Origin of the sequence: Paracoccus sp. MA (assembly GCF_020990385.1) — a bacterium.
Lineage (GTDB): Bacteria > Pseudomonadota > Alphaproteobacteria > Rhodobacterales > Rhodobacteraceae > Paracoccus.
This window is the reverse complement of the sequence record NZ_CP087598.1, coordinates 1177719-1232855: the sequence shown is the minus strand read 5'-3', so window position 1 is coordinate 1232855 and position 55137 is coordinate 1177719. Positions and strand designations below refer to the sequence as shown.

The following is a 55137-nucleotide window of genomic DNA, read 5'->3' as shown; positions in this document are numbered from 1 at the left end:
GGCGTGATCCCGGTTCCGGCCACTACGAGGGTCTGGCTGGCGGCCGGGGTGACGGACATGCGCAAGGGCTTTGCAGCGGCTCTGTTGCACAAATCCCGTCAGGGATTCAGATCGTGAATCCAGGGTGGTAGCTGTGATGTATGAGCAGACCCACACCGCCAACCTACAGGACCAGAAACTGGCCAGCCTACAATGAAGCGCTCAAGCGCCGGGGCTCGCTGACGATCTGGTTCGACCCCGAGATGAGCTGGGATGCCGTGCCGACGGGGAGGCGTGGCCGCCAGCAGACCTACAGCGATACTGCCATTCAGAGCTGCCTGACGATGAAGGTGCTATTCGGCATGGCGCTCCGGCAGACGACCGGGTTCGTCGAGAGCCTGCTGCGTCTGGTTGGCCTCGACGGGACGGTGCCTGACTTCAGCACACTGTCCCGCCGCCAGAAGACCTTGGCTGTGAACATCCCGTATCGCGGCTCCAAAGGGCCGCTGCACCTGCTGATCGACAGCACAGGAATCAAGGTCGAGGGCGAAGGCGAGTGGCACGCTCGCAAGCATGGTGGCCCCAAACGGCGGGTCTGGCGCAAGATCCACCTTGGGATCGACGAGGAAACGCTAGAGATCCGGGCTGTCGAGATCACCGGGAGCAACGTCGGCGATGCGCCGATCCTACCTGACCTTCTCGACCAGATCCCGGAGGACCAGGAAATCGGTAGCGTCACGGCAGATGGCGCCTACGACACGCGCAAGTGCCACGATGCGATTGCAGATCGCGGAGCCCATGCCGTCATCCCACCGCGCAGGAACGCGAAGACCTGGAAGACCATCACCGCTGGAGCCGTCGCGCGCAACGAGGCCCTCCGGGCGTCCAGGTATCTCGGCCGCACCCTGTGGCGACGATGGAGTGGATACCACCGCCGGAGCCGCATCGAGACGAAGATGCATTGTGTCAAACTGCTGGGCCAGCGGCTCATGGCAAGGGACTTCGACCGTCAGGTCGCCGAGTTCCAGATCCGCATCGCCGTCCTGAACGGCTACACCGCGCTCGGCATCCCGGTCACGGAAGCTGTAGGATAAGTCTGTCCGGGGAGGGGGTAACCGCGCCCATCACCTGAGTTATGCAACAGAGCCGATGAAGACGGCAATCCTTCCGTGGTGCAGCAGAACGGCGTCCTCATTCAGATGAGCAACGGTGATATGTTCTTTCGCCCATCGGCGAGCACCGTGAACGATTGGGACAGCATCACGCGATTCTCAAAGGTCGAGGTCTTGTCGGCCACGCCGATCGACAACACCGTAGCCACCATCGGCTTCAACGCCGACATATTTGAAACGGACATCGTCTGTTTCGGTCGCGGCACCTTGATCGAATGCGCCGATGGCTCGCGGCCGATCGAAAGTCTCAAGGTGGGAGATCTGGTTCAGACGCTGGATAACGGCCATCAGCCCCTCCGCTGGATCGGGTCGGTGAAACTCGGCGCCTCGGCGCTGAAGGCGACGCCGAAGCTGTTGCCCATCCGCATCAAGGCCGGTGCCTTGGGGACGGAAACCCCGTCCTCGGACCTTCTGGTGTCGCCCCAGCACCGGGTTCTTGTCCGGTCGAAAGTGGCCCTGAAGATGTTCGGTGCCACCGAGGTGCTGGTCGCGGCCAAGCAGCTTTTGCAGATCGAGGGCGTCGATGTCGCCGAGGACCTGCACGAGGTCGAATATTTCCATCTGCTTTTCGACCGGCACGAGGTGGTGACATCGAACGGCGCGCCGACCGAATCGCTCTATACCGGGGCGCAGGCGCTTCAGTCGGTGGGCCAGGCGGCGCGGGAGGAGATCTTCACCCTGTTCCCCGAGCTTCGCGAAAAGGAGTTCGTGCCGCAGCCCGCACGACCGTTGCCTTCGGGCCGCAAGGCCCGGAAGCTGACGGTCCGTCACATCGAGCACCATCGCCCGCTGGCCTGCTGATCGGCGCGCAGAGCTGCCGCGGGGCCACGGAGAAATCCGTGGCCCTTTGCTGTCCCGCAGCAGGGCGCTGCAGATCGCTCGATTCAATTGCCGATGCTAACCAAGACGGCAGGTTGCCGCATGGCAAGCTCTCGGCAATATGCCCATCGTGGTCAGACGGCGGTGTGGTTAACCCCTCTGATCGGGCGGGCCCTCGGGTCCGCCCGTTGCAGTTTCAGCGCCCGGCGCGCTTGATTGCCGCTCCGATCTGTCGGCCGCCCTTGCCAAGGGTTTTCTTGACTTCCGGATTGTCTCTTGGAAGCCGCTCTCACATCGCTTTCTTACTTGTTCCGCCAGTCCCTCGGCGCCACGGACAGCCGCGCCGCCCGTTCCAGAACCTTGCCGGCAGTTCGGCCGAAGCCATGGGCCGCACCCTTTACCGTTGACCGCCTCCGGTCCTTGCATCGCAAGGCGGGCGCTATGGCAGGCAATGGCAGTGCCGGCCAAGCCCGCAGCGGTCCGGCCTATCCCATGTTGCGGGTCATCACCGGACCGGCCCCGGCACCCGGCCGCAGGAACAGCAGGGCGCCGTCCGTTGCGCTGCCCCTGGCGGGTTCGAAATGCCGCTCCCATTCGCTGCCCGGATCGTCGAGGGCCAGGACCGCGCCGCGCCGGGCCACCTCTTCCAGGAAGCGCCGCCCCGCGCCGCGGTCCAGGACCTGCCGCACCGCCGGATGGCGCAGCGCGGCGGCAAGGCGCCGGTTGCAGCGCGGCATGCCGTCGGCCAGATGGGTGTCGTGGCGCAGGTCCAGCAGGGCGATGCGCCACAGCAGCGGCAGCAGCGCGACGTCCAGGTTGGCCAGCGGCGGGTTCGGGTCGCCGTCCGGCAGCGCATGTTCGATCCGCGCCAGCCGGTTGCGCAGGTCATGCACCGCAATGTCCAGATCGCGCAGGTTCCGCGCCGCGATCACCGCCGCAAGGGCGCCTTGCGCGCGCAAGGCACCGCCCATGATCTCGCGGTGGCTGGCGCGCAGCTCGGGATTGGCGGGATGCAGGCGCCGGTCGGGATGAAGATCCTCGATCAGCTCGATCATGGCGAGCCCGTCCTCGATCGCCATCACCACGCCGTTCGCCTGCTCGACCACCAGCCGAGCCCGCGCTCCGACGAGCCAGTTGATCCTTTGCCCCCGCAGGACCAGCGCCAGCGCCGCACGTTGCGCGACCGGGCAGCCCTCGGGACCGATGATCCTGAAACCGGGACATTTCTGCCGCATCGGGAAATCCTCCGAATAGCTCAAGGCCACGGTAGCATGGCCGGCCTAAAAACACGACAAGATAAGACGTGTTTTTTCGGCGGCGGACAGAGAAAATCCTTCTCCCGCACCCGGTCGTGCCGAGCGGGCCCGGTCAGGGGGGCGGCGGCGCGGATATCGCAGCCGGATGGCAACGGGAAATGCCTGACAGATGGGTGATTGCGGTGGTACCGCCTCCCCGGCTCGAACGGGGGACCTCTAGATCCACAATCTAGCGCTCTAACCAACTGAGCTAAGGCGGCACAGGCGGGTATCTAGCCCCAGCCCGCCGCCTGCGCAAGCCCGTCTTGCCGGTTTTTCGCATGCGGGTTAAGGAAAATCCCCAGATCCAAGGGCCAGGCGCCAGGAGAGTCCCATGAGCATCAACAGCCAAAGCGATATCGCCGCCAATCTGCAGATCGGTCCCACCGACCGCGGCATGGTCAGGATATATGTCGAGGGCGAGAATATCGACCTGCCGCTGGATTTCGACCCCGAGGAAGCCGAGGAAATCGCCGAGGAACTGCTGGCCGCTGCCGAGGCCGCCCGCAGCATCGGCGGACCCGCCAAGCCGGGCAAGGGCGTCAGGAAGCCGCGCCGCTGATCCCCATCGGATCGGTCAGCGCCAGAAGCCGCGCCGTCGAGACCCGGGCGATGTCGCGCAGAAGCCGCGCGCGCCTTGCGCCGGCCAGCCGCGATTCGGGGCCCATGCGGATCAGCTCGGCCCCCCAGGGATCGGCGCGGATCAGGCCCGAGCCCTCGGGCAGCAGATCCTCGGGGAAATCGGCGTCCACCGCCCAGAAGAAGCGGTCGCAGAACTCCAGATAGCCCTGCCATTTGCGGTCCGAGACGAAATCGGCCCGGCAGCTCTTGCATTCGACCACCCAGATCTCGCCCCGGGGCGAGACGGAGATCACATCGACCCGCAACCCGCCCGCCGGCACGAATTCCGGCAGCGCCGCATGGCCAAGCCCGGTGAGCAGCCGCGCCACGCCGCGCGCCAACCGCTGGCCCGGCAGGGCGGGCAGCAGATCGTCGGGCAGGTCGGGGGGCAGATCGGCGACACGCTTCATGTCCCGAACATGAACGAAACGGAAACATCTTGCAAGCCCATCCCGCCCTTGCGGCAGGCGGGCCGCCGCCCTATCTAGGGGGCTGGCGGGTTTCTGCTCTTCTCGTGCGCGGCCATTTTTCTCACTGGCCTATAACTTCACCGAGGGGGCTGGCTCTGTCGGGGCCCTGGTCCCGTTATCCGGTTCCCACCTGGACATCCAGGCTTTCGGGGAAACCTGCGCCGCCACGGTCGCTGCGGTTCCCGCCGCCTTCTTTCCCCCGCCTGATCCCCTGCCCGTGAGGAAGCGCACCCTTCCCCGCACCGTGCCCGCTGCTGCCGGCGACAAAAAAGGGCGGCCCGAAGGCCGCCCGTGAGAGAGAGGAGGGTTGGCTTCCGGATCAGAAGCCGTAGACCAGCGACACGCCCAGCGTGTTGTCGGTGCGGATCGCGCGATCCGAGACATATTCGGTCTTGTAGGACACGCGGGTCGCGAAGGCTTCGGACATCTTGAAGTTCAGGCCCAGTTCGTTGGTGGCCGTGTCGTTGCTGTCCGAGGTCAGGTAGTCCGTATCGTTGGTGATGAAGAAATTGTCGTTGATACGGTGGTAGAACCGCGAGGACAGCAGGTAGCCGGTCTCGGTGTTCGTGTCGTATTCATAGGTGCCGGTAAGCGGGTCGGTCGGATCCACCGACAGGACGTCCACAGCCTTGGTGTAGCGCACGCCGATGGCGGCCTGCACGCGCCAGGCGGTGGTGTCGTTGTTGATGATGCGATAACCCGGACCGACGCCGAAATAGGCGTCCCGCTTCAGCCGGCCGTCCAGATCGCTGAAGTCCTGATCGGTGGCCAGGCTGACCGGATCGTTGGCCAGCGCATCGGTCGCCAGGCGGCCGAGGGCGAAGGCATAGAAGCGGTCGTTGAAGCTGTACATGCCTTCATAGATGACATAGGTCTTCTCGGTATCCGTGTCGCCGGCGTTGTTCTCGCCGTATTCAAGCAGGATACCCACCGACTGCGAGAACGGGCCCTGGTTGTGCGACAGGCGGCCGGCCAGGCTGAAGTCCTGGTTTTCACTGTTGCCGGTGCGGCCGACATAGCTCAGCGCCACCGAACCGTAGAGGCCGTCCCGACGCTCGGGATTGCCGAAGCGATAGGCGTCCGACGAGCGGTCGAAATCGTCACGGACCGCCTCTTCGACGTCCCTCATCTGTTCATTGACATCCGAAATGCCGGTCGCGTTGGCGCCCGTGGCGATCTCCGGCTGCGCGAAAGCGGGGGCCGAGAAGGCGGCGGCAAGCGCCGTGGCACCGGCGAGGTAAGCAAGCGTCTTCATCTTGGTCAGTCCTTTTCCGAACCGTTTCGTGTCCGTGGCGCCGGCTTTCCCGAAGCCACGAGCATCTCTGCTGGGTCAGAGGTAGAACCCCGCCGCAGGACGATAAAGAGCCCCGCAAAAGAGGGGCCGGACTCTCAAAAACGTGAAGTTTCTTCGGAACCGGCGGCTCGGCGGAAAATGGACCACGGCAAAAAGTGATGGAACCATCTCTCCTTCAGGTTGCGTGAAAATTTCTCCTGCCCGGTCATTTGGTAATAGGACACCACAAGGCTCACGAAAAATGACGGGCGCGAAACACAAGGATGACGAAAACCGCCTGCCTGAAAAAAGGGCAGTTCTGAAGCGCCTCCGGCAAGGTAAAATTGTTGCGAAAGACCCACAGTGGCGCGGCAAAAATGCGCGCGGTGCCGGACCGTCAGCGCCGGGGCGCCGCGACCGGGGCCAAGGCGGGCGCCCGCGGGCGGCGAATCTTCTGCCTCAGCCCCCCGCGCGGGCCGTCCCGGCGCGCCATCAGCATGACGCGGATGCCGAACTGCACGCCGGAAAACAGGATGGTGTGGAAGAAGACCAGCATCAGCACCGCGATCCAGCCGCCGCGCGTCGCGGTCACCAGATGCCGCAGCGTGGCCACGTCCAGCGCCAGCAGCAGCGCGGTGAAGACCAGCGCCAGCGCGAGGCCGACGGCGATGCTGACCAGATAGAGCCGGACCAGTTGCGGCATGTCCTTCCCCGGGCTGCGGACGAGTCCCCGCATTCTAGCGCGAATGCCCCGGCTGCCGAAGGGAAAACGCCGGCCGCGTCAGAATGCCCCGCCCCCCGCGCGCGGCGCTTCAGAAAGCCTCGGGCCGGGCCTCGCGGGCCATGTGGTCCAGCACGGCATTGACGAATTTCGACTCGCGCCCTTCGGCGAAGAAGGACTGGGCCAGGCGGACATATTCGGTGATCACCACCTTGGGCGGGGTCCCGGGCGTCACCAGCTCGGCCCCGGCGGCGCGGAAGACCGAGCGCAGCACCGGGTCGATGCGGTTGATCGGCCATTTCGCCACCAGCGCCCGGTCGGTCATCTGGTCGATGCGCGACTGCCAGGTGACGGCATCGTCGACGATTCGGGTGAACAGCGCCTGATCCGCCTCGGCCGAGACCATGTCCTCGTCCTCGTCCTCGCGGCCGATGCGCCAGTTCAGGAATTCGCGCTGCACCCGGTCGGCGGAGAGGCCGGCAGCCTCCATCTGGAACAGCGCCTGCACCGCGTAAAGCCGCGCGGCGGCGGCGCGGGCCTGCCGTGCCTGCCGGTCGCCCTCGCGGCGCGTCTTGTCGCCCGCCCCGCTCATGCGCTGCCCGGCCCGTCGATTTCGCCGGCCAGCTTGATCACGTCGCGCGGAGGCGCGGCATCGCCGCGCGGCGACTGCGCCGCCCAGCCCCGCTTGAGCGCGATGAGGTGCAGCGCCGCAGCCGCCGCGCCGCCGCCCTTGTTCTGGCCCAGCGGATCGGCGCGGACCTCGGCCTGCTCGACGTTCTCGACCGTCAGGATGCCGTTGCCGATGCAATGTCCCTGCAGGCCCAGCAGCGTCAGCCCGCGCGAGCTGTCGTTGCAGACCGTGTCGTAATGCGTCGTCTCGCCCCGGATCACGCAACCCAGCGCCACATAGCCGTCATAGAGATTGCGGCCGGCGGCCAGGGCGATGGCGCTGGGGATTTCCAGCGCGCCGGGCACCTCGACCAGATCGACCGCGGCGCCGGCGGCTTCCGCCACGGCGCGCGCGCCGGCGATCAGCCCGTCGGCGATCTGGCGGTAATAGGGCGCCACCACGATCAGCAGGCGCGCGCCGCCCTCGATCCGGGGCAGCGGCAATTGGTAATGTTCGATGCTGGCGGCCATGGGGTCACTCTTTGGGAATCGAACGGGTGGAATGGATCGAAAGCCCGTAGGCGTCAAGCCCGACCACCTTGACCGGCGCCGAATTGGTCAGCAGCACCAGTTCCGACAGACCCAGCGCCGAAAGGATCTGCGCCCCCAGCCCGTATTGCCGCAGCACATGCGACGAGACCTCGCCCTGGCGCGGCAGGCGCGGTTCGAGGTCGCGGAACAGCACCACCACGCCCCGGCCCTCTTCGGCGATGATGCGCATGGCCGCGTCCAGGGTGCCGGCATTCTCGCGCCCGATGCCCAGCACGTCGTGCAGCGGATCCAGCACGTGCATGCGCACCGTCACCGGGCCGGGCGCGGTCAGGTCGCCCTTGGTCAGCACGATATGCTCGGCGCCCGTGGTCTCGTCGGCGAAGATGCGCATCATCCAGTCGCCGCCATGCAGGGAATGCACCGCGCGCTGGCCGCGTTCGGCGATCAGGTTGTCATGGCGGCGGCGATAGGCGATCAGGTCGCTGATGGTGCCGATCTTCAGGCCATGCTTCTGCGCGAAGGCGATCAGGTCCGGCAGCCGGGCCATGGTGCCGTCCTCGTTCATGATCTCGCAGATCACCCCCGAGGGGTTCAGCCCCGCCAGCCGCGCCACGTCCACCGCCGCCTCGGTATGGCCGGCGCGGACCAGCACGCCGCCGTCGCGGGCGCGCAGCGGAAAGACATGGCCCGGCGTCGCGATATCGGCCGGCCCCTTGGTCGGGTCGATGGCCACCGCCACGGTATGGGCGCGGTCATGGGCCGAGATGCCGGTGGTCACGCCCTCGCGCGCCTCGATCGACATGGTGAAGGCGGTCTCGTGCCGGCTGGAGTTCTTGGGACTCATCAGTTGCAGCCCCAGCGCGTCGATGCGCGCCGCCGGCATGGCCAGGCAGATCAGGCCGCGGCCATGCGTGGCCATGAAGTTGATCGCATCGGGCGTGGCCATCTGCGCGGGGATGACCAGGTCGCCCTCGTTCTCGCGGTCCTCGTGATCGACCAGGATGAACATGCGGCCGTTGCGGGCCTCGTTGATGATCTCCTCGATGGGAGAGATCGCGTCGGACCAGTCGCGCTCGACCGGTCCCGGCTTTTCATATTGCATCCGCCGCTCCTGCAAAGAACCTCTGGCCGGTGACGAAACCCGCCAGACCGCCCGCCGTCATCATTTCCCGCTCATGGTCGGTCTCGCCGATCATCAGCACCGCGTCGCCGGGCAGGCCCTGCGCCCGCAGCCAGCTTTTCATCCTGTCCCGGACCGCCGACCAGCTGTCGCCGAAGGGCGGCAGGTGCCCGGCCGAGACCGCCCCGATCTGCACCGCGAGCGCATCCGGCGCAAGCCCCGGCGCGCAGCCCAGATGCGGCGCGGCCGCGCTTTGCGCGATGCGCCGGCGCTCGGCGGCGCCGACCGGCTGGCCGTCGCGGAACACCCCCAGCGCGTTCGTCGAATAAAGAAAGGCGACCAGGTCCCGCCCGGTCGCCGCCCGCACCCCGGCATAGGTCTTGTAGTCCAGCCCCAGCTGCCTGGCCCGGCGCACCTGCATCCGCACCACCTCGACCGGCAGCCGGGCACCCAGCAGCTCGCGACGCGCCACCGCCCAGGCATGGGCGCGAAAGCCGCGCCCCGGTGCGGGGTCGAGGCCGGGGCCGCGATTATGGCCGATGCCCGCCATCAGCCCGCCTCGGCCAGCCGCGCGACATAGCGCGCCAGCGTGTCGATCTCCAGGTTCACCTCGTCGCCGACCCGCACCTCGCCCCAGGTGGTCGCCGCCTGGGTGTGCGGGATGACGTTCACGCCGAAGCGGCTGCCCGCGACCTCGTTCACCGTCAGCGAGGTGCCGTTCAGCGCCACCGAGCCCTTGGGCGCGATGAAGCGCGCCAGCGCCTCGGGCGCGCGGAAGGTGATGCGGGTGCTGTCGCCCTCGTCGCGCATCTCCTCGATCACCGCCACGCCGTCGACATGGCCCGAGACGATATGACCGCCCAGCTCGTCGCCGACGCGCAGCGCGCGCTCAAGGTTCAGCCGCCGGCCCGGCGCCCAGCCGTTCGCGCCGATATTGGTCTTCGAGATGGTCTCGGCCGAGATATCCACGTCGAACCAGTCGGCGCCCTTCTCGACCACGGTCAGGCAGATGCCGTCGCAGGCGATCGAGGCGCCCAGGTCCACCCCCGCCATCTCGTAATGGCACGAGATCCGCGCCCGCATGTCGCCGCGCATCTCGACGCGGGAAACCTCGCCGATATCGGTGATGATGCCGGTAAACATGGACGCCCCCTTCCTTCGTGCTGCCCGAGAACTAGAGCCTTGGGGCGCGATCTTCAAGCAAAGCCGCAACAGGTGTTAACGCCGGTTAAGCGAGAATCGGGAAAGGCCGTGACAGAGGCGGGTTTTTGGTGCAATCAGAGGAGGCATGACCCCGGTGGCCGGGCCCCGCCTGTAGCGAAAAGCCCAATTCCTGCATGAACCAGATTCCAGGGCTCCGATGCCGAATGCCATGACGACAGGATCACGCCAGCTGCGTGCCACCCCGCCGAAACCCGCGCCGCAGGCCGCCAGACCGCCCGCGCCCGCCGGCCGGCCGCTTGCCGCCGTGGCCGCGACGGCGGCCCTGCCGGCCGAGAAAAGGGTGTTCCTGATGCTGCAGGGCCCGCACGGCCCGTTCTTCGACCGGGTCGGGCGGCTGCTGCGCGACACCGGGGCGCAGGTCTGGCGGGTGGGATTCAACGCCGGGGACGAATTCTTCTGGTCCGACAAGGCGCGTTTCATCCGCCATGCCGGCGGGCCCGCCGACTGGCCGGCGCATCTGGACCGCATCATCGCCGAGAAGGGCGTGACCGACATCGTGCTTTACGGCGACGTGCGCCCCGTCCATGCCGCGGCGCGCGAGGCGGCGCAGCGCCACGACCTGGTGCTGCATGTCTTCGAAGAGGGCTATCTGCGCCCGTTCTGGATCACCTATGAGCGCGGCGGCTCGAACGGCCATTCGGCGCTGATGCGCATCCCCCTGCGCGAGATGCGCAACGCGCTGCGCAACCGCGTCGGCGAGATGAATCGCCCGCCGGCACGCTGGGGCGACATGCGCCAGCACAAGTTCTATGGCGCGCTCTACCACTTCATGGTGCTGGTGGCGAACCGGCGCTATCCGGGCTATCGCACCCATCGCCAGATCGGCGTGTTCCAGGAATTCCGGCTGAACCTGCGCCGCTTCCTGCTGACGCCCTTCGACGCGCTGGCGCGGATGCGCGAGGCCGGCGCGGTGCGCCGCGGCGGCTTTCCCTATGTGCTGGTGCTGATGCAGCTGGAACACGATTCGAACTTCGTCGCCCATTCGCCCTATTCCCGCATGGCCGAGTTCACCGACGAGGTGCTGACCGAATTCGCCCGCTCGGCGCCCTGCCACCATCGCATCGTCTTCAAGGCCCACCCGCTCGAGGACGGGCGCGGCGGGATCCGCCAGGCCATCCTGGAAAAGGCCCGGGCGCTGGGGATCGAACAGCGGGTGCATTTCGTGCGCGGCGGCAAGCTGGCGCGGCTGATGAACCAGGCGCGCGCGGCGGTGACGGTGAACTCGACCGCCGCCCAGCAGGCGCTGTGGCGCGGCCTGCCGGTCAAGGCCATGGGCAGCGCGGTCTTCGACAAGCCGGGTCTGGTCTCGGACCAGAGCCTGGCGGAATTCCTGCACGATCCGCGCCCGCCGCATGCGCTGGCCTATCGGCGCTATCGCGACTTCCTGCTGGAAAGCAGCCAGGTGCCGGGCGGTTTCTACGCCTCGCATTCGCGCGCGCATGCGCTGCGGATCGTCGTGGACATGATGCTGGCGCCCGAGGACCCCTATCAGGCGCTTTTCGCCGGACGCGGCAAATATCGGCAACAGATGGGCACGCGAGACGATTGAGCGGGGCAAAAATATGGAAAACCCGGAGACGCTGCGGTAACGTGCCGGAAAAATACGACCTGCGATCCGGGAATCGCGCGAGAGGACAGGAGTAACAGTTTGACGCACGTTAGTTTTTCGCCCCTTGGCACCGGTGCGGCGCCTTTTCGCGCGCGCTCGCTCGCCGCACGCCTGACCCAGGCGGCGCTTGTCGGGGCGATGCTTCTGGTCTCGGCCTGCGGCCTGCCGCGTTCCGGTCCCACCAAGAACGAGATCATGTCGGGCGCGGTGGAAAAGGGCGGCAGTTCGCATATCGTCCATGTCGACGACCGGGTGAACCGGGCGGCGAATTACACGCCCGCCTACGGTTTCTCGGCCGATTTCCGCTCGGCCTCCGCCGTGGGCGCCGACGAAATCCGTCCCGGCGACGTGCTGGGCCTGTCGATCTGGGAAAACGTCGATGACGGGCTGCTGGCTTCGATGGGCTCCAGCTCGACCCAGCTCACCCAGCTGCAGGTGGACAGCCAGGGCTATATCTTCGTGCCCTATGCCGGCCGGGTTCTGGCGGCGGGCAACAGCCCCGAGGAGCTGCGCCGCATCATCACCCAGAAGCTGGAAACCCAGACCCCCGACCCGCAGGTCATGGTCACCCGCGTCGCGGGCGACGGCGCGACCGTCTCGGTCATGGGCAAGGTGACCGCCCAGGGGGTCTATCCGATCGAACGCCCGACCCGCACGCTTTCGGCCATGCTGTCCAAGGCCGGCGGCGTCTCGATCGAGCCCGAGATCGCCGTGGTGACCGTCAAGCGCGGCAATGCCAGCGGCAAGGTCTGGCTGCGCGACCTCTACTCCAACGCGCGCAACGACATCGCGCTGCGCCCCGGCGACGTCATCCTGGTCGAGGAGGACGAGCGCAGCTTTACCGCGCTTGGCGCGCTTGGGGGCCAGACCAAGGTGCCACTGGGCAACGAGCAGATCAACGCCATCGAGGCGGTGGCGATGGTCGGCGGCCTCAGCACCTCGCTGGCCGATCCGAAGGGCGTCTTCGTGCTGCGCGACGAGCCGCAGGGCGTGGCGCGCGCCGTGCTGGGCCGCAACGACGTCCACGGCACCCAGCGCGTCGCCTATGTGCTGGACCTGACCAAGCCCGACGGCATGTTCCTGGCGCGCGATTTCGTCATCCGCGACGGCGATACCGTCTATGTGACCGAGGCGCCCTTCGTGCAGTGGCGCAAGACGCTGCAGTCGATCCTGGGCACCGCCGCCGAGGTCGGTACCGCCAACAGCGCCTTCGAGTAAGCACATGCTGCCGAAGGACAGGGCCGCCGGGGATTCCCGGCGGCTTTTCATATGCAATGCCGGGTTCCTGACCCGCCCGCGCCTGCGCCGCATCCTGCAACTGGCCGGCTGGTCGCCGCGCATCGGCCTGCCGGGTCGCGACGATCATGTCGGCATCTGGGGCGACAGCTCGACCGCCTGGCGCGGCAAGGCGCTTGCCGCCCGGCGCGGCGCGCGGCTTGTGCGGGTCGAGGACGCCTTCCTGCGCTCGGTCCTGCCGGGGCGGGCGCGCGGGCCGGTGGCGCGGCGCGGCCCCATCGGCCTGCTGATCGACCCGGTCGGGCTGCATTTCGACCCCGAGGCGCCCTCGCTGATCGAAAGCCTGGTGCATGCGCCGCAAAGCCGGGCGCATCTGGACGCCGCCCGGCAGGGTATCGCCCGGCTGATCGCCGCGGATCTGTCGAAATACAATGCCCATCTGCCGGGGTTGGAACCGCCCGCCCCCGGCTATGTGCTGGTCATCGACCAGACCCGGGGCGACGCCTCGCTGCTGGGCGCCACCCGGGCCGACTTCCTGGACATGCTGGCCGCGGCCCGCGACGAGAATCCCGGCCTGCCGCTGGTGATCCGCAGCCACCCCGAGACGGCGCGTGGCCTGCGTCCGGGCCATTTCACCGCAGAGGACCTGCGCCCGGGCGAGCTCTTCTGCGACAGCGCCCTCTCGCCCTGGGCGCTGCTCGCGGGTGCGGCGCGGGTCTATGCGCTGTCCTCGCAGCTGGGCTACGAGGCGATGCTGGCCGGGCACCGGCCCCGCGTCTTCGGGCGGCCCTTCTATGCCGGCTGGGGGCTCAGCGACGACCAGCATCCCATGCCCCGCCGCCGCCCGGCCAGCATCGAACAGCTCTTCGCGGCCAGCCACCTGCTGGCGCCGGTCTGGTATGATCCCTGCCGCGACCGGCTCACCGATTTCGAGGGCGCGCTGCGCCAGATCGAGGCCGAGGCCCGCGCCTGGTGCCAGGACCATGCCGGGCACCTGGCCTATGGCATCCGGCTGTGGAAACGCCCGTTCATGGCGCGGTTCTTCGGCAGCGGCCGGGGCCTGCGCTTCACCGCGAAACCCGGGCCCAAGGTGACCCTGGCCTGGGCCGGCCGCGCGGAGGAGACCCCCGGCGCGCTGCGGGTCGAGGACGGCTTCCTGCGCTCGCGCGGGCTCGGCGCCGCGCTGGTGCCGCCGCTGTCGCTGGTCGCCGACGACCTGGGGATCTATTACGACCCCGGCCGCGAAAGCCGCTTCGAGCGGCTGATGACCGGGCCCCTGCCCCCCGGCGGGCGTGATCGGGCGCTGCATCTGGCCCGCCGGCTGGTCGAATCCGGCATCACCAAATACAACCTTGGCGGCCGGATGCCCGAGCTGCCGGCAGGGCATCGCATCCTGGTGCCGGGCCAGGTCGAGGACGACGCCTCGATCCGCCTCGGCGCCGGCGAAGTGCGCACCAACCTGGCCCTGCTGCAGCGCGTCCGGGTCGAGAACCCGGATGCGGTGCTGATCTACAAGCCGCATCCCGATGTCGAGGCCGGCCTGCGCCCCGGCCTGATCCCCGAGGCCGAGATGCGCCGGCTGGCAGATGTCGTGGCCCGCAACGCTGCCGCCGATGCGCTGATGGGCCAGGTCGACGAGGTCTGGACCATGACCTCGACCCTGGGGTTCGAGGCGCTGCTGCGCGGCTTGCCCGTAACCACGCTGGGCGCGCCCTTCTATGCCGGCTGGGGGCTGACCCGCGACCTGGGTCCGATTCCGGCGCGGCGGCAGGTGCGGGCCGATCTGGCGGTGCTGATCCATTGCGCCCTGATCGCCTATCCGCGCTATTTCGACCCGGTCAGCGGCCTGCCCTGCCCGCCCGAGATCGCCGTGGAACGGCTGGGCGATCCCGGCTTGGCCGCGGGCGGCCCGGGGCTGCGCTGGCTGGCCAAGGCACAGGGCGCGCTCAGCAGCTACGCCTGGCTCTGGCGGCGCTAGACCACGCCCTGGCAGGCTGCTGAAAAAGTCGTGCGACAGGGACAACGCGGGCGAGGAACCGGGAAATCCGCCTTAAATCGGTCAAAAACGCCTCATTTTTCAGGCCGATCTTCGCTGGATCTAGAACGATTTCCGCCGCGCCGCCCTCTTAAAATCCTTTTTCAGCAGCCTGCTCGTGATCAACCGTCCCCCGCTTCATCGCGCAGCCAGCGATGCATGAGGTCGGGGCCGATCCGCCGCGTCTCGACCAGCCGAAAGCGCGGCGCCTCGGCCAGATGCGCCAGTTCCAGCGCGCCGATCCCGGCCCGGCCGTCGCCGCCGAGCACGATGCCGGCGCTGTAGCCGATCAGCTGATCGACCATGCCCGCCCGCAAGAGGCTTGCCGCCAGCACCCCGCCCCCTTCGCACAGCACCCGGGTCAACCCGCGCGCGCCAAGGTCGGCCATGAAGCTCTCGGGGTCGCCCGCGACCTGCCACAGCGGGCCATGCTCCGGCCCCTCGGCGGGCAGATCGGGCAAGCCACGCGCCGAGACCACGATGCGCACCGGCTGCCGCACCGGGCCGAAGCCGCGCACGTTCAGCCCCGGCCGGTCGGCGCGCGCAGTCTCGCCGCCGACCATCACCGCGTCATGGCCAAGGCGCAGCGCATGGACGTGGCGGCGGGCCTGCGCCCCGGTGATCCACTGGCTTTCACCCGAGGCGGTGGCGATGCGGCCGTCGAAGCTGGCCGCCAGCTTCAGCGTCAGCATCGGCCGGCCGCGCTGCACGCGGCTCAGGAAGCCGCGCTGCACCTCGCGCGCCACGGCCTCGCAGACACCCTCGGCCACCTCGATCCCGGCGGCGCGCAGGATGGCATGGCCGCGACCGGCCACGCGCGGGTCGGGATCGGTCAGGGCGGTGACGACGCGGGCGACCCCCGAACCCACCAGCGCCTCGGCGCAGGGCGGGGTCTTGCCGTGATGGGCACAGGGCTCCAGCGTGACATAGGCGGTGGCGCCGCGCGCCGCCGCGCCCGCCTGGGCCAGCGCCATCGCCTCGGCATGGGGCCTTCCGCCCGGCTGGGTCCAGCCGCGCCCGACCACCGCGCCGCCGCGGACCAGCACGCAGCCCACCGCCGGATTGGGCCAGACATTGCCAAGGCCGCGCCGCGCCAGCGCCAGCGCGTGGCGCATGTGGCGCCGGTCGCTCACTCCTCGACCGCGTGGGGGCGCAGCTCCGAGACGAACTTGTCGAAATCGTCCGCCGCCTGGAAATTCTTGTAGACGCTGGCGAAACGCACATAGGCCACGGTGTCGATCCGGGCCAGCGTCTCCATCACGATCTCGCCGATGACCTTCGAGGGGATGTCGGTGTCGCCCATGCTTTCCAGCCGGCGCACGATGCCCGAGATCATCTGGTCGATGCGCTCGGGCTCGATCGGGCGCTTCTGCATGGCGATGCGGATCGAACGCTCCAGCTTGGTGCGGTCGAAATCCTCGCGCCGGCCGCTGGACTTGACCACGACCAGATCGCGCAGCTGCACCCGCTCATAGGTGGTGAAGCGGCCGCCGCAGGCCGGGCAGAAGCGGCGGCGGCGAATGGCCACGTTATCCTCGGCCGGACGCGAATCCTTGACCTGCGTATCGACATTTCCACAGAAAGGACAGCGCATCCCTTGTTCCCCCAAAGTCCCGGACCCCCGCCAGTATAGGCAAGCCCAAATCGCTTGGGTAGTCCGATGATGCGGCCACAAGATCGGCGATCCCCGGCGCGGCCCGGGCTGACGCTGCGGCAACCGGCGGCGGGCCCCGGATCGGGCAAAAAATCCGGCCGGGGCGTCTCGACAGGGTATCGGCCGCGTGCAACATTCCCCTGCATATCGGCCGCCAGGAGAAGGCCGATCAACGCGGAGGAACCCATGAAAGAATCCAACCAGCTTGGCCGGCGTGCCTTCCTGACCCGCGCCACGGTCGGCGGCGCCACGGCGGTCGCCGGGGCCGCTCTGGCCGCGCCCGCCATCGCGCAGGAAATGCCGGAGGTGAAATGGCGCCTGACCTCGGCCTTCCCGAAATCGCTGGACACCATCTATGGCGGCGCCGAGGTGCTGTCGAAATACCTGTCCGAGGCCACCGGCGGCAAGTTCCAGATCCAGGTCTTTGCGGGCGGCGAGATCGTCCCCGGCCTGCAGGCCCAGGACGCCGTCACCGACGGCACGGTCGAGGCCTGCCACACGGTCGGCTATTACAGCTGGGGCAAGGACCCGACCTTCGCGCTGGGTTCGGCGGTGCCCTTCGCGCTGTCGGCGCGGGCCATGAACGCCTGGCAATACCATGGCGGCGGCATCGACCTTTATAACGAGTTCCTCGCCAACCATAACATCTTCGGCCTGCCGGGCGGCAATACCGGGGTGCAGATGGGCGGCTGGTTCCGCAAGGAAATCAACGCGGTGTCCGACCTGCGGGGCCTCAAGATCCGGGTCGGCGGCTTTGCCGGCCGGGTGCTGGAACGGCTGGGCGCCGTGCCGCAGCAGATCGCGGGCGGCGACATCTATCCGGCGCTGGAAAAGGGCACCATCGACGCCTCGGAATGGGTCGGGCCCTATGACGACCTGAAACTGGGCTTCTTCAAGGTCGCGCCCTATTACTACTATCCCGGCTGGTGGGAAGGCGGCCCGACGGTGCATTTCTTCTTCGCCAAGGAGAAATACGAATCGCTGCCCGAGAACTACAAGTCGCTGCTGCACACCGCCTGCCAGGCGGTCGATGCCGACATGCTGCAGAAATACGACCACCTGAACCCGATCGCCCTGAAGGAGCTGGTGGCCTCGGGCGCCCAGCTGCGTCCGTTCAGCGCCGAGATCCTGGATGCCTGCTACAAGGCCGCGAACGAGGTCTATGCCGAGCTGGAAGCCTCGAACGAACCCTTCAAGAAGATCTGGGAGTCGATCAAGGTGGCGCGGGGCGACTGGTATCTCTATAACCAGACTTCCGAATATACCTATGACACCTTCATGATGATCCAGCAGCGCAACGGCACGCTCTGAGCCGAACCGCTGCCGGAACGACCGGGGCCGCCGCGAGAAGATCGCGGCGGCCCTTTCCATTGTGCGCAGGCCAAATTGCGCGCAGGCCAAGGAAAAGGCGGCCCTGGGGCCGCCCTTCCCGTCAGTCGTTCGCCGGCTGCTGCGGCGCGGTCAGGCCCGGCGGCGGGCCCGACAGGCCGCCCAGCCCGCCATCGGGAGCGGCGGGCGCGGCGGGCGCCGGGGCCGGCGCTCCGTCCTGCGGCTCGGCCGGGGGCGCGGGGGCGCCGAAATCCGGCGGACCGTCCAGCCCGCCCGGGGCCGGAATACCGCCGGGTTCCGCGGTCCCGGGTTCCGCGGTTCCAGGGGTCGCAGTTCCGGGCGCGGCCGGCTGGCCGAAGGGATCGCCCAGCCCGCCAAGGCCGCCCAAGCCCCCCAGCCCGCCGCCCGAGGGGATCTCGAAGCGGACATTCGAGGTATCGATGGGCGCGCCCTTGTAATGCATGACCAGCCCCGGGAAGGCCATGACGATGCCCACCATCACCAGCTGGATGCAGACATAGGGCACCGCGCCCCAATAGATCTGCCCGGTGGTCACCGGCTGCATCATCTGGCCGGTGACCTTGTCGCGATAGGGCGATTTCGGCGCCACCGAGCGCAGGAAGAACAGCGAGAAGCCGAAGGGCGGGTGCATGAAGCTGGTCTGCATGTTCACGCCCAAGAGCACGCCGAACCAGATCAGGTCGATGCCCATCGCCTGCGCCGCCGGGGCCAGCAGCGGCACGATGATGAAGGCCAGTTCGAAGAAGTCGAGGAAGAAGGCCAGCAGGAAGACCAGGACCGAGACCGCGATCAGGAAGCCGTATTCTCCGCCGGGCAGCGAGGTCAGCAGGTGTTCGACCCAGATATGCCCGTTCACCCCGTAGAAGGTCAGCGAGAACACCCGCGCCCCGATCAGGATGAACATCACGAAGGCCGACAGCCGCGTGGTCGCCAGCAGCGCCTGGCGGATCACATCATAGCTGAGCCGGTTCTTGACCCCTGCCAGCAGCAGCGCGCCGACCGCGCCCATGGCCCCGCCCTCGGTCGGCGTGGCGATGCCCAGGAAGATCGTGCCCAGCACCAGGAAGATCAGCGCCAGCGGCGGGATGAGCACGATGATGACCTGCTGCGCCAGCCGCGACATCAGGTTGATCTTCAGCGCCCGGTCCAGCAGCGCCAGCACATAGATCACGATCACCGCCAGCGCCGGCGCCAGGATGTCGGCATCCCGCCCATGCGTCGGATAGAGCCAGCGGAAGGCCAGCCAGGCCCCGCCCACCGTCAGGGCCAGCGCGATCAGCAGCGATGTCACGCCCGAGCCCAGCGTCCGCGCCTCTTTCGGCAGGGCCGGCAGGCTGTTCGGCCGGATGATCGACATCACGAAGATATAGAGCATGTAGATGCCGGTCAGCACCAGGCCGGGGATCAGCGCGCCCTTGTACATGTCGCCCACCGAGCGGCCGAGCTGGTCGGCCAGCACGATCAGCACCAGCGAGGGCGGGATGATCTGCGCCAGCGTCCCCGAGGCGGCGATGGTGCCCGAGGCGATGCGCCGGTCATAGCCGTAGCGCAGCATGATCGGCAGCGAGATCAGCCCCATGGCGATGACCGAGGCCGCGACCACGCCGGTCGTCGCCGCCAAGAGCGCGCCGACGATGATCACCGCATAGGCCAACCCGCCGCGGATCGGGCCGAAAAGCTGGCCGATGGTGTCCAGCAGGTCCTCGGCCATGCCGGATTTCTCCAGCACGATGCCCATGAAGGTGAAGAAGGGAATGGCCAGCAATGTCTCGTTCGACATCACCCCCCATAACCGTTCCGGCATGGCATTCAGCAAGGGCCAGCTGAGGTTGATGTTGCCGCCCGACAGCGGCGCAAGCTCGACGCCGATGACGAAGAACAACAGCCCGTTCGCGGCCAGCGCGAAGGCGACCGGATAGCCGAAGAGCAGGAAGATCACCAGCGAGGCGAACATGATCGGCGCCATGTTCTGCGCGATGAAGACCATCATTTGCGGGACTCCCCGTCCTGCCGGTCTTCCTCCAGCGCAGCCTTCATCTCGCGGGCCATGGTCTCGCTTTCCAGCGCCGCGGCCTCATGCGCCGAGACGAAGGGGTTCGGATCCTCGATGATGCCGCGCATGACGGCGATCTTCTTGATGATCTCGGAAATACCCTGGAAGAACAGCATGACGAAGCCGGCCAGCAGCAGCATCTTGGCCGGCCACAGCACCAGCCCGCCGGCATTGGTCGAGACCTCGCCCCGGTAATAGGAGCGCATCGCCCAGGAGTAGAGATACCAGATCATCAGCGTGACGAAGGGCATCAGGAAGAAGACATGCCCGATCAGGTCGATCCAGTGCTGGCGGCGCCGGCTCCAGAGGCCAAAGATGATGTCGATGCGAATATGCTCGTTTTCCTTGAGCGTATAGGCGGCGGCCCCGAGGAAGGCGGCGCCGAAGAGATACCATTGCAGTTCCAGCCAGGCGTTGGACGAGGTGTTCAGCACCTTGCGGATGACCGCGTTCCCGGCGCTGACCAGAACGGCGACGAGGATCAGCCAGCTCACGCTTCGGCCGATGACCGAATTGACGCGGTCGATGCCGCGAGAAAGCCCCAGCAGGGCGCCCATGTGAAAACCTCCCTCAATGTTCTTGTGGCCCGCGAGCAGGGGTTTCCCCCTTGATGTAGCCGCTTCGTATGAATGAACCCCTAAAGGCGGTCAAGAAAAAGCAAAGCGACGTAACGGCGCTTAGGCCAGCGCGGTCAGGGCGACCAGCCCCGCGACCTCGCCCGCCTGCTGCATGGCGCCCAGAACGTCGCCGGTCTGCCCGCCGAGCCCGCGCATCGCCCGCCGCGCCAGCCAGAGCTGCGCCGCCGCCATGGCCGCCGCCGGCAGAAGCCAGGCCGCCGGCGGATGCGGCAGGCACAGCGCCGGCGGCAGCAAGGCCGCGGCGCCCAACGCCAGCGCCGCTGCGACGGCGCCGCGCCCCGGCCGGCCCGCGGCATGGCCCAGCCCGTCGCGCCGCGCCGGCGGCATCAGCCCCAGCCCCGCCGCCATGCCGGCACGCGAGGCCGCCGCCATCCCGGCCAGGGCCGCCGCGGCCAGCCACGGGTCGCCGAACAGCGCCGCAACCGCCGCCACGCGCAGCCCGATGGTCACGATCAGGGCCAGGACGCCATAGCTGCCGATGCGGGAATCGCGCATGATCTCCAGCCGCCGCTCGGGCGTGGCGCCGCCGCTGCCATCCGCGAAATCGGCCAGCCCGTCTTCGTGCAGCCCGCCGGTGACAAGGATCATGGCGCCCACCGTCAGCAGCGCCGCGACCGGTGCCGGCAACCCGGCAAAGGCGGCCAGCGCCAGAACGGCGGCGCCGATCAGCCCGACGGCCAGCCCCGCCAGCGGAAAGGCCCAGGCCGCCCGCGCCAGGGCGGGCGGCGTCGCGGGCAACAGTCGCCCCGCAGGCAGCCGGGTCAGCCAGACCAGCGCCAGCGCCGCCTCGGCCGGAAGCCTAGCCAATCCCGGCCTCGGCAAAGGTGGCCATGCCGTTATGGCATTCCAGCGCGGCGCGCAGGATCATCAGCGCCACCGCCGCGCCCGAGCCCTCGCCCAGGCGCATGTCCAGCGTCACCACCGGCTTCTTCTGCATCACCGCGATCAGGCGGCGATGGCCCGGCTCGGCGCTTTCATGGCCGATCAGGCAATGGTCCAGCGCGTTGCGGTCGTTGACCAGCAGCACGCCCGCCGCCGCCGAGCAGATGAACCCGTCCAGGATCACCGGGATCCCCAGCTCGCGCGCCCGGATCACCGCGCCGCAGATCGCCGCCTGCTCGCGCCCGCCATAAGAGCCCAGGATCGAGGCCGCCGTCGCAGCGCCCTTGTGGCGCTTGAGCCCGGCCGCGACGGCGCGCAGCTTGTTGGCCATGACCGCGTCGTCGGCGCCGGTGCCGGGCCCGACCCAGTCCTCGGCCGTGCCGCCGAAGGTCGCCGCCGCCAGCGCCGCCGCGACGGTGGAATTGCCGATCCCCATCTCGCCCAGCAGGATCACGTCCGCCTCGGGGTCCACGGCGTTCTTGCCGGTCTGGATGGCGGCGACCAGCTCGTCGACCTCCATCGCCATGCCTTCGGTGAAATCCCCGGTCGGCCGGTCCAGGTCCAGCGCGATGACCTGCAGCTCGGCCCCGGCCAGCCGGCAAAGCTGGTTGATCGCCGCGCCGCCCTTGCGGAAATTCTCGACCATCTGGGCGGTGACTTCGGCCGGGAAGGCGTTCACGCCCTGCCGGGTGATGCCGTGATTGCCGGCAAAGACCAGCGCCTGCGCGCGCTCGATCGCCGGCCGCTCGCGGCCCTGCCAGCCGGCCATGAACACCGCCAGCTCTTCGAGCCGGCCCAGCGAGCCGGGGGGCTTGGTCAGCTGGTCCTGGCGGTCGCGGGCGGCGGCGGCGGCGGTCTCGTCGAACTCTTTCACGATGTCCCTCTTTGCGGTTTGAGGCGTAGCGGCAGGCCGCTGACGGCCATCCAGACCTCGTCCGCGACCCCGGCCACCGCCTGGTTCATCCAGCCATGCTCGTCCCGGAAGCGGCGGGCAAGCGCATTCTCGGGCACGATGCCCAGACCCAGCTCGTTCGTCACCAGCACCACGGGGCTTTGCTGCGCGCCCAGCACCGCGCAAAGCCGGCGCACCTGCGGGTCGGGCCGATCCTCGTCGGCCATCAGGTTCGACAGCCACAGCGTCAGGCAATCGACCAGCCGCACCCCCTGCCCGTCCGTGCGCGCCAGCGCGCTGGCCAGATCGCGCGGCTCCTCGACCGTCTGCCAGCCGGTGCCGCGCCGGTCGCGGTGCCGGCCGATACGCTGCGTCATTTCGTCGTCCCGGGCTTCGGCCGTGGCGATGTAGATCCGCGCGCCCGGGTGACGGGCGGCGATGGATTCGGCCAGCGCGGACTTGCCCGAACGGGCGCCGCCGGTGACCATGGTGATGCGCGGATCGCTGCTCATGTCCGTGTTGTTTCACATGGGCGGGCCCTGCGAAAGCCGGAAATCTCTCTTGCTGTCTTACAGGTTTTGGGCTCAATTTCGGTCATCCGCGCGGCATGGACAGCAAGAACCGCGCTATGAACAACAGAGAGGTGCCCCATGATCCGACTGTTCCTGACGACCGCTCTGGTTGCAGGCATGGCCCTGCCTGCGCTGGCCGTGAAGCCCGCCGAGGGCGAGAAGCTGGCCGAGAACCAGTCCTATACCTTCTGGCTGCTGGATGCGATCAAGACCGCCGACCCGCAGAAGAACACCGATGTCGAGGGCTCGGACATCATCCGCCAGCTCTTCGAGGGCCTGCTGAACGAGGACGAGAAGGGCGCGCCGGTTCCCGGCGTCGCGACCGGCTTCGACCTGTCCGAGGACAAGCTGACCTATACCTTCCACCTGCGCCCCGCGGCGAAATGGTCGAATGGCGATCCGGTCACCGCGCATGATTTTGTCTATAGCTGGCGGCGGCTGGCCGATCCGGCCACCGCCAGCGAATATGCCTGGTTCATGGAGCTGATGAACGTCGAGAACGCCACGGCGGTGGTCAAGGGCGAGAAGACGCCCGAGGAGCTGGGCGTCAAGGCCGTGGACGACCACACGCTGGAGGTCAGGCTGACCACCCCCACGCCCTATTTCCCGAAAATGGTCACGCATGGCTCGACCTTCCCGGTCCACCAGAAGGTGGTCGAGGCCGAGGGCGACAGCTGGACCCAGCCCGGCAAGCTGGTCGGCAACGGCGCCTATGTGCTGAAAAGCCACGACCTGGGCGTGCAGATCAGCATGGAGAAGAACCCGGAATACTGGGACGCGGACAATGTGATCATGGAGCGGATCAAGGGCCTGACGGTGAACGACAACAACGTCGCGCTGACCCGCTATCAGGCGGGCGAGCTCGACCGCGTGCAGATCCCGGCCGGGCAATATCCGCGGCTCAAGGAGCAATTCCCCGACCAGGCGGTCTCGATTCCCTATTCCTGCACCTATGCCTATCTTCTGAACGTCAGCGAGAAAGGCCCCGAGGCGCTGAAGGACGTGCGGGTGCGCAAGGCGCTCAGCTATGCCATGCAGCGCGACGTGGTGGTGAACCAGATCCTGCAGGGCGGCCAGAAGCCGGCCTATAACTGGACGCATTGGGCCATCGAGGGCTTCCAGATGCCCGAGATCGACTATGCCGGCTGGTCCCAGGCCGAGCGGCTGGAAAAGGCCAAGGCGCTGCTGGCCGAGGCCGGCTACGGTTCCGACAAGCCGCTGAAGCTGACCCTGCAATACAATACCGACGAGAACCACAAGAAGATCGCCGTCGCCGCGCAGCAGTTCTACAAGCAGATCGGCGTCGAGCTGACGCTGAACAACGTGGAATGGAAGGTGCATACCGACCGCATGCAATCGCAGGATTTCGAGATGGCCCGCTATGCCTGGTGCGCCGACTATAACGAGGCCTCGACCTTCCTCGACTATTTCCGCAGCACGGGCATGAACTACGGCAAGTATTCCAACCCGGAATTCGACAGGCTGATGGACCAGTCCAAGACCTCGGAAGACCCGAACGAGCAATATACCGCGGCCGAGAAGATCCTGGCCGAGGACATGCCGCTGGTCCCGGTCTATCAATATTCCAAGGTCGACATGATCCGCGACGACATCAAGGGCCTGCCGACCGAGAACGTGATGAACGACTGGTATGCCAAGGACATCTACCGCATCCAGAAATGACCCCCGGGGGTGGCCGCGCGGCCGCCCCTGAACACGTCCGGCACCTGTCATCGGGAACCTGCGCATGTTCGGCTTCATCCTGCGGCGGCTCGCGGTCGCCATTCCGACGCTGCTTCTGCTGATCGTCGTCTCGTTCCTCTTGATGCATGCCGCGCCCGGCGGGCCCTTCACGCAGGAACGCGCCCTGCCGCCGCAGGTGCTGGCCAACCTGAACGCGAAATACGGGCTGGACGAGCCGCTCTGGCGGCAGATCGCGGGCTATGTCTGGGGGATCGTGGCGCATTTCGACTTCGGTCCCAGCTTCGTCTATCCCGACCGTTCTGTGAACCAGATCATCGCCGCCGGCTTTCCGGTGACGCTGACCTATGGCGGCATCGCCTTTGTCGTGGCGGTGGCGGTCGGCGTGGCCCTGGGCGTCGCGGCGGCGATCCGGCAGAACAGCTGGATGGACTACCTGGCCGTCGGCATCTCGATCGGCGCGCAGGTGCTGCCGAACTTCGTCATGGCGCCGCTGCTGGTGCTGGTCTTCACGCTGTGGCTCGGCTGGCTGCCGGGCGGCGGCTGGGGCGGGCCGATCTACTGGATCATGCCGGTCGTGGCGCTCTCCACCAGCTTCATGGCCTCGATCGCGCGCATCACGCGGTCCTCGATGCTTGAGGTGCTGGGCTCGAACCATATCCGCACCGCCCGCGCCAAGGGGCTGCCCGAACGCGCGGTGATCCTGCGCCATGCCTTGAAGCCCGCCATGCTGCCGGTCATCAGCTACCTTGGCCCCGCCTTCGTCACCATGATCACCGGATCGGTGGTGATCGACATGTATTTCTCGACCGGCGGCATCGGCCGCAGCTTCGTCGATTCGGCGCTGAACCGCGATTATGCGGTGATGATGGGGATCACCATCCTGGTCGGCGCGCTGACCATCCTTTTCAGCCTCGTGGTCGATGTGCTCTACGCCTGGATCGACCCGAAGATCCGGTATTGAGCCATGATCGACAGCCGTCAGATGCAATCGCTGGCCGCGCGGCTTGCCGAACCCGAGGTCAGGGGCCGCAGCCCCTGGGCCGACGCCCGCCGCCGCTTTCGCCGCAACAAGGCCGCCATGGTCAGCCTGGCCGTGCTGGTCCTGGTCGGGCTGTTCGCGCTGCTGGGCAACCAGCTGGCCGCCTGGTCGAACGAGGAGATGGACTTCTCGATCATGGGCCAGGCCGCGCAGCTCGGCGCGCCCAGCTGGTCGAACGGGCATTATTTCGGCACCGACGACCTGGGCCGCGACCTGTTCTCGCGCACCGTGCAGGGCACGCAGGTCAGCCTGATGGTCGGGCTGATCGGCGCCGGCATCGCGGTCGTCGTCGGCACGCTTTACGGCGCGACGGCAGGCTATGTCGGCGGGCGCACCGATGCGGTGATGATGCGCGCGGTCGATGTGCTGATGTCGATCCCCTACATGTTCGTGCTGATCCTGCTGCTGGTGGTCTTCGGCCGCTCGATGTCCATGCTGTTCCTGGGCATCGGCCTGATTTCCTGGCTGGACATGTCGCGCATCGTGCGCGGCCAGACCCTGAGCCTGAAGAACCGCGAATTCATCGAGGCCGCCCGCGCCACCGGCGTCCCGGCATGGCGGATCATCCTGCGCCATATCGTGCCGAACCTGATGGGCGTGGTCGCGGTCTATGCGACGCTGCTGGTGCCGCTGATGATCCTGTCGGAAAGCTTCATCAGCTTCCTGGGCCTTGGCGTGCAGGAGCCGCTGACCTCCTGGGGGGCACTGATCTCCGAAGGGGCGGGGACGATGAACTACGGCACGCTCTGGCAGCTGGCCTTTCCGCTGTTCTTCTTCTGCATCACGCTGTTCGCCTTCTTCTTCGTCGGCGACGGCTTGCGCGATGCGCTGGACCCGAAGGATCGCTGACATGGCGCTGCTGGAAATCCGCGACCTGACCGTGCGCTTCGCCACCACCGACGGCGAGGTCTCGGCCGTGAACGGAATCGACCTGGACGTGGAACGCGGCCAGACGCTGGGCATCGTCGGCGAATCGGGCTCGGGCAAGTCGCAACTGGCGTTCTCGATCATGGGCCTGCTGGCGCGGAACGGCCGCGCCTCAGGCTCGGTCCGCTTCGACGGCACCGAGATCCTGAACGCCCCGCCCAAGGTCCTGAACCGCATCCGCGCCCGCCGCATCGCCATGGTGTTCCAGGACCCGATGACCAGCCTGAATCCCTATATGCGCGTCTCGGACCAGATGGCCGAGGTGCTGATGCTGCACAAGGGCCTAGGCAGGCGCGAGGCGGTGGCCGAGGCGGCGCGGATGCTCGACGCGGTGAAGATCCCCGACGCGCGCGGCCGCATCCGGCTGTATCCGCATGAGTTTTCCGGCGGCATGCGGCAGCGGGTGATGATCGCCATGGCGCTGCTCTGCCGTCCGGACCTGCTGATCGCCGACGAGCCGACCACGGCGCTGGACGTGACCGTGCAGGCGCAGATCATGGAACTGCTGGCCGATCTGCGCCGCGAATTCGGCATGGCGATGATCCTGATCACCCATGATCTCGGCGTGGTCGCCGGCGCCTGCGAGCGGGTGATGGTCATGTATGGCGGCAGGGTGATGGAGCGCGCGCCGGTCGGGCCGATCTTCGCCGACCCCGCGCATCCTTATACCCAGGGCCTGCTGGCGGCGATCCCGCGCGTGGACCAGAAGGGCGAGCGGCTGACCGCCATTCCCGGCAGCCCGCCCAACATGACCAACCCGCCGCCCGGCTGCCCCTTCGCGCCGCGCTGCGCCTATGCCATGCCGGTCTGCGAGACCATGCCGCCGCTCGACCCCTTCGCGCCGGGGCGCGAGCGGGCCTGCCATGCCGGCCTTGCCGCGGTGCGCGCCGGCCATGCCCCGCAGCCCGACCTGCCCGAGCCCGCCGCCGCCGATCTGGACGAGGCGCCGGCCGGGATGCTTCAGGAGGCCAAGCCATGACCGCCAAGCCGCTGATCGAGGCGCGCGACCTGCGCGTCACCTTCCAGCTTCCCGCGCAAGGCGCCCTGCCCTGGGCCAGGCCGCGCCTGCTGCATGCCGTCGGCGGGGTGGATTTCACCCTGATGCCGGGAGAGACGCTGGGCATCGTCGGCGAATCCGGCTCGGGCAAATCGACCTTGGCGCGGGCGCTGACCGGCTTGGTCCCGGCGACCGGCCGGGCGATCTGGCAGGACGGCACCGACCTGATCGGCCTTTCGGCGCGAGGGATGCTGAAATACCGCAGCCAGATCCAGATGGTGTTCCAGGACCCGCTGGCCAGCCTGAACCCGCGCATGACCGTCGGCCAGATCATCGCCGAGCCGCTGACTACCCATCACAAGCGCCTGGGCCGCGACGAGGTCAAGCGCCGCGTCAAGGACATGATGGACCGCGTCGGCCTGCTTCCGAACCAGATCAACCGCTATCCGCACGAATTCAGCGGCGGCCAGTGCCAGCGCATCGGCATCGCCCGCGCCCTGATCGTGCAGCCGAAGCTGGTGATCTGCGACGAGCCGGTCTCGGCGCTGGACGTGTCGATCCAGGCCCAGGTCATCAACCTGCTGGACGAGTTGCAGCGTGATCTGGGCCTGGCGCTGATCTTCATCGCGCATGACCTCTCGGTGGTGAAGCATATCAGCGACCGGGTGCTGGTGATGTATCTGGGCCGGGTGATGGAGCTGGCCGGGTCGCAGGCGCTCTATGCCGATCCGCAGCATCCCTATACCCAGGCGCTGCTTTCGGCCGTGCCGATCCCCGACCCGCAGTTGGAACGCGACAAGCGGATGATCCCGCTGCGGGGCGAGCTGCCCTCGCCGATGAACCCGCCCTCGGGCTGCGTGTTCCGCACCCGCTGCCCGCGCGCGCAGGCCCTCTGCGCCGCCGAGCGGCCGGCGCTTCTGGGCGACGGCCACCTGACCGCCTGCCATTTCCCCGGCGCGCTGCGTCCCGAGGAACTGGCGGCGAGCGCCTGACCCATGCCGTCAAAGACCGGTTGCCGGCCGGGTCGGGACCGGCGCAGCATGGCGCCATGAAGATGGACCCGATTCGCGAAACCACCGACGAGGCCCGCGCTCTGGCCCGGCAATTGCTGGAGGGCGCGCGCCATGCCAGCCTCGGCACGCTCGACCCCAAGACGGGCGTGCCGCTGGTCACCCGCATCGCCTTGCAGACCGATGCGGACGGCACGCCGCTGGCCCTGCTGTCGGGACTGGCGGCGCATACCCGCGCGCTGGCGGCCGACCCGCGGGCCGGGCTGCTGATCGCGGCCGAAGCGGCCAAGGGCGACGCCATGACCCATGCGCGCCTGTCGGTCCTCGGCCGGGCCGTCCCCGCCGACCCGGACCAGGACCGCCGCGCCCGCTGGCTGGCGAAGGATCCCAAGGCCAAGGTCTATCTCGACCTGCCGGACTTCCGCTTCTGGCGCATTGAGCCGCTTTCGGGCCTGCTCAATGCCGGTTTCGGGCAGGCGTTCAGGCTCCGGCCGCCGGACATGCTGAAACCCCCGGCAGAGTGATCCGCCGGGAGCCTTGGGAGAAATCCTGAAAGGACCGCCTTAGTCCGGGTTGTCCATCCGCGCCCGGATGCTGACCGCCCCCCGCGCCGCCGCGTTCCAGTTCAGCGCGATCTGGCGCTGGTTCGCCGCCAGTTGCGTCTGCACCCAGGGCATCTCGCTGATCCGGGCGTTGGCGGCATTGGTGATGGCGCTGGTCGCGACCACGGATTCGACATTGCGCACCCAGCCGTTGAAGGGCAGCGCCTTGTCCACGGTGATCAGCCAGCGATTCGAGGCCGTGGCCTGGCTGTGGGTGATGTCCACCGGGTTGGCGACATAGGTGTTCACGCCGTTGAACATGTTGCCTTGGAACTGGATGTTGCGCATCCGCTGATAGTTCAGGTCGGCAAAGGTGGTGTCCACCCGGTCGATGCGGGTGATCTTGTTGAACAGCGACTTGAACACATTGCCCATCACCGCCAGGCCGTGGATGAAATGACCGGTGCCGTAGGGCTTGACCACCAGCCAGTTGAAGCCCAGCGTCGTGTTCGAGGCGAGGAAGGTGTTCCCGGTGATGGTCAGCCCGCCGAAGGAATATTCCTCGCCCTCGAAATTCGGGCGGGGGTCGTGCTCGTTCGTCCACTCGATCGAGCAATTGTCGATGTAATTGCCGGTCACCGTGGTCTGCACATTGGTCTGGGTCAGGATCAGCCCGCCGAAGCGCACGCCGTTCTGGGCGTTGTCGCCCTGGAACCAGTGATTGCCCTCGATCATGTGGCCGCCGCCGTTCATCACCGCAAAATGCGCGAAGCGGATGAAGCGGCTGTGGCGGATCTTGGTGTCGTTGTTGTTGACGTTCAGCGCGACGGTGGTGCGGTTCTGCGCCAGGTCGCCCATCTCGTTGGACAGGAACTCGCAGCGATCGACCAGCATCCCCTGGCAGGCCGAGCCGATCGAGGTGATGCCGCGATCCCTGGGCCGGGTGAAATAGCAGTCGCGGAAACAGTTCATGTTGCCGGTCTTGGCAAGCATGACGCCGCTGGCATTGCCCTCCAGCAGGAACTCGATATCGTCGAAATTGAAGCGGCTGAGCTGCTCCATGTCCGAGAAATCAATGGTATAGCGATAGCGCGTGAAGGTATAGCTGCGCGTGCCCTGCCCGCCGTAAAGCGGCTGCGACAGCGTCAGCGTGCCGGCCGCCACATTCCGGGCCATGACATAGACCTCGCGCCCGACGCCGTTGCCGCTGACGCGCGAGCCGACCTCGATATTGGCGATATTGCCGACCGCGGAAAGCGTCAGCGACTGGCCGGGATTGTAGGTCGCGACCGAGCTCACCACCCGGCTGTCCCAGGCCGGGCCGGGCACGATGCTGATCTGGCCATTGGCGATGACCCGGCGGTTGGCAAAGCTGGTCATGCCCGGGGCCGAGCCGGGAATGGTGATCGGCTCGACCAGATGCACGTTGCGGCCGCACAGGTCCAGCATGGAATGGTCGGTAAAGCCCAGAAGCGCCTGCAGCGCGCGTTTCATCCCCTCGGTCTCATCGCCGAAGGCTGCGGCATAGGTCGGGTAGTCGAAGCTGCGCGTCAGCGCCAGCCGCGCCGCGCGCGGCATGGTCAGCGTGCCGACGAAGCGGACGGGCGCGGACAGGCTCAGGTCCGAGCCGATGAAATACCGGCCCTCGGGCACCAGCAGCTGACGCCCGGCGGCGGCCTGGTCGGCGGCGACAAAGGCCCCCCGGTCATTGGCCACGCCGTCGCCGATGGCGCCGAAATCGCGCACGTCGACCCAGTCCAGCATCCCCGGCACGAAGGCCGCCGTCACGTCCTCGATGACGATGCTCTCGATGCGGATCGAGCCGTTGTTGTCGCCGGTCAGGTCCAGGCCGAAATGGCCGAAGGCGGCATTGCGCCCCCAGGGCATGTCCACGCCCGCACGCCGGCCGGTGCCGACGATGGCCGAGACCTCGACCACCTGCCCATAGCCCGGCAGCGTGGCCGCGGGGCCCATCTGGGTCACGCCCGCGACATTCTCGCCCGCGGCATTGCCGGCGAAGGCGGCGATGCGCACCTGCGGCAGGTTGCCGGCGATGGCCTTCACCCGCGCCGAGACGCGCAGATAGCTGCCGGGATTGATCGGCGTGCGCTGCATGTAGCGGATGGATGTCACCGTCTCGAGCTTGAGGATTTCGAGACAACTGCCGAAATCCTCGTCCGCCGGGACGACCGCCGCGTTCGCCGCACCCGCCCAGGTCGGAGACCCGGCCCGGCCATCGGTCTGGGACCACTGATTCAGGCCCAGCCGGAAGGCGCGCGGCATCAACGACTGGTTGCCGATAATCGCAATGGTCATGCCAATTTCTCCCTATTCCAGATCATGCGAGGCGGATGCCCGCGCGGTCTGTCAGGACTCTGGCAATGTCGCGTTAACCGGTCGTTAACCATGCGCGCGCGGCAACGCGGCCGCGCGCAACATGAGATTCCTGCGCAGGATCAGGCGGTTGCCTCACCCGCCAGCTCGCCGGCCAGTGCCCGCTCGATCAGCGCCCGCGTCTCGTCCACGCCGTAAAGCGCGATGAACCCGCCGAAGCGCGGCCCCTGATCGGCACCCAGCAGCACCTGGTAGAGCGCCTGGAACCAGTCCTTCATCGGCTCGAACCCATGCTCGCGGCCGATGGCGAAGACCATGGTCTGCAGGGCCTCGGCATCCGCCGGCTGCTCCCAGGCGGCCAGCCGTCCGGCCAGATCCTCCAGCGCCCGGCGCTCGATCTCGGAAGGCTGGCGATAGGTCCGGGTCGGGGCGACGAAATCGTTGAAATAGCGCACGGCGAATTCGGCCGCCTGGTCCAGCGCCGGGTTGGTCTCGGGGCTGGCCTCGGGCGCATAGCGGCGGATGAAGCCCCAGAGCCCGGTCTTGTCCTTGGCACCCGCCACCGAGGCGAGATTCAGCAGCATCTGGAACGGCACCACCATGTCCGATTCCGGCACCTTCCCGCCATGGATGTGCCAGACGGGGTTGGCCAGCTGCTGCTCGACCGTCTGGTCGGGATAGGCGCGCAGCTGCTGGTGGTATTCGTCCACCGCCTTGGGGATGACGTCGAAATACATCCGCTTGGCGGTCTTGGGCTTCTGGAACATGAAATAGCTCAGGCTCTCGGTCGCCGCATAGGTCAGCCATTCGTCGATGGACAGGCCGTTTCCCTTGGACTTGCTGATCTTCTGACCGTGCTGGTCCAGGAACAGCTCATAGGTGAAATGCTCGGGCGGCCGCCCGCCCAGGATCTTGCAGATGCCGTCATAGATCGGCGTATTGGTGCTGTGATCCTTGCCATACATCTCGAAATCGACATCCAGCGCCGCCCAGCGGGCGCCGAAATCCGGCTTCCACTGCAGCTTCACATGGCCGCCGGTGACCGGCAGGGTCAGCTCCTGCCCGTCCTCGTCGTCGAAGGTGATGGTGCCGGCTTTCGCATCGACATGCTTGATCGGCACGTAAAGCACCTTGCCGGTCTTGGGGCTGATCGGCAGGAAGCAGGAATAGGTCTGCTGGCGTTCCTCGCGCAAGCTGGCCAGCATCACTTCCATGATGGCGTCGTATTTCTCGGCCGCTTTCAGCAGCGTCTCGTCGAACTGGCCCGACTTGTAGAATTCGGTCGCGCTGATGAACTCGTATTCGAAACCGAAAGTGTCCAGGAAGCGGCGCAGCATGGCGTTGTTGTGCCCGCCGAAGCTGTCATATTCGCCGAACGGGTCCGGGACGGTGGTCAGCGGCTCCTGCAGGTGCTGGCGCAGCATCTCCTGCTGGGGCACGTTGTCGGGCACCTTGCGCATGCCGTCCATGTCGTCGGAAAAGCAGAACAGCCGCGTCGGGATGTCCGAGATGATCTCGAAGGCGCGGCGGACCATGGTCGTGCGCGCCACCTCGCCGAAGGTGCCGATATGCGGCAGGCCCGAGGGGCCGTAGCCGGTCTCGAACAGCACATAGCCCTTTTCGGGGTCCTTCTTCTCATAGCGTTTCAGCACGCGGCGGGCCTCCTCGAAAGGCCAGGCCTTGGATTTCATCGCGGCGTCACGCAGGGCGGTCATTTTCGGGTCTCCATTGGCTCGGAACTTCCCCGTATTGAAACGCTGGCGGATGGTCAATAATTACCCCCGGAAACGCAAGGAGAAATGCCATGACCGACAGCCTGCCCTCGTTCTCGCCCTGCGACGCGCTGGTCGCGGTCATGGTGGCGGTCTCGGCCTCGGACCAGAACCCGCGCACCGCCGAACTGCTGGCCATCGAGCGCGCGGTGAACCATACCCCGGTCTTTGCCGATTACGACATCGACCGCATCCGCGCCGTGTCGCAGACCGTGGTGACGCTGTTCGAGGAAGAGGACGGGCTGGACGCCCTCTTCGGCCTGGTCCGCGACGCGCTGCCGGAAAAGCTCTATGACACCGCCTATGTGCTCGCTTGCGACGTGGCGGCCTCGGACGGAAGGCTGGGCGAGATCGAGGCCGAGATGCTGGCCGAGATCCGCGACCAGCTCGATATCGAGCGCCTGCACGCCGCGGCCATCGAACTGGCGGCCCGCGCCCGGCACCGCCTGCTCTAGGGCCTGCCCTCAAGCTCGGGCGCGGCCGTGGCGATCGCCGGGGCGCCGAACTCGCCGACCCAGCCCTCGATCAGCGCCTGTTGCAGGGTCTTGGAGCGTTTGGTCCAGCCCGTGACGCCTTCGGGCAGCTCCTGCCCCTCGCTGGCCGCGCGGCGCGGCTCGTCGCCGGTCAGGATGGCGAAGGCCAGCTCCCGCCCGCCCGGGCGCTGCGCATAGCCGGCCAGGTTCGAGACGAAGTTCAAGGTGCCGGTCTTGGCCTCGACGGCGATGTCGCTTTGCTTGCGCTTGCCCTGCGCGTCCCGCAGCGGGATCGTCTTCATCAGCCCGCGCAGCCCCCGCGCCGCGCCCGGCCCGGCGACCAGCTGCGCCAGCACGCGCGCCGTGACGCGGTTCCGGGGCGACAGGCCGGAATGGTCGTGAAAGGCGAAGTCGCCGGCGATCCCCTGCCCGCGCAGCCAGTCCGCCATGGAAGCGGCCGAGACCGCCGTATCGCCCGCCCGGCTGGCGGCCAGCCCGATCACCTCGGCGGTCAGGTTGGTGGAATATTCCATCATGTCGCGCACGATCCGGCGCAGCTCGGGGCTTTCGTGGCGCGCGATCTCGACCCCCTCGGGCAGGATCTCGATCACCTCGGGATTGGGCAGCGCCAGCCCGCGCGCCCGGCACAGGGTCTGGAACACGTCCCCCGCATAAAGCTCGGGGCGGCGGACCGGCAGCCAGCGGCTGCCGGACTTGCCGAGGCTGCGCCGCGCGATGGTCCAGCTCTCCAGCTTGCCCGCCTCATAGGTGAACAGCGGCAGGGCCCGGTCCACCGCGGCGACGGAGGCCGTATAGGCCCGCGGCGACAGTTTGCGGCCCCGCGCCTGCAGGGACAGCTGATAGCCCTTGTCGCCGCGCCGCCAGTCCAGATGCACGCGGTTGAAGTTCAGGATCATCCCCGAGATCGAGGGGTTGTAGGGCAGATGCTCGTCCTGCGCCGGGTCCAGCCGGCCGATGCGCGGCAGCGCCCCGCCCCAGACGGCAAGGGCGGTCGGCGCCGCGCGGCCCGCGGCCTGCTCGTCCGCGACGGTTGCCGCGGCCAGCGCGTCCAGCGCATCCGTGTCCAGCACCGGATCGCCGCCGCCCGCCAGGATCAGCGTGTTGCCGGCGCGAATGACCCGGGTCGCGAAACGGTGCCCCTCGCCCAGCCGGTCCAGCGCGTAAAGCGCCGTCACCGCCTTCAGCGTGCTGGCCGGCGCCATCGGCCCGTCCGCCTGCCGTTCGGCCATGAGCTGGCCGGAGGCGGGGTCGATCACCGCCCAGCCCACCGCGCCGCCCAGGTCGGCCCCGGCCACCAGCGCCTCGGCGTCGAAGCCGGCGGGCGCCGCCTGCTGCGCCGCCGCCATGCGGGGCGCCAGCGCCAGCAGCCCCAGCCCGGCCATGAAGCCACGCCGCGTCCATCCGTTCATGCGCGTCCTTTCGGCCCCAGCGCGCGGATCGCGGTGGAGCTCAGCTTGTTCAGCGGCAGGTTTATCATCGCCCAGGCCGGCGGCCTAGCGCGCGCGAGTTCACGGGCGCGCGACTCGGGCAGCCGCGCGCGCCACAGCATCCGCGCCGCGCGCGAGAACCGCGCCGGCATCCGCCAGCCCGGCCGCGCGATCACGCCGATCGGCACCCGCGCGGCGATGTCCTGCCAGCGGTCCCAGCGGTCGAACTGCACCAGGTTGTCCGCCCCCATCAGCCAGACGAAGCGCACGCCGGGATAAAGCCGTTGCAGCGCGGCGATGGTGTCGCGGGTCATGCGGGTGCCCAGCCGCGCCTCGATGCCGGTGACCTCGACCCTGGGATCGCGCATGATCCGCCGCGCCCGCGCGATGCGTTCGTCCAGCGGCGCCGGGCCGTGTGGCTTCAGGGGGTTGCCGGGGCTGACCAGCCACCAGATCCGGTCGAGGCCGAAGCGGCGCAGCGCCTCCTCGGTGATATGCGCATGGCCTTCATGCGCCGGATCGAACGAGCCGCCCAGAAGACCGACCGTCATCCCCGGCCGGGCGATGGGAAAGCCTGCCCGCATGCCCTAGAACAGGCCCTGCACATGGCCGTCGGCATCGATCCCCACCCGCAGGGCCGAGGGCTCGCGCGGCAGGCCGGGCATGGTCATGATGTCGCCGCAGATCGCCACGATGAAGCCGGCGCCGGCCGCCAGCCGCACCTCGCGCACCGGGATGGTAAAGCCATCGGGTGCGCCAAGCGCCGCCGGATCGGCGGAAAAGGAATATTGCGTCTTGGCCATGCAGACCGGCAGATGGCCGTGGCCCGCCGCCTGCCATTCCTCCAGCCGCTCGATGATATGCGGCAGGAACTCGACCTGGCCCGCGCGATAGATCCGGCGGCAGATGGTCTCGATCTTCCCGGCCAGCGGCATGTCGTCGGGATAGAGCGGCGCGAAATCCGCGCCCCCCTCGGCCAGCGCGACCACGGCGCGGGCCAGGTCCTCGGCGCCCTTGCCGCCCTCGGCCCAGTGCCGGCACAGCACCGCCTGCACGCCCTGCGCGCGGCAATAATCGGTCAGCGCCGCGATCTCGGCCTCGGTATCGCCGGCGAAATGGTTGATCGCCACCACCACCGGCAGGCCGAAGCGGCGCAGGTTCTCGATATGCCGGCCCAGATTGGCGCAGCCCGCGCGCAGCGCCGCGACATCCTCGGTCCCCAGATCGGCGCGGGCGGCGCCGCCGTTCATCTTCAGCGCCCGCACGGTCGCCACCAGCACCGTCGCGTCGGGCTGCAGCCCGGCCAGACGGCACTTGATGTTCAGGAATTTCTCGGCCCCCAGATCGGCGCCGAAGCCGGCCTCGGTCACGACGTAATCCGACAGCGCCAGCGCCGTGCGCGTCGCCATGACCGAGTTGCAGCCATGCGCGATATTGGCGAAGGGCCCGCCATGGACGAAGGCCGGGTTGTTCTCCAGCGTCTGCACCAGGTTCGGCTGCAGGGCGTCGCGCAGCAGCACCGTCATCGCCCCCTCGGCCCCCAGGTCGCGCGCCGTCACCGGCCTGCGCTCGAAGGTCTGGCCGATGACGATGCGGCCCAGCCGCGCCTGCAGGTCGGCCAGGTCCGAAGCAAGGCACAGGATCGCCATCACCTCGGAGGCGACGGTGATGTCGAAGCCGCATTCGCGCGGCACGCCATTGGCCGGCCCGCCAAGCGCCACCACGATCTGCCGCAGCACCCGGTCGTTCATGTCCATGACCCGCCGCCAGGTCACCCGCCGCGGGTCGATGCGCAGCGCGTTGCCCCAGTGGATATGGTTGTCGATCATCGCCGCCAGCAGGTTGTGCGCGCTGGTCACCGCGTGGAAATCGCCGGTGAAATGCAGGTTCATGTCTTCCATCGGCACGATCTGCGCATGGCCGCCGCCGGCCGCCCCGCCCTTCATGCCGAAATTCGGCCCCAGGCTCGCCTCGCGGATGCAGACCGTCGCCCGCTTGCCGATCCGGTTCAACCCGTCGCCCAGACCGACCGTGGTCGTGGTCTTGCCCTCGCCCGCCGGCGTCGGGTTGATCGCGGTGACCAGGATCAGCCGGCCCCGGGGCCGCCCGGCCAGCGCGGCGACGGCCTCATGCGAAACCTTGGCCTTGTCATGGCCATAGGGCAGGAAATCGGCCTCGGCCAGGCCCAGCCGGCCGGCGATCTGCGCGATGGGCAGTTTCCGCGCCTCGCGGGCGATCTGGATATCCGATTTCATGATCCCTCCTCGGTTTGCGCGGACAGTTGAGCGGCTTGCGCCGGGCGAAGCAAGCCCCCGCCGCCGCCTTAGCGCAGTCCCAGCCGCGCCTGCAGGGGCGGCAGCCAGCCCTCGCGGCGCATCCAGACCGCCGCGATGGCCCAGAAGGCGGTGACCAGCCAGATGTCGATGCCGAGCCGCAGCCAGAAATTCAGCGGCCCGGCCGGAGCCGTCATGTCCAGCGCGTCGCCCCAAATCGACAGCATCACGCAGACGATGAACGAGAACAGCCCGCCGCGCCCGATCTCGGCCAGCGCCACGCCCGGCGCGGTCGCGGCCATCCAGGCGAAGGGCCGCGCCAAGGGCACCGCCACGATCCAGCTGGCCGCCAGAATGGCGGTGAAGCGCATGAAATCCAGCGACCACTTGTCGATGCCGCCGGTGATCTGGCGCAGGAACTGGCTGACCGGCTTGGCGGGCGCGCCGATCTTCCAGGCGATCACGATGGTCAGGCCGAACAGCAGCACGCCGGCCGAGATCCAGGTCAGCAGCGCCGAATGCCGGCGCAGCACCGGCATGATGCGGTCGCGGAAGGCGCCCATGGCCACGCCGGCAAAGAACAGCATCTGCCAGCCGAAGGGGTTGAACAGCAGCCCCGGACCCGGGCGCTGGTTCGGGATCAGCGCGTTCAGCGGCTGGGCGAAGATCCAGACCACCACCGAGACCGCCATGGCGAGCCAGGGCCAGCGCAGCATGAAGGGCACCGTCACCGGCACGGTGGCGATCAGCAGCACGTAAAGCGCCAGCACGTCCAGCAGGTTGGGCTGCATCCACATCAGCGCCACGGTGGCGACATAGCCGATGGGATGCTCGACGATCCAGCGCGCGTATTGGAACCAGACCGCGGTATGGTTCATCTGCAGCTTGAACAGCAGCGCCGAGAACAGCGCCAGCAGGATCGCCCCGGCGATCAGCGCCAGCCAGACCTGCGCGGCGCGGCGCAGGAAGCGGATCTGCGCGGCCCGCCGGCCCTCGCGCGCCTCGACCTTGATCCAGACCATGCCGACCAGGAATCCCGACAGCAGCACGAACAGCTCGGCCGCGTCGAAGACGGCGAAATTGGTCAGCGTCAGCTTGCGCAGCACGCCGATCGGCATGTGGTCCAGCATGATGCAGACCAGCGCATAGCCGCGCAGCATGTCCAGGGCGACGATACGGTTCATTGCGGCAGCCTTGCGAAGGCCTCGATCAGCGCGCGGTTCTCGATCAGCGCCAATTGCTCGGCCGGGCTGAGAAAGCTCAGCGCCTGGGCCTGAGAGCCGGCATGCCCGATCTTGGCCTCGGCCGAGATCGCGTCCAGCCGCTCGGCGATGGGGGTGCGCGGCGCCTCGGGCAGCAGCGCCATGATGCGGGCGCGAAGCGCCGGGTCGCGGCCCAGCTGGCCCAGCCCCTCGCGCGGCAGCATGCCGCCGATGCGGAAGTCCAGCGCATTGGCGGCGGTCAGCAGTTCGGGCGGCTCGCGCTCTTCGGGGGTGACCAGCAGGCCCTGCCGGCGCGCCCAGCGGCCGAAGACCGGGCTTGCAGACCAGCGCGAGGTCAGCGGCGACAGGATCAGCCCGGCCAGGATCGGCGACAGCCAGACCAGCTGCCAGGGCGCCAGGAAGGCCAGCACCAGAAGCGTCGCCGTGCCGGTGACGACATGGATGGCATGGCGGCGCAGCACCACGCGCCAGGGCGGCATCTGCCCGGCGCGGACCTGCGCCTCCCAGCCGGAATCGCGGCCGCGCAGGATCTCGGCGATCTGCCGGGTCTGGATCAGCATCTGCACCGGCGCGATCAGGGCCGAAAGCACGATCTCGAACATGGCCGAGGCCAGAAGCCGCACGTTGCCGCCCGAATCCTTGGCCAGCGGCCGCAGCCAGGCGCGAAAGATGGCGATGAATTTCGGCACCAGCAGGAAGGACATGGCGGCGACGAACAGCCACAGCATCCGCACCGGGTCGAAGGTCGGCCAGGTCGGGAACAGCTGATAGGTCTGCGGGAAGTAATCCGGCCGCGACAGCAGCACGTTGGCCGAAAGCGCAAGGCCGACGAGGATCATCGCCAGCCAGATCGGCGACATCAGAAAGCCGAGCATGCCGATGACGAAATGCACCCGGCTGATCCAGGCGAAGCCGCGCGAGAAGATCAGCCGCGCATGCTGCAGGTTGCCCTGCGCCCAGCGACGCTCGCGCACGGCCATGTCCAGCAGCGTGGGCGGGCAGCCCTCGAAGCTCTGGCGCAGGTCGTGGTCCAGCCGCACCTTCCAGCCGGCGCGGCGCAGCAGCGCCGCCTCGACGAAGTCGTGGCTCAGGATGGTGCCGCCGAAGGGCGGCTTGCCGGGCAGTTCCGGCAGCCCGCAGCATTGCGCGAAGGCGGCGACCCGGATGATGGCGTTATGGCCCCAGAAATTGCCGCTGTCGCCCGACCAGGCGGACACGCCGCGGGCGATGGCCGGCCCATAGATGCGGCCGGCGAATTGCGTCAGCCGGGCAAAGATGGTCTGGCCGCCGACCAGCATGGGCATGGTCTGGATCAGGCCGATGGCCGGGTCGGCGTTCATCCGCGCCGACAGCGTCTTGATCGTCGCGGCGCCCAGGATGCTGTCGGCGTCCAGCACCACCATCTGGTCGTAGCGCCCGCCCCAGCGGCGCACGAATTCGCCGACATTCCCCGCCTTGCGGCCGGTATTGCTGCGCCGGCGGCGATACCAGACCGGCACCGGCGAGATGTCGCGCAGCCGGCTGACCGCCGCCATCTCCTCGAAGACGGCGCCCGGCTCGCGGCTGTCCGAGAGCACGAAGATCTCGGCCCGCCCGGCCAGCCCGACGCGATAGAGGTCGCGCGCCAGGGCGGCCAGCAGCCCGGTCGTGGCCGCCGCGTTCTCGTGATAGACCGGCATGATCACGGCGATCCTGGCCTCGTTCGGCCCGTCGGGCGTGCGCAGCCGCCGCGCGAAAAGCCCGGCGAGCATCGAGGCGAAGGAAAAGCCGACCCAGGTGAAGGTCAGCGCGAACAGCACCAGCAGCACCGATTGCAGCCAGGTCGTGCTGGTGCCGAAGGTCAGCACCATCTGCCGCCAGCCCATCCAGGCGATCGCCGCCGCGCCGCCGAAGGCCACCAGCCGCGCCGCGACGGTGCCGGGCGAAGGCCAGCGGCTGTCCGGTCCCTGCGGCGGGCGGCCGCGGAAATCCTGCTCGGGCATCTCCAGCGGCGCCTCGGGCGGCGTCGCCGGCCCCTCGGGCTGCGGCAGGTCCAGCGCCTCCCAGCTCTCCTCCGCCGCAAGGGGCAGCGGGCCGGGGCTGTATGTCGCGCTCACCCTGCTCACTCGCGGGTCCAACGGGCGATCCAGGTTTCGCTGAGCGGCCCGTTGGGGCCGTTCAGAACCGCCGAGAGATCGGCCAGCCTGGCGCCCTCGGGCAGGTATTCGAAGGCCAGCCGCATCCGCCCCTGTTCGGGCAGGCGCAGCAGATAGCTGTGGCCGATGCGGCCGGCCGAGGCGCGCAGCTGCGGCACCGGGTCCTCCGAGCCGAAGAGATCCAGATCGAAATCGACGATATAGGTCCGGGCATTGGCATTGTTGACCGCCTTGCCCGACATCGTCTCGATCACGCGGGAAATCGGCGCCCGGTCAGGCACTTCCGCCGCAAAGGTAAGAATGTAGTCGAAATCGTAGCGATTGCCCTTGCGCAGCGTGTCGGCCGGCTGCCAGAACGAGACGATGTTGTCGTTGAACTCGTTCTCGACCGGGATCTCGACCAGCGTGACCGTGCCCTTGCCCCAGTCGTCCTGCGGCGCGATCCAGGCCGAGGGCCGCTTTTCATAGCGCGCCTCGGCATCCTTGTAGGATTCGAAGTCGCGCGCCCGCTGCGCAAGGCCGAAGCCCAGCGGATCATTGTCCATGAAGGCCGAGATCTGCAGCGTGCTGTGCCCCGACAGCACCCGCCACAGCCGCTGCTCGCTGCCGGTCAGCATCTGCAGCCCGTCGCTGTCATGCACGGCGGGGCGGTAATCGTCCACGCGCGACCGGTCGGTCGGCCCGAACCAATACATCGAGGTCAGCGGCGCGATGCCGACATTGCGCATGTCCTGGCGCGGGAACAGCGCCACCCGAGTGTTGAACACCGTCTCGGCGCCGGGAATGATGCGGAACTGGAAGGCGCCCGAGACCGAGCGGCTGTCCAGGAGCGCATGGACCAGCACCGAGCGGTCCTGCGAGGCGGGCTTGTGGATCCAGAAGCCGCGGAACAGCGGGAATTCCTCGCCCTCGGCACTGCCGGTGCCGATGGCCAGCCCGCGCGCCGACAGCCCGTAAAGCGTGCCGCGGGCCACGGCGCGGAAATAGCTCGCCCCCTGAAAGACCGCGATCTCGTCCATGACGTCGGGGCGGTTCAGCGGCGCGCGCAGGCGAAATCCCGACCAGCCCATGCTGCCCAGCGTCTCGTAATCCACGCCGTCGGGGAATTGCGCCGGGTCGAAGTCGAACATGTGCGGATCGAAGCGCACCGGGATCACCACGCCTTCGTCGACCAGGCTGATATCCACCGGCTCGTGGAAGATGGCGCCGGGCGGCAGCAGGTCCAGCGCGAAGTCGCGGCTGCCGGCCCAGGGATCGCGGTCGCGGCGGAAGCGGATGCCGCGATACTGGTCATAGGTCAGGTTGGCGAAACTGCCGACCAGCTCGGCATCGCGATATTCATAGGGCTTGGCGGCCAGGTCCCGGGCCATCTCCACCACGTTCTCGAAGCCGAAGGGCGCGGCCTCCTCGACCGTCTCGACCGTCTCGACCGGCTCGGCGGCGGGTTCCGGCGGGGCTTCGGGGCTTTCCTGCGCCAGGGCCGCCCCCAGCGAGGAAGACAGCGCGCTGACGGCCGTCATGGCCGCTCCGGCAGAGATGACAAATTCGCGACGACGCATCGACCGACCCCATTCTTCGGGCGGAAAAGCCCGGAAATTCCGGGGGGATTTCGCATTGCCGCGCGGATCAGGCAAGCCTTTTCGCGTCGAAAGGCAGGCTCTTGCCGAGAGTTGATCGAAAACGCGCGGGAAAGGGCCGCGCCGGAAAGCCCGCGCGGCCCGTCTTGCCCGTATCCTGCCTTAACGGTTGATTTCCCGCATCACCTGTCCGCGCGGGTTCAGTTCGACCGCGACCGGCTCGCCTTCGGGGTTCACGGCCAGGGCCACGACGCGCGGACCGTCCTGCATGATCTCGCCGATGCGGCTGTAGCCGGCCGAGGTCAGCGCCATGCGCAGTTCGCCCCGGTCAAGCTGGACGGGGGACAGCGCACCCTGCTGCTGCGGCGCGGGCGCCTCGGGCGCGGTCCCGGCGGGCGCCGGCGGCATGTCGCGGCCCGGCGCGGGCCGTTCGCCGCCGCGATCCCCGCGCGGGCCCTGGTGCCGGTCGCGATGACCCTCGCGCCGGTCATGGCCGCGGTGATGGAAGCCCTTGTCCCGCCGGTCGTCATGGCGCTTGCCATGCCGTTCGCCGCGATCGGCATCGCCGCGGCCAAAGCGCAGCAGCGTGCCGTCCTGGGCAAAGGCGGCGCGGACCTTGTTCTTGTCGCCGTCCCGGCCCGCCAGCATCACGCCGCGCTCGCCCGAGAACACCGCCTGCAGGGTGCCCAGCTCGCCGAAGACCGCGCTGTCGCGCACGGCTTGCGGCACGAGCTGATCGATCAGCGCCTGCGGCAAGGCGTCCTCGCCACGGGCGCGCAGGCCGCGCAGCTGGCCTTCGGCGTCCAGCATGGCGTCGATCTGCGTGCCGTCGGCCAGCTTGCCCTCGATCCTTGTGCTGCCGCGCGGTCCGCGCTTGCTGGTCACGTCGCCAAGCCCCGCGTCCTGCAGCGCCTGCGGCAGGGCCACCGGGGCCGGCGCCTCGGCGGCGGGCGGTGCCGCCGGCGGCGTCTCCTGCGCAAGCACCGGCGCCGACAGCACGGCCAGCAGCGCCGAAAGCGCGATCGAGGTCGAGAATGTTCTGCTCATCTCTGGTTCCTTCCTTCTCGGGGCATCTTCAGCGGCCCCGGACGAATCGCTTGATAGCCGCCGCCCGACCAACCGAATGCCAACGACCCGTTTGGCTTTCGTTTGGATTTCGCCCATTAGATAGGGGCGATGAACCGTATGCGCATCCTGTCCCTGCCCCTTGCCGCCGTGCTGGCCCTGCCGGCGCTGGCCGAGGAGCGCCACGACCGCGGCCCGCCATGGCCCGAGGACTGGGCGCCCGAGTTCGAAAGTCTGGAGCGGCGCGATCTCCGCATCCTGCCGCTGCACCGCGCCGCCGAGATCGTCGCCGAACGGTTCCGCGGCCGGCTGATCGCCGCGCGCATCGTGCCGCCCCGCGCCGAGGAGCGCGCCCGCGGCGTGGTGCTGGTGCACGAGCTGCGCCTGCTGACGCCGAAACGCGACGTGCTGCTGATCCGGCTGGACGCGCATCGCGGCGATTTCCTGGAAGTGGCGGGGGCCGGGCTGACCGATGCCCGCCGGAAGGGTCCGAAACCATGAAGTGCCTGCCATGAAATGCCTGCCATGAAATGCCTGATCGTCGAGGATGACCCGACGCTGTCCTCGCAGCTGGCCGCCGCCATGCGCGACGGCGGCTTCGCCTGCGACATCGCCGCCGACGGCACGCAGGGCGAGTTCCTCGGCTCGACCGAGACCTATGACCTGGCGATTCTCGACCTCGGCCTGCCCGGCCTGCCCGGCATCGAGGTGCTGACCCGCTGGCGCGAGGGCGGCGTGACCATGCCGGTGCTGATCCTGACCGCGCGCGGCGACTGGACCGACAAGGTGGCGGGGTTCCGCGCCGGCGCGGACGATTACGCGGTAAAGCCCTTCCGGCTGGAAGAGGTGGTGATCCGCGCCCAGACCCTGGTGCGCCGCGCCGCCGGCCATGCGCAGGCGGTGATCAAGGCCGGGCCGCTGCGGCTCGACACCCAGCTGGGGGTCATCACCCGCAACGGGCTGGCGCTGAAGCTGACCGCATTCGAGACCCGCATCCTCGCCTATCTGATCCATCACCAGAACCGCGTGGTCAGCCGCAGCGAGCTGTCGGATCACCTCTACGATTCCGCCGCCGACCGCGACTTCAAGTCCATCGAGGTGGTGATCGGCCGGCTGCGCAGGAAGATCGGCGACGGGCTGATCGAGACCCGGCGCGGCGAGGGCTATGTGCTGAGGGCCGACGCTTGATCCTGCCGCGCGATTCGATCCGCGCCCGGCTGATCGGGCTGGCGGCGCCGCTGACCGGGGTGGCGCTGGTCGCGGGCTATCTGGCCATCGCCGCGATCCTCGAGGATTTCATCACCGGCCGCTTCGACGCCGAGACCGAGGCGGTGGCCGACGCGCTGATCGCGGGCGCCACGATCGGCGCCGACGGCCGGCTGGCGGCCGGTCCCGCGCCCGCCGATCCGCGTTTCGAGATGCCGCTTTCGGGCTGGTTCTGGCAATTGACCCAGGACGGCCAGGTGGTGGCGAAATCGCCCTCGCTCTTCGACAATGTGCTGAACCCGCCCGAGGCGGATTTTCAGGGCGGCCCCGGCCTTGGCCCCGCGGGCGAGCCGCTGCGGGTGGCGCGCCACGCCTTCACCCTGCCCGATTCCGCCTCGGCGCTGGCCGTGACCGTCACCGCGCCGCGGGCCGAGATCGACGCCGCCATGGCGCGGCTGCGCCGGCCGCTGGCGGTCTCGCTCGCCGTGCTGGGGCTGGCGCTGGCGCTGGCCAGCCTTCTGCAGGTGGCGGCGGGGCTGCGCAGCCTCGACCGGCTCGGCCGCGACCTCCGCGACATCCGCGCCGGCCGGGCCGAGGCGCTGCCCCTGCCCGGCGTGGCCGAGCTGCGCCCCGTGGCCGCCGAGATCAACGGGCTGCTGCAACAGAACCGCGCCGTCCTCGCCCGCTCGCGCGAGCATGTGGGCAACCTGGCGCATTCGCTCAAGACGCCGCTGGCGGCGCTGGACAATGCCCTGCCGGCCGATCATCCCGGCCATGCGCTGATCGCGCGCATGGACCGGCAGATCGGCTGGCATCTGCGCCGTGCCCGCAGTTCGGCCGCGCCGCGCCTGCTGGGCCAGCATACTCCGGTCGTCCCGGTGATCCGGGACATCCTGCTGGTGCTGGGCGGCCCGATCCGCGAGGCAGGCTTGCAGGTCGAGATCCGGGCCGAAGCGGACCCCGCCTTCGCCGGCGAGCGGCAGGATCTTGAGGAGATGATCGGCAACCTGGTCGAGAACGCGGTGAAATGGGCCTCGCGCCGGGTCCGCATCACCGCCCTTTCCGAGGGCGAGCGGCTGCGCCTGCTGATCGAGGATGACGGGCCCGGCATGTCGGATGCGGATCACGCGCGGGCTCTGACCCGCGGCACCCGTCTGGACGAGGCCGGCCCGCCCGGCAGCGGGCTCGGCCTAGCCATCGTCGCCGACCTTGCGGCGTTGCACGGCGGCAGGCTGGCGCTTGAGCGTTCGGCCCTGGGCGGGCTTTGCGCGGCCCTGTGCCTGCCGGGCATTCCGGCTTTGCCGAAGGGGGCGCGCTAGCACGCCGCATCCGGGCCGACGCGCAGGCTTGACTTCCGGTTTCATGTCGGGTCTGTGAACGTCGCAAGCGGCAAGCCGTTGCCATGCCTTGCCCGGCAGGAGCGCCGGCCTGGGGGCTTGATGCGGATGGATGGCCGAGTGGTTTAAGGCACTGGTCTTGAAAACCAGCGAATCGAAAGGTTCCGTGGGTTCGAATCCCACTCCATCCGCCATAATCAATTGATATTTATAAGAAAAACCGCCATTCGGCGGCATGCCCGCCATCATGCCCGCCTTTATGTCTGCGGTTGGCTGCTGCCGATTGCGGTCGTGAGTGATGCGGATGCGCCACGCGCTGGAATGGATCAGAGCCAGCCCCTGCCCCGCCCGCGCGATCTGTCGCAGGGCCGTGAGCGCACCAGGACGGCTGCCCGTGCCGGCTGCTTTCGATCCGCCCGGCTGCGATCCAGTTCATCACCGTGCGGCGCGTCACGCCCATCCCCACCTTCAGCCAGCGAATCTGACCGACGCCGCCGATCCGGCCTGCCGTGCCGAGATGGACGGGGTCGGTGCACGACCCCGAAACGCCAAAGGCAGCCCGGAGGCTGCCTTGCAACGTCGGTGGCGACGCTTCACTCGGCCGCGAAGCTGGTGGCGAACTGTCCGCACCAGTCGTTCGACTTGACGACCGGCCAATAGCCCCTGGTATCCGCATCCTTCTGGGTGACCGGCGGGTTGGCGCGGCACAGGCCGGAATCCGAAAGCGTGCTGGCGGAGTTGGCGACGTGATCCTCATAGAACGCGCAGGCGTTGCAAGCGGTCTTTGCCATGTTGGTTTCTCCTGTCTGGCTGGGTCCTGTGGTGGCTGGCTGGCTTTCCGCTGGCTGGCGACCTTGAGCCGGATATAGAGAGGGATTGGCGGAAGGTCAACGAATAATCTAGCAAAAACATATAGTTGACAGAATTCCTCGGTGACATTTTCCTGATGCGAACTGTCGGGTTCGGGTTTTGCGTCCCGTGGAAAACGCTCAGGAATGCGCGGCACGCCCGTGCCACCCGTGGCCGGCGCCCGGCCGCGCCCTCCGGCAGTGGCGAGGTTCTCGGGCCGGCGCGGAGCCCGCGGCAGATTCCCGATTCCGGCCGCTTTCCGGCAGGCGGCGCCTTCCCGCGCCGCAGGCGGGCGGATTCCGCCGGTTCCATCCCGCAGCAGGCAGAGGGGTACCGATCCCTCCGGCACCAAAGCGTCCTTGCCCCCGCGCGGCGGGCTTCAGGGCCCGGTCCCCACCCGGCGGATTGTCGCGGCCCCGCGGCGGCACCGGATTGGCGCTTGACAGCCCGCGGCGCCCTGCGGCAATGCAAGGCCGCTACGGTTCCGGCGCCATGCCGGATGAAAAGGGAACACCGGTGCGCCCGCCGGCCGCAAGACGGCCAGGGCAAGGCCGGGGCTGCCCCCGCAACTGTATGCGGTGAGCGAAGGCCGCAGGCGCCACTGGGCAACCCCCGGGAAGGCCGGCCCGAGCAACGATCCGCAAGCCAGGAGACCTGCCGCAGCGATCACCCATTTCCGGCGCGGGGCGCGCCCGGGAAGCGGCCGTTCCGCAGAGGTGACAGTCGCCGTCCCGCGGCCGGGCTGTCGGGCCTGTCCGCAGGGCAGTTCTGCAAATCGCGGGGCCGGGCCCCGTGCTGGAAAGGCTTTGGAATGTTCAGAACCCCGGTCTCTCTGCTGGCCGCCGCCGCCCTGCTCCTTCCCGCCGCCGCCACGGGCCAGGAGAGCCAGGCGCCCGTCATGCTCGACCCCGTGATCCTGTCGGGCGGCCTGTCGCCGGTCGCCGAAAGCGCCTATGGCCGCGCCCACAGCATCCTGACCGCCGGGGATCTGCAAGAGCGCGGCTTCGTCACCGTCCAGGACGCGCTGCGCGACCTGCCCGGCCTGGCCGTGACCTCGACCGGCGAGGCCCTGACCAAGGTCCGCATCCGCGGCGGCGAAGCCAATCACGTGCTGGTGCTGATCGACGGGGTCGAGGCCAATGCCCCCGGCAGCGGCGACTATGTGTTCGGCGGCCTGCTGACCGAGGATGTCGAGCGCATCGAGGTGCTGCGCGGCCCGCAATCGACGATCTACGGCGCCAATGCCGCCGCCGGGGTGATCGCGATCACCACCCGCCGCACCAATGCCCCGGGGCTGAGCTATGGCGGCGGGGTCGAGATCGGCGGCCAGGGCACCCGCGCCGCCAGCGCCCATCTTCGCGCCATGGGCGCGCGCGGCCAGATCAGCCTCTCGGCCGCGACGCGCCATACCGATGGCGAGGACGCCTCGCGCACGCCGGGCGGCGATACCGAGTTCAACGACCGCGACAGCCTGACCCTCGGCGGCTCATACGACATCAGCGAGGCGGTAACCGCCGGCTTCACCCTGCGCCGCAGCTGGCAGGAATACGGCTATGACGAATCGGTGTCCTTCGTCGCCTCGCCCGACGAATACCTGCGGGACGAGCCATGGACCGCCGACCGGGACGAGACCTACGGCTCGCTCTGGCTCGAAGCCGAGGCGCTGGGGGGTCGGCTGCTGAACCGCTTCGCCCTTTCGGGCAGCAACCAGGCCACCGCGCATTTCTACGACGGCCGGCCGGATTACGACGACGCCTCGCGGCTGCGGGATCTCAGATATACCGGCACATGGGCGCTTGATGGCGGCGATGCCCGCAACTCGGCGCAGAAGCTGAATGTCGCGCTGCAGAAGAAACGAGATATCTACGAGGCCTCCTTCGCACCGGGCGGCCGGTATGAGCGTGATACGAGATCGGCCGCGCTGGAATATCAGGGCCGGTTCGACAACGGGATCGGCATCCAGGCCGGCCTGCGGCGCGATTTCAACGAGGATTTCCGCAACGCCACCACCTGGAACGTCGCCGGCGCGTGGCAAATGCCCGACCGCGACCTGCGCCTGCGCGCGGCCGCCGGCAAGGCCATCGTCAACCCCACCATGTTCGAGCTTTACGGCTATACGCCCGGCACCTATCGCGGCAACCCGGACCTCTTGCCCGAGACCAGCCGCGGCTATGAGATCGGCGCCGATCTGGGCTTTGCCGCCGGAAGGGGCCGGCTGGGGGCGACCCTGTTCACCAGCAAGGTCGAGGACATGATCGCCGGGGCCGGGGAAACCTCGACGAACATCGCCGGCACCAGTACCCGCAAGGGATTCGAGCTGGAACTGGATCTGCAGGCAAGCGACCGGCTGCGCTTCGGCGCGAACTATACCTATGCCGATGCGCAGACCGCGGAAGGCGAACCCATCGCCGGCCAGCCCCGCCACCTGCTGGGGCTGCGTGCCACGGCCGGCTTCGCGCAGGGCCGCGGCTCGGTCACCGCCGATCTGCGCTATGTCGCGGGCAACTACGGCACGGAATGGTTCCGCAACTGGACCCCGCCCACCACCGAACTGCCGGATTACGTGACCGTGAACCTGGCCGCCGGCTATGACCTGACCGGCAATGTCCGGCTGACCGGCCGCGTCGTGAACCTGTTCGACCGGGACTATTCCGAGGCCTGGGGCTATTACGGCCAGGGCCGCACCCTCTATGCCGGGGTGACGGCGCAATGGTAGGGCGGCTCGGCCTTGCCGCCTGCCTGCTGGCCGGCCTGGCCCTGCCCGGCTTCCTGCAGCCCGCCGCGGCCGATCCGCCGCGCCGGGTGCTGTCGATGAACCTCTGCACCGACCAGCTGGCGATGCTGCTGGCGGCGCCGGGGCACCTGGTCTCGGTCTCGTATCTGGCGCAGGATCCGACCGCCTCGGCCATGGCCGAGGAGGCCGCGCGCCTGCCCGTCAATCACGGCCTGGCCGAGGAGATCGTCCTGATGCGGCCCGATCTGGTGCTGGCCGGCGGCTGGACCGCATCGGGGACGATCCGGCTGTTGCAGCGGCTGGACGTCCCGGTCGAGGTCTTCCCGGTCGAGACCGACATTGCCGGCATCCGCGCCAATATCCGCCGCATGGGCGAGGTGCTGGGCCGCGAGGCGGCGGCCGAGGCGCTGCTGGCGCGTTTCGACGCCGATCTGGCGCGGCTGGCCGATGCCCCGCCCGCCCCCCGCCCGCGCGCCGCGCTTTACGCGGTGAACGGCTACAGCTCTGGCACGGCCACCCTGGCCGGTCAGATCGTGGCGCTGGCCGGCTTCGACAATGTCGCGGACGAGCTGGGCCTGCCCACGGGCGGGGTGCTGGCGCTGGAAACCCTGCTGCTTTCCGACCCCGACCTGCTGGTCGAGGGCCGCCGCTACCCGGGCCACGCCCGCGGGCAGGAGGTGCTGGACCACCCGGCGCTGAAGGCGCTGACCGCCGGCAGGCCCGCCGAGGTCATGGCCGATCCCGACTGGGTCTGCGGCACCCCCTTCATCCTGCGCGCCGTGGCCCAGCTGCGCGCCGCGCGCCTGGCCCTGCGAGAGGCGCGATGAGCGGGCCGCGCTATCCGCTGCTGATCGCCGCGCTTTCGGCGCTGGTGGCAGTGCTGTTTCTGGCATCGCTGCTGACCGGCCCGGCCGGGATCGGCGTGGGCCAGAGCCTCGCCGCGCTGTTCGGCGGGGGCGACGGGACGCTTGCCCTGATCATGCGCGAGCTGCGCCTGCCCCGCGCCATCCTCGGCCTGCTGGTCGGCGCGGCGCTGGGAATGTCGGGCGCGGTGCTGCAGGGCTTCCTGCGCAACCCGCTGGCCGAGCCGGGGCTGATCGGCACCAGCGCCTCGGCGGCGCTGGGGGCGGTGCTGGCGATCCAGACCGGGCTGTCGGCGGCCTTTCCGCTGGGCCTGCCGCTGGCGGCGCTGGCGGGCGCGGCGCTGTCGGTGCTGCTGGTGCTGGCGCTGGCCGGGCCGCGCGGCGGCACGCTGGCGCTGATCCTGGCCGGCATCGCCATCTCGGCGCTGGCCGGTGCCGGGACCTCGCTGGTGCTGAACCTGTCGCCCAATCCCTTCGCCGCCAACGAGATCGTGTTCTGGATGATGGGCTCGCTGGCGGATCGCTCGATGCTTCATGTCTGGATCGCGGCGCCGTTCATGGGCTTGGGCTTCGCGGTGCTCTGGCCCACGCGCCAGGCGCTTCAGGCGCTGACGCTGGGCGAGGATGCGGCGGCCTCCAGCGGCGTGCATCTGGGGCAGCTGCGGCTGATGCTGGTCGCGGGCATCGCCGCGCTGATCGGCAGTGCCACGGCGGTCGCGGGCACCGTGGGCTTCGTCGGGCTGGTGGTGCCGCATGTGCTGCGCCGCGCCGTCGGCGCCAGCCCGGCGCGGCTGGTCCCCGCCGCGGCGCTGGGGGGCGCGGCCACGGTGCTGGCCGCCGACATCGCCGTGCGGCTGATCGCCCCGGGCCGCGACCTGAAGCTTGGGGTGCTGACGGCGCTGGTCGGCGCGCCCTTCTTCCTGCACCTGATCCTGAAAACCCGGCGCGAGGGGCTGTGACCATGCTGGAGCTGCGCGCCCTGTCCCTGCACCGCGCCGGCCGTCCGGTGCTGGACGGCATCGACCTGCGCCTTGGCGGCGGCGAGTTCGTCGGCCTGCTGGGTCCGAACGGTGCCGGCAAGACCACGCTCTTGCGCGCGGCGCTGGGGCTCTTGCCGGCGCGGGGCCACAGCTCGCTGGCCGCGCTGCCGGTGCGCGAGCGCGCCCGCGCCGCCGCCTATATGCCGCAGGGCCGCGAGATCGCCTGGCCGATGCCGGTCGAGGCGCTGGTGGCGCTTGGCCGCATCGCCCATCCGCATTCCGCAGGCAGCGCCGACCGCGCCGCCATCGAACGCGCCATCGCCGCGCTGCATCTGGACCCGCTGCGCCACCGCCGCGCCACCGAGCTGTCGGGGGGCGAGCAGGCCCGCACGCTGATCGCCCGCGCGCTGGCGCAGGAAACACCGCTGCTGATCGCCGATGAACCGATCGCCGGGCTGGACCCGGCGGCGCAGATCGAGGTGATGCGGCTGTTTCGCCGGCTTGCCGACCAGGGCCATGCCGTCCTGGCCTCACTGCACGACCTGGGGCTGGCGGCGCGGCATTGCACGCGGCTGGTCATGCTGGATCAGGGCAAGATCGCCGCCGACGGCCCGCCCGGGACGGTGCTGACGGCGGAAAACCTCGCCCGCGTCTTCGGCATCACCGCCCATCTGGCGCAGGGACCCGGCGGCATCCTGTTCCAGCCGCTCGGCACCATTCCGGCAGATGCACGGTGACCGGCATGTTGCCCGCCCATCCGGGTCGGCCGGCATATCGACCGCAGGACCGCCAGGCTTGGCTTGCAGGAGCGCGGGCCGTGCCATTCCGCCATCCCCTTCCGGGCGCGGCCGGCAGAATGGCGGCCCTCGCCCGACCGCGACGCTGCGGCGGCTGAAGGACCGCAGCGCCAAGACAGATGCGCAGGCATGTCCGCGCTGACGAGTCGCGCAACCTCCCTGCCGACCGGATGCTGCTCATCGCGCAGAGGCCATAGCGCCGGCGTGGTCTCGGGGAAGGAAACCGGCACGAAGCAGCCCCATCCGTCCGACGGGCCGGGACAAAGGACGTCTTGCAAGATCCGCCGGGGAAGGAAGAGTTCGTGAAAATGGCAGCCCGTAGGGGAGTCGAACCCCTCTTTTCAGGTTGAAAACCTGACGTCCTAACCGATAGACGAACGGGCCATGCCGGCAAGCCCGCTCTTAAGCCAGGCCCGCCTCCGCTGCAAGGGGCCGGGCGCATTCCGCTGTGGGTAACTCGCCCGGGCTCGCCCTGCCTCAGGCCTCGCGCACCAGGCGCATCAGCAGCAGCGCCAGGCCCGAGCAGACCAGCGTCGCCAGCACGATGGGCCACGCCGTGCCGTCGTAAAGCAGCCCCACGGGCGCCGCGATCAGCACCGCCCCCAGGGTCGAGACCGCCCCCACGACCGAGGCGGCCATTCCCGCCACATGGCCCATCCGCTGCAGCGCCAGCGCGTTCAGATTGCCGAAGGTCACCCCGGCCATGAAGAACACGCTGACCGCCCAGAAGAAGAAGGCCGGGAACCGCAGCGCCTCGGGCAGCAGGTCGCAGAAGACCAGCAGCGTCATCACCCCGGAGACCACCACCTGCATGCCATAGGCCATGCGCACGATGCGCCGCATGCCCAGCCGCACCACATAGCGCGCGTTCAGCACCGTGCCGGTGCCCGACAGCAGCGCCATGGCCGCGAACCACAGCGGAAAGGACTCGCCCTTGCCATAGGTGTCGACGAACAGCTGCTGGGCCGAACTCAGCAGCGCGAACATCTGCCCGAAGCCCAGCGTCATCACCACCGTCACCAGCTGCACCTGGCCATTGACCAGCACCTCGCGCGCCGCGCCGCCCAGGCTGCCCGGGTTCAGCGGCCGGCGCGCGGTCTCGGCCAGGGTCTCGGGGCGGCGCAGGTTCAGCCACAGGCTGCCGATCAGCGCCAGCACCACGAAGGAGCCGAAGACCCCGCGCCAGCCGACGAAATGGATCACCACCGCGCCGATCGAGGGCGCCACCGCCGGCACCAGGATGAAGATCATCATCACGAAGCTGGTGATCCGCGCCATCTCGCGGCCCTGATACAGGTCGCGCACCATCGCCAGCGCCACGATGCGCGGCGCGGCGGCGCCGAGGCCCTGCACGAAACGCGCCGCCAGCAGCATGTCGAGCGAATCGGCGAAGATCGCCGCCACGGCGGCGGCCGCGTAAAGCGCGAAGCCGGCGGTGATCACCGGCTTGCGGCCCAGCGTGTCCGAAAGCGGCCCGCTGACCAGAAGGCCCAACCCCATGCCCCCGACAAAGGCGGTCAGCACCAGCTGGGCGCGGTTGACATTGCCGGGGGTCAGGGCTGCGGCGATCTCGGGCAGCGCAGGCAGCATCGCGTCGATCGAAAAGGCGATGACGGCAAAGATCAGCGCCAGCATGGCGATGAATTCCGGCAGGGGCTGCCTGGGTATCGGTCGAGCGGCGGGATCGGGCATGGTGGCTTCCACGTCAGGGCACCCCCCGGGGCGTAACGCCGCAGGCCCGGGGGTGCAAGCCCCCGGCCCCGGACGCCCGGTTGCGCCCGCCGGCAGCCGGGCTATATCTGGCGCATGACCGCATCCCTGAACCTGATGAAACTCTGCGTCGGCTGCGACGACCCGGCCGAGCTGGCCGCCTGGCAGAAGCACCGCTTCCAGGGCGGCCCGGCGCGCCATGTCACCCGCATGTGGCCCAAGCGCGCGGCCGAGATCCTGGACGGCGGCTCGATCTACTGGGTGTTCAAGGGCGTGATGCAGGCCCGCCAGCGCATCCTGGACCTGCAGGAGGTGCAGGGCGAGGATGGCATCCGCCGTTGCGCGCTGATCCTCGATCCGGTTCTGGTGCGCGTGGCCGCCGTGCCGCGCCGTCCCTTCCAGGGCTGGCGCTACCTGCCCGGCACCGAGGCGCCGCCGGACCTCCCCGCAAGCCGCGAGGCCGAGCCGGACCTGCCGCCCGACATCGCCCGCGCCCTGGCCGACATGGGCCTGCGCTGAACCGGAATCGCGGCGTTTCGGGGAGAGTCTGGAGCGGGTGAAGGGAATCGAACCCTCGTCTTCAGCTTGGGAAGCTGCGGCTCTACCATTGAGCTACACCCGCGGGCCCGGATTGCTTACTGTCTCGCGCCCGCCGCCGCAAGGCCAATTTGCGCCGGCGGCTCTTCCTCGGCCGAAGAGCGCGGGGCCGTTTCGTCCGGCCCCGTTTGGGCCGGGACCGCCCCGCCCGGGTTCCGGCCTTTCCGACAGCCGCAGGGCGGCGGCGTCAGCCAAGCGCCCGCGCCCGCTCGCGCAGCAGGAACTTCTGGATCTTGCCGGTCGAGGTCTTGGGCAGCTCGCCGAACACCACCGCCCTCGGGGCCTTGAAATGCGCCATGTTCTGACGGCAGAAGGCGATCAGATCGGCCTCGGCCAGCGCGCGTCCCGGCTTCAGCGCGACGAAGGCGCAGGGGGTCTCGCCCCATTTTTCGTCCGGTCGGGCGACCACGGCGGCCTCCATCACGTCGGGATGCTTGTAGAGCACGTCCTCGACCTCGATCGAGGAGATGTTCTCGCCGCCCGAGATGATGATGTCCTTGGAACGGTCCTTGAGCTCAACATAGCCGTCCGGATGCATCACCCCCAGATCGCCCGAGGCGAACCAGCCGCCGCGGAAGCTCCTTTCCGTGGCCGAGGGGTTCTTCAGATAGCCCTTCATCACATTGTTGCCGCGCATGAAGATCTCGCCCATGGTCCGCCCGTCGGCGGGGACCGGCTCCAGCGTCGCGGGATCGGCGACCATCAGCCCGCCAAGCGCCTGGTTCTTCACGCCCTGGCGCGATTTCAGCCGCGCCCGCTCCTCGGCGGG

51 protein-coding genes, 4 tRNA genes, 1 pseudogene and 1 riboswitch (2 of these 57 running past the window's edge) are annotated in these 55137 nt (G+C 68.8%); of the genes and pseudogenes, 25 read left to right on the top strand and 31 right to left on the bottom strand.

Features of this window, described 5'->3' with window-relative positions; genetic code table 11:
- From LOS78_RS13200 to LOS78_RS13185, 4 genes and pseudogenes are all read left to right on the top strand, one after another.
- Window positions 1–7 carry the 3' portion of a transposase gene (locus tag LOS78_RS13200; RefSeq protein ID WP_028714526.1) on the top strand. 389 nt of this gene lie to the left of the window's left edge, so the window shows 7 of its 396 coding nt (coding positions 390–396); the start codon falls outside the window, past its left edge; its stop codon occupies window positions 5–7.
- Window positions 4–72 (top strand): annotated as a pseudogene (locus LOS78_RS13195) (IS66 family insertion sequence element accessory protein TnpB); the annotation flags it as partial. The gene LOS78_RS13200 and the pseudogene LOS78_RS13195, both read left to right, overlap by 4 nt.
- A 68-nt stretch (window positions 73–140) precedes the next feature.
- Entirely contained in the window at window positions 141–1073 is a 933-nt protein-coding gene (locus LOS78_RS13190) for an IS5 family transposase (protein ID WP_230375481.1), read from the top strand.
- Window positions 1074–1148: 75 nt separating this feature from the next.
- Entirely contained in the window at window positions 1149–1952 is an 804-nt protein-coding gene (locus LOS78_RS13185; RefSeq protein WP_230377023.1) for a Hint domain-containing protein, read from the top strand.
- A 503-nt stretch (window positions 1953–2455) separates the two neighbouring features.
- Here the strand turns inward: LOS78_RS13185 and LOS78_RS13180 are convergent.
- On the bottom strand, window positions 2456–3205 hold the full coding sequence (locus LOS78_RS13180) for a hypothetical protein (protein WP_230377022.1): 750 nt from the start codon (window positions 3203–3205) through the stop codon (window positions 2456–2458).
- A gap of 204 nt (window positions 3206–3409) precedes the next feature.
- Window positions 3410–3486: transfer RNA gene (locus LOS78_RS13175), tRNA-His, on the bottom strand.
- Window positions 3487–3599: 113 nt separating this feature from the next.
- Between LOS78_RS13175 and LOS78_RS13170 the strand changes: the two genes are divergently transcribed.
- A complete protein-coding gene (locus LOS78_RS13170) occupies window positions 3600–3827 on the top strand; it encodes a DUF6324 family protein (RefSeq protein WP_028712075.1) in 228 nt (75 codons plus the stop codon).
- Here LOS78_RS13170 and LOS78_RS13165 read toward each other — a convergent pair.
- The 8 genes from LOS78_RS13165 to LOS78_RS13130 all read right to left on the bottom strand — a co-directional run bounded on the left by LOS78_RS13165 (window position 3808) and on the right by LOS78_RS13130 (window position 9774).
- Window positions 3808–4296 carry an MmcB family DNA repair protein gene (locus tag LOS78_RS13165; RefSeq protein WP_230377021.1) on the bottom strand — a complete coding sequence of 163 codons (489 nt, stop codon included), beginning with the start codon at window positions 4294–4296 and terminating at the stop codon, window positions 3808–3810. The genes LOS78_RS13170 and LOS78_RS13165 overlap by 20 nt on opposite strands.
- Before the next feature lie 379 nt (window positions 4297–4675).
- Window positions 4676–5611, bottom strand: a complete 936-nt coding sequence (locus tag LOS78_RS13160) for a YdiY family protein (RefSeq protein ID WP_028712077.1) — start codon at window positions 5609–5611, stop codon at window positions 4676–4678.
- A gap of 415 nt (window positions 5612–6026) precedes the next feature.
- Window positions 6027–6332, bottom strand: coding sequence for a hypothetical protein (locus tag LOS78_RS13155; RefSeq protein WP_230377020.1), 306 nt, complete (start codon window positions 6330–6332; stop codon window positions 6027–6029).
- A 109-nt stretch (window positions 6333–6441) separates the two neighbouring features.
- A complete protein-coding gene (gene nusB, locus LOS78_RS13150) occupies window positions 6442–6942 on the bottom strand; it encodes a transcription antitermination factor NusB (RefSeq protein ID WP_028712079.1) in 501 nt (166 codons plus the stop codon).
- On the bottom strand, window positions 6939–7490 hold the full coding sequence (locus LOS78_RS13145) for a 6,7-dimethyl-8-ribityllumazine synthase (protein ID WP_230377018.1): 552 nt from the start codon (window positions 7488–7490) through the stop codon (window positions 6939–6941). The genes nusB and LOS78_RS13145 overlap by 4 nt, the downstream gene beginning before the upstream one ends.
- A gap of 4 nt (window positions 7491–7494) precedes the next feature.
- Complete coding sequence (gene ribB, locus LOS78_RS13140; RefSeq protein WP_230377017.1) at window positions 7495–8613, bottom strand: 3,4-dihydroxy-2-butanone-4-phosphate synthase; 1119 nt, start codon at window positions 8611–8613, stop codon at window positions 7495–7497.
- The gene (locus LOS78_RS13135; RefSeq protein ID WP_230377016.1) at window positions 8603–9181 is read right to left on the bottom strand and encodes a hypothetical protein; all 579 of its coding nucleotides are present in this window, start codon (window positions 9179–9181) and stop codon (window positions 8603–8605) included. Before LOS78_RS13135 ends, ribB begins: the two co-directional genes overlap by 11 nt.
- A complete protein-coding gene (locus tag LOS78_RS13130) occupies window positions 9181–9774 on the bottom strand; it encodes a riboflavin synthase (protein WP_028712083.1) in 594 nt (197 codons plus the stop codon). The genes LOS78_RS13135 and LOS78_RS13130 overlap by 1 nt, the downstream gene beginning before the upstream one ends.
- A gap of 229 nt (window positions 9775–10003) precedes the next feature.
- Between LOS78_RS13130 and LOS78_RS13125 the strand changes: the two genes are divergently transcribed.
- From LOS78_RS13125 to LOS78_RS13115, 3 genes are all read left to right on the top strand, one after another.
- The gene (locus LOS78_RS13125) at window positions 10004–11404 is read left to right on the top strand and encodes a capsule biosynthesis protein (protein WP_371255989.1); all 1401 of its coding nucleotides are present in this window, start codon (window positions 10004–10006) and stop codon (window positions 11402–11404) included.
- Window positions 11405–11503: 99 nt separating this feature from the next.
- A complete protein-coding gene (locus tag LOS78_RS13120; protein WP_198019315.1) occupies window positions 11504–12682 on the top strand; it encodes a polysaccharide biosynthesis/export family protein in 1179 nt (392 codons plus the stop codon).
- 4 nt (window positions 12683–12686) lie between these two features.
- Window positions 12687–14678, top strand: coding sequence for a capsular polysaccharide biosynthesis protein (locus LOS78_RS13115; RefSeq protein ID WP_028712086.1), 1992 nt, complete (start codon window positions 12687–12689; stop codon window positions 14676–14678).
- 179 nt (window positions 14679–14857) lie between these two features.
- Here the strand turns inward: LOS78_RS13115 and ribD are convergent, their stop codons facing one another.
- Window positions 14858–15850: a bifunctional diaminohydroxyphosphoribosylaminopyrimidine deaminase/5-amino-6-(5-phosphoribosylamino)uracil reductase RibD gene (gene ribD, locus LOS78_RS13110; protein WP_230378518.1), complete on the bottom strand. Its 993-nt coding sequence runs from the start codon at window positions 15848–15850 to the stop codon at window positions 14858–14860.
- Between the two features lie 14 nt (window positions 15851–15864).
- Window positions 15865–16329 (bottom strand): transcriptional regulator NrdR, encoded by a 465-nt coding sequence (nrdR, locus tag LOS78_RS13105; RefSeq protein WP_028712088.1) that lies wholly within the window; start codon window positions 16327–16329, stop codon window positions 15865–15867.
- Window positions 16330–16575: 246 nt separating this feature from the next.
- Between nrdR and LOS78_RS13100 the strand changes: the two genes are divergently transcribed.
- Entirely contained in the window at window positions 16576–17700 is a 1125-nt protein-coding gene (locus LOS78_RS13100; protein WP_230377014.1) for a TRAP transporter substrate-binding protein, read from the top strand.
- Window positions 17701–17821: 121 nt separating this feature from the next.
- Here the strand turns inward: LOS78_RS13100 and LOS78_RS13095 are convergent, their stop codons facing one another.
- The 5 genes from LOS78_RS13095 to cobU form a co-directional block, all read right to left on the bottom strand.
- Window positions 17822–19729 (bottom strand): TRAP transporter large permease subunit, encoded by a 1908-nt coding sequence (locus LOS78_RS13095; RefSeq protein WP_230377012.1) that lies wholly within the window; start codon window positions 19727–19729, stop codon window positions 17822–17824.
- Window positions 19726–20349 carry a TRAP transporter small permease subunit gene (locus tag LOS78_RS13090; RefSeq protein WP_230377010.1) on the bottom strand — a complete coding sequence of 208 codons (624 nt, stop codon included), beginning with the start codon at window positions 20347–20349 and terminating at the stop codon, window positions 19726–19728. Before LOS78_RS13090 ends, LOS78_RS13095 begins: the two co-directional genes overlap by 4 nt.
- Before the next feature lie 120 nt (window positions 20350–20469).
- Window positions 20470–21237: an adenosylcobinamide-GDP ribazoletransferase gene (gene cobS, locus LOS78_RS13085; protein WP_230377008.1), complete on the bottom strand. Its 768-nt coding sequence runs from the start codon at window positions 21235–21237 to the stop codon at window positions 20470–20472.
- Window positions 21230–22186, bottom strand: coding sequence for a nicotinate-nucleotide--dimethylbenzimidazole phosphoribosyltransferase (cobT, locus tag LOS78_RS13080; protein ID WP_230377006.1), 957 nt, complete (start codon window positions 22184–22186; stop codon window positions 21230–21232). Before cobT ends, cobS begins: the two co-directional genes overlap by 8 nt.
- On the bottom strand, window positions 22183–22716 hold the full coding sequence (gene cobU / locus LOS78_RS13075) for a bifunctional adenosylcobinamide kinase/adenosylcobinamide-phosphate guanylyltransferase (RefSeq protein WP_230377004.1): 534 nt from the start codon (window positions 22714–22716) through the stop codon (window positions 22183–22185). The genes cobT and cobU overlap by 4 nt, the downstream gene beginning before the upstream one ends.
- Window positions 22717–22854: 138 nt before the next feature.
- Here cobU and LOS78_RS13070 point away from each other — a divergent pair, with 138 nt between their 5' ends.
- The 6 genes from LOS78_RS13070 (at window position 22855) to LOS78_RS13045 (ending at window position 28977) form a co-directional block, all read left to right on the top strand.
- The gene (locus LOS78_RS13070; RefSeq protein WP_230377002.1) at window positions 22855–24459 is read left to right on the top strand and encodes a peptide ABC transporter substrate-binding protein; all 1605 of its coding nucleotides are present in this window, start codon (window positions 22855–22857) and stop codon (window positions 24457–24459) included.
- A gap of 64 nt (window positions 24460–24523) precedes the next feature.
- Window positions 24524–25441 carry an oligopeptide ABC transporter permease OppB gene (oppB, locus tag LOS78_RS13065; RefSeq protein ID WP_028712096.1) on the top strand — a complete coding sequence of 306 codons (918 nt, stop codon included), beginning with the start codon at window positions 24524–24526 and terminating at the stop codon, window positions 25439–25441.
- Window positions 25442–25444: 3 nt separating this feature from the next.
- Window positions 25445–26368, top strand: a complete 924-nt coding sequence (locus LOS78_RS13060; protein ID WP_028712097.1) for an ABC transporter permease subunit — start codon at window positions 25445–25447, stop codon at window positions 26366–26368.
- A gap of 1 nt (window position 26369) precedes the next feature.
- Entirely contained in the window at window positions 26370–27425 is a 1056-nt protein-coding gene (locus tag LOS78_RS13055; RefSeq protein WP_230377000.1) for an oligopeptide/dipeptide ABC transporter ATP-binding protein, read from the top strand.
- Window positions 27422–28435, top strand: a complete 1014-nt coding sequence (locus tag LOS78_RS13050) for an oligopeptide/dipeptide ABC transporter ATP-binding protein (RefSeq protein WP_230376998.1) — start codon at window positions 27422–27424, stop codon at window positions 28433–28435. The genes LOS78_RS13055 and LOS78_RS13050 overlap by 4 nt, the downstream gene beginning before the upstream one ends.
- 56 nt (window positions 28436–28491) lie before the next feature.
- Complete coding sequence (locus LOS78_RS13045; RefSeq protein ID WP_230376996.1) at window positions 28492–28977, top strand: HugZ family protein; 486 nt, start codon at window positions 28492–28494, stop codon at window positions 28975–28977.
- 39 nt (window positions 28978–29016) lie between these two features.
- Here the strand turns inward: LOS78_RS13045 and LOS78_RS13040 are convergent, their stop codons facing one another.
- Together LOS78_RS13040 and LOS78_RS13035 are read right to left on the bottom strand one after the other, a co-directional pair.
- Window positions 29017–31311 carry a right-handed parallel beta-helix repeat-containing protein gene (locus tag LOS78_RS13040; protein WP_230376994.1) on the bottom strand — a complete coding sequence of 765 codons (2295 nt, stop codon included), beginning with the start codon at window positions 31309–31311 and terminating at the stop codon, window positions 29017–29019.
- 140 nt (window positions 31312–31451) lie between these two features.
- The gene (locus LOS78_RS13035) at window positions 31452–33044 is read right to left on the bottom strand and encodes a lysine--tRNA ligase (protein ID WP_028712102.1); all 1593 of its coding nucleotides are present in this window, start codon (window positions 33042–33044) and stop codon (window positions 31452–31454) included.
- 89 nt (window positions 33045–33133) lie between these two features.
- Here LOS78_RS13035 and LOS78_RS13030 point away from each other — a divergent pair, with 89 nt between their 5' ends.
- Entirely contained in the window at window positions 33134–33556 is a 423-nt protein-coding gene (locus LOS78_RS13030) for a tellurite resistance TerB family protein (protein ID WP_028712103.1), read from the top strand.
- Here the strand turns inward: LOS78_RS13030 and LOS78_RS13025 are convergent.
- The 7 genes from LOS78_RS13025 to LOS78_RS12995 all read right to left on the bottom strand — a co-directional run bounded on the left by LOS78_RS13025 (window position 33553) and on the right by LOS78_RS12995 (window position 43277).
- Window positions 33553–35004, bottom strand: a complete 1452-nt coding sequence (locus LOS78_RS13025; RefSeq protein ID WP_230376993.1) for a D-alanyl-D-alanine carboxypeptidase — start codon at window positions 35002–35004, stop codon at window positions 33553–33555. The two genes, LOS78_RS13030 and LOS78_RS13025, sit on opposite strands and share 4 nt — an antisense overlap.
- Window positions 35001–35606, bottom strand: a complete 606-nt coding sequence (locus tag LOS78_RS13020; RefSeq protein ID WP_028716920.1) for a nicotinate-nucleotide adenylyltransferase — start codon at window positions 35604–35606, stop codon at window positions 35001–35003. The genes LOS78_RS13025 and LOS78_RS13020 overlap by 4 nt, the downstream gene beginning before the upstream one ends.
- 3 nt (window positions 35607–35609) lie before the next feature.
- Window positions 35610–37277 carry a formate--tetrahydrofolate ligase gene (locus LOS78_RS13015; RefSeq protein WP_230376991.1) on the bottom strand — a complete coding sequence of 556 codons (1668 nt, stop codon included), beginning with the start codon at window positions 37275–37277 and terminating at the stop codon, window positions 35610–35612.
- A gap of 68 nt (window positions 37278–37345) precedes the next feature.
- On the bottom strand, window positions 37346–38479 hold the full coding sequence (locus LOS78_RS13010) for an OpgC domain-containing protein (protein WP_230378506.1): 1134 nt from the start codon (window positions 38477–38479) through the stop codon (window positions 37346–37348).
- Window positions 38476–40614, bottom strand: coding sequence for a glucans biosynthesis glucosyltransferase MdoH (gene mdoH / locus LOS78_RS13005; RefSeq protein ID WP_230378505.1), 2139 nt, complete (start codon window positions 40612–40614; stop codon window positions 38476–38478). The genes LOS78_RS13010 and mdoH overlap by 4 nt, the downstream gene beginning before the upstream one ends.
- A gap of 5 nt (window positions 40615–40619) precedes the next feature.
- Window positions 40620–42173: a glucan biosynthesis protein gene (locus LOS78_RS13000; protein WP_230378504.1), complete on the bottom strand. Its 1554-nt coding sequence runs from the start codon at window positions 42171–42173 to the stop codon at window positions 40620–40622.
- A gap of 219 nt (window positions 42174–42392) precedes the next feature.
- Window positions 42393–43277, bottom strand: a complete 885-nt coding sequence (locus LOS78_RS12995; RefSeq protein ID WP_230378503.1) for a hypothetical protein — start codon at window positions 43275–43277, stop codon at window positions 42393–42395.
- A gap of 129 nt (window positions 43278–43406) precedes the next feature.
- Here LOS78_RS12995 and LOS78_RS12990 point away from each other — a divergent pair, with 129 nt between their 5' ends.
- The 4 genes from LOS78_RS12990 (at window position 43407) to LOS78_RS12975 (ending at window position 46032) form a co-directional block, all read left to right on the top strand.
- On the top strand, window positions 43407–43796 hold the full coding sequence (locus tag LOS78_RS12990; RefSeq protein ID WP_230378502.1) for a hypothetical protein: 390 nt from the start codon (window positions 43407–43409) through the stop codon (window positions 43794–43796).
- Between the two features lie 24 nt (window positions 43797–43820).
- On the top strand, window positions 43821–44483 hold the full coding sequence (locus LOS78_RS12985; RefSeq protein ID WP_230378501.1) for a response regulator transcription factor: 663 nt from the start codon (window positions 43821–43823) through the stop codon (window positions 44481–44483).
- Entirely contained in the window at window positions 44480–45820 is a 1341-nt protein-coding gene (locus LOS78_RS12980) for a HAMP domain-containing sensor histidine kinase (RefSeq protein WP_230378500.1), read from the top strand. The genes LOS78_RS12985 and LOS78_RS12980 overlap by 4 nt, the downstream gene beginning before the upstream one ends.
- 124 nt (window positions 45821–45944) lie before the next feature.
- Window positions 45945–46032: transfer RNA gene (locus LOS78_RS12975), tRNA-Ser, on the top strand.
- Window positions 46033–46431: 399 nt separating this feature from the next.
- Here the strand turns inward: LOS78_RS12975 and LOS78_RS12970 are convergent.
- Window positions 46432–46629, bottom strand: a complete 198-nt coding sequence (locus tag LOS78_RS12970; protein ID WP_028712114.1) for a hypothetical protein — start codon at window positions 46627–46629, stop codon at window positions 46432–46434.
- 520 nt (window positions 46630–47149) lie between these two features.
- Window positions 47150–47364, top strand: a riboswitch (cobalamin riboswitch).
- Window positions 47365–47498: 134 nt separating this feature from the next.
- Here LOS78_RS12970 and LOS78_RS12965 point away from each other — a divergent pair.
- The 4 genes from LOS78_RS12965 to LOS78_RS12950 are packed head-to-tail and all read left to right on the top strand — an operon-like array spanning window position 47499 to window position 52001.
- On the top strand, window positions 47499–49403 hold the full coding sequence (locus LOS78_RS12965; protein ID WP_230378499.1) for a TonB-dependent siderophore receptor: 1905 nt from the start codon (window positions 47499–47501) through the stop codon (window positions 49401–49403).
- Window positions 49397–50248, top strand: coding sequence for an ABC transporter substrate-binding protein (locus tag LOS78_RS12960; protein ID WP_230378498.1), 852 nt, complete (start codon window positions 49397–49399; stop codon window positions 50246–50248). The genes LOS78_RS12965 and LOS78_RS12960 overlap by 7 nt, the downstream gene beginning before the upstream one ends.
- Window positions 50245–51243, top strand: a complete 999-nt coding sequence (locus tag LOS78_RS12955; protein ID WP_230378497.1) for an iron ABC transporter permease — start codon at window positions 50245–50247, stop codon at window positions 51241–51243. Before LOS78_RS12960 ends, LOS78_RS12955 begins: the two co-directional genes overlap by 4 nt.
- Window positions 51244–51245: 2 nt before the next feature.
- Window positions 51246–52001: an ABC transporter ATP-binding protein gene (locus tag LOS78_RS12950; protein WP_230378496.1), complete on the top strand. Its 756-nt coding sequence runs from the start codon at window positions 51246–51248 to the stop codon at window positions 51999–52001.
- Between the two features lie 369 nt (window positions 52002–52370).
- On the opposite strand, the gene LOS78_RS12945 is transcribed toward LOS78_RS12950, so the two are convergent.
- Both LOS78_RS12945 and LOS78_RS12940 read right to left on the bottom strand, forming a co-directional pair.
- Window positions 52371–52445 (bottom strand) — tRNA-Glu (locus tag LOS78_RS12945).
- Window positions 52446–52538: 93 nt separating this feature from the next.
- On the bottom strand, window positions 52539–53753 hold the full coding sequence (locus LOS78_RS12940; RefSeq protein ID WP_230378495.1) for a multidrug effflux MFS transporter: 1215 nt from the start codon (window positions 53751–53753) through the stop codon (window positions 52539–52541).
- Between the two features lie 114 nt (window positions 53754–53867).
- Between LOS78_RS12940 and LOS78_RS12935 the strand changes: the two genes are divergently transcribed.
- A complete protein-coding gene (locus LOS78_RS12935) occupies window positions 53868–54290 on the top strand; it encodes a DUF1489 family protein (RefSeq protein ID WP_028712120.1) in 423 nt (140 codons plus the stop codon).
- Between the two features lie 29 nt (window positions 54291–54319).
- Here the strand turns inward: LOS78_RS12935 and LOS78_RS12930 are convergent.
- Together LOS78_RS12930 and LOS78_RS12925 are read right to left on the bottom strand one after the other, a co-directional pair.
- A tRNA-Gly gene (locus tag LOS78_RS12930) sits at window positions 54320–54393 on the bottom strand.
- 162 nt (window positions 54394–54555) lie between these two features.
- Window positions 54556–55137, bottom strand: the final stretch of a protein-coding gene (locus tag LOS78_RS12925) for an acyl-CoA synthetase (protein WP_230378494.1). Its footprint extends 1050 nt past the window's final position; 582 of the gene's 1632 nt are visible here — the last part of the coding sequence; its start codon lies off the right edge, out of view; its stop codon occupies window positions 54556–54558.

What these genes read in the sequence shown, in the direction of transcription:
- LOS78_RS13030 (WP_028712103.1), top strand. Translation starts at nt 33,134, where the DNA reads ATGACCGACAGCCTGCCCTCGTTCTCGCCCTGCGACGCGCTGGTCGCG.
- LOS78_RS13060 (WP_028712097.1), top strand. Translation starts at nt 25,445, where the DNA reads ATGATCGACAGCCGTCAGATGCAATCGCTGGCCGCGCGGCTTGCCGAA.
- nrdR (WP_028712088.1), bottom strand. Translation starts at nt 16,329, where the DNA reads ATGCGCTGTCCTTTCTGTGGAAATGTCGATACGCAGGTCAAGGATTCG.
- LOS78_RS13160 (WP_028712077.1), bottom strand. Translation starts at nt 5,611, where the DNA reads ATGAAGACGCTTGCTTACCTCGCCGGTGCCACGGCGCTTGCCGCCGCC.
- LOS78_RS13155 (WP_230377020.1), bottom strand. Translation starts at nt 6,332, where the DNA reads ATGCCGCAACTGGTCCGGCTCTATCTGGTCAGCATCGCCGTCGGCCTC.
- LOS78_RS12990 (WP_230378502.1), top strand. Translation starts at nt 43,407, where the DNA reads ATGAACCGTATGCGCATCCTGTCCCTGCCCCTTGCCGCCGTGCTGGCC.
- LOS78_RS12965 (WP_230378499.1), top strand. Translation starts at nt 47,499, where the DNA reads ATGTTCAGAACCCCGGTCTCTCTGCTGGCCGCCGCCGCCCTGCTCCTT.
- ribD (WP_230378518.1), bottom strand. Translation starts at nt 15,850, where the DNA reads ATGCGCCACGCGCTGGCGCTGGCGCGGCGCGGCCTTGGCAATGTCTGG.
- cobU (WP_230377004.1), bottom strand. Translation starts at nt 22,716, where the DNA reads ATGAGCAGCGATCCGCGCATCACCATGGTCACCGGCGGCGCCCGTTCG.
- LOS78_RS13170 (WP_028712075.1), top strand. Translation starts at nt 3,600, where the DNA reads ATGAGCATCAACAGCCAAAGCGATATCGCCGCCAATCTGCAGATCGGT.
- LOS78_RS13090 (WP_230377010.1), bottom strand. Translation starts at nt 20,349, where the DNA reads ATGGGCGCCCTGCTGGGGCTTTCTCGCGGCATCGACCGCGTCAATTCG.
- LOS78_RS13020 (WP_028716920.1), bottom strand. Translation starts at nt 35,606, where the DNA reads ATGCGGGCAGGCTTTCCCATCGCCCGGCCGGGGATGACGGTCGGTCTT.
- LOS78_RS13025 (WP_230376993.1), bottom strand. Translation starts at nt 35,004, where the DNA reads ATGAACGGATGGACGCGGCGTGGCTTCATGGCCGGGCTGGGGCTGCTG.
- LOS78_RS13070 (WP_230377002.1), top strand. Translation starts at nt 22,855, where the DNA reads ATGATCCGACTGTTCCTGACGACCGCTCTGGTTGCAGGCATGGCCCTG.
- LOS78_RS12960 (WP_230378498.1), top strand. Translation starts at nt 49,397, where the DNA reads ATGGTAGGGCGGCTCGGCCTTGCCGCCTGCCTGCTGGCCGGCCTGGCC.
- LOS78_RS12955 (WP_230378497.1), top strand. Translation starts at nt 50,245, where the DNA reads ATGAGCGGGCCGCGCTATCCGCTGCTGATCGCCGCGCTTTCGGCGCTG.
- LOS78_RS13000 (WP_230378504.1), bottom strand. Translation starts at nt 42,173, where the DNA reads ATGACGGCCGTCAGCGCGCTGTCTTCCTCGCTGGGGGCGGCCCTGGCG.
- LOS78_RS12985 (WP_230378501.1), top strand. Translation starts at nt 43,821, where the DNA reads ATGAAATGCCTGATCGTCGAGGATGACCCGACGCTGTCCTCGCAGCTG.
- nusB (WP_028712079.1), bottom strand. Translation starts at nt 6,942, where the DNA reads ATGAGCGGGGCGGGCGACAAGACGCGCCGCGAGGGCGACCGGCAGGCA.
- LOS78_RS12940 (WP_230378495.1), bottom strand. Translation starts at nt 53,753, where the DNA reads ATGCCCGATCCCGCCGCTCGACCGATACCCAGGCAGCCCCTGCCGGAA.
- LOS78_RS13050 (WP_230376998.1), top strand. Translation starts at nt 27,422, where the DNA reads ATGACCGCCAAGCCGCTGATCGAGGCGCGCGACCTGCGCGTCACCTTC.
- LOS78_RS13115 (WP_028712086.1), top strand. Translation starts at nt 12,687, where the DNA reads ATGCTGCCGAAGGACAGGGCCGCCGGGGATTCCCGGCGGCTTTTCATA.
- LOS78_RS13145 (WP_230377018.1), bottom strand. Translation starts at nt 7,490, where the DNA reads ATGGCCGCCAGCATCGAACATTACCAATTGCCGCTGCCCCGGATCGAG.
- LOS78_RS13035 (WP_028712102.1), bottom strand. Translation starts at nt 33,044, where the DNA reads ATGACCGCCCTGCGTGACGCCGCGATGAAATCCAAGGCCTGGCCTTTC.
- LOS78_RS13100 (WP_230377014.1), top strand. Translation starts at nt 16,576, where the DNA reads ATGAAAGAATCCAACCAGCTTGGCCGGCGTGCCTTCCTGACCCGCGCC.
- LOS78_RS13125 (WP_371255989.1), top strand. Translation starts at nt 10,004, where the DNA reads ATGACGACAGGATCACGCCAGCTGCGTGCCACCCCGCCGAAACCCGCG.
- LOS78_RS13055 (WP_230377000.1), top strand. Translation starts at nt 26,370, where the DNA reads ATGGCGCTGCTGGAAATCCGCGACCTGACCGTGCGCTTCGCCACCACC.
- LOS78_RS13010 (WP_230378506.1), bottom strand. Translation starts at nt 38,479, where the DNA reads ATGAACCGTATCGTCGCCCTGGACATGCTGCGCGGCTATGCGCTGGTC.
- LOS78_RS13015 (WP_230376991.1), bottom strand. Translation starts at nt 37,277, where the DNA reads ATGAAATCGGATATCCAGATCGCCCGCGAGGCGCGGAAACTGCCCATC.
- LOS78_RS12995 (WP_230378503.1), bottom strand. Translation starts at nt 43,277, where the DNA reads ATGAGCAGAACATTCTCGACCTCGATCGCGCTTTCGGCGCTGCTGGCC.
- LOS78_RS12950 (WP_230378496.1), top strand. Translation starts at nt 51,246, where the DNA reads ATGCTGGAGCTGCGCGCCCTGTCCCTGCACCGCGCCGGCCGTCCGGTG.
- LOS78_RS12970 (WP_028712114.1), bottom strand. Translation starts at nt 46,629, where the DNA reads ATGGCAAAGACCGCTTGCAACGCCTGCGCGTTCTATGAGGATCACGTC.
- LOS78_RS13190 (WP_230375481.1), top strand. Translation starts at nt 141, where the DNA reads ATGAGCAGACCCACACCGCCAACCTACAGGACCAGAAACTGGCCAGCC.
- LOS78_RS13095 (WP_230377012.1), bottom strand. Translation starts at nt 19,729, where the DNA reads ATGATGGTCTTCATCGCGCAGAACATGGCGCCGATCATGTTCGCCTCG.
- LOS78_RS13135 (WP_230377016.1), bottom strand. Translation starts at nt 9,181, where the DNA reads ATGGCGGGCATCGGCCATAATCGCGGCCCCGGCCTCGACCCCGCACCG.
- LOS78_RS13045 (WP_230376996.1), top strand. Translation starts at nt 28,492, where the DNA reads ATGAAGATGGACCCGATTCGCGAAACCACCGACGAGGCCCGCGCTCTG.
- ribB (WP_230377017.1), bottom strand. Translation starts at nt 8,613, where the DNA reads ATGCAATATGAAAAGCCGGGACCGGTCGAGCGCGACTGGTCCGACGCG.
- oppB (WP_028712096.1), top strand. Translation starts at nt 24,524, where the DNA reads ATGTTCGGCTTCATCCTGCGGCGGCTCGCGGTCGCCATTCCGACGCTG.
- LOS78_RS13165 (WP_230377021.1), bottom strand. Translation starts at nt 4,296, where the DNA reads ATGAAGCGTGTCGCCGATCTGCCCCCCGACCTGCCCGACGATCTGCTG.
- LOS78_RS13130 (WP_028712083.1), bottom strand. Translation starts at nt 9,774, where the DNA reads ATGTTTACCGGCATCATCACCGATATCGGCGAGGTTTCCCGCGTCGAG.
- LOS78_RS12935 (WP_028712120.1), top strand. Translation starts at nt 53,868, where the DNA reads ATGACCGCATCCCTGAACCTGATGAAACTCTGCGTCGGCTGCGACGAC.
- LOS78_RS13180 (WP_230377022.1), bottom strand. Translation starts at nt 3,205, where the DNA reads ATGCGGCAGAAATGTCCCGGTTTCAGGATCATCGGTCCCGAGGGCTGC.
- LOS78_RS13040 (WP_230376994.1), bottom strand. Translation starts at nt 31,311, where the DNA reads ATGACCATTGCGATTATCGGCAACCAGTCGTTGATGCCGCGCGCCTTC.